This is a genomic window from Asanoa hainanensis, assembly GCF_900188485.1.
In the GTDB taxonomy this organism is placed as follows: domain Bacteria; phylum Actinomycetota; class Actinomycetes; order Mycobacteriales; family Micromonosporaceae; genus Asanoa; species Asanoa hainanensis.
Map to the genome: position 1 here is coordinate 110,854 of NZ_FZPH01000017.1, position 54,995 is coordinate 165,848.

The window sequence follows — 54,995 nt, forward strand, 5'->3', positions numbered from 1 at the left end:
TCCAGGGCGCCGATGAGCTGCGCGGCCTCGCCGAGCCTTTCGCCGAGTGGTACGCGCTGCTCGACGCCCCGCGCAAACGGCTCTTCGTCCTCGACGGCTCGGCGCACCGGCCCATGTTCGAGCAACCGGACCGGTTCGTCGACGCGATGGCGCAGATCCTCGCCGACGGCGTCATTACCGGTTCGTGACGTTCCAGGGATCGCCCCAGGACACGGCGCTGGCAGCATCTGGCCGTCCGGATCACGCGGCCTTGCCTGATCCTGCTACCGTGCCGCCGTTCGTCCGGGGAGGGAAAAGGCGATGGATCGTTCGACCGAGGCGCAGACCGTTGTCTTCAGCCGGATCCCACCGACCCCACCCGCCACGCCAAGCCCGCCGGTGAAGCGGCGGCGCCGCACCGGGTTGCTGGTCAGCCTCATCGTGACGCTCGCACTCGTGCTCGCCGCTGGGCTCTACGCCGTCGCGCCGCTGCGGCACCCATTGCCGGGCCCGACCATCGAGCTGGCTCTGCCCGCGACGCTGACGATCCCCGGCAAGACGCCGAAGCTGCCCTGGCCGAAGTCGGGCCAGGGGGTGATCGCGGTCAGCGGGCTCGGCACCCTCGGCGCGTTCGGCGGCGAGAAGCCGGTCCCGATCGCCAGTGTGACGAAGGTGATGACCGCCTACGTCATCCTCGCGGAGCATCCGATCGGCGCGGGTGAGCAGGGTGAGACGCTGACCGTCAGCGCCGAGCAGGCCGCCAGGTACCCGGCGGAACGGGCCCGTGGCGAGTCGCTGGTCGAGGTGGAGGCCGGCGAGGAGATCACGGTGCGGCAGGCCCTGCAGGCGGTCCTGCTGCCGTCGGCGAACAACATGGCCCGGATCCTCGCCGCCTGGGACGCCGGCTCGGTCGACGCGTTCGTCGACAAGATGAACGCGACCGCCGAAGAGCTCGGCATGGCCGACACCCACTACACCGACCCGTCCGGCCTCGACCCGGACACCGTCAGCACCGCCAAGGACCAGGTCATCCTGGCCACCAAGGCGATGGCACTGCCGGCCTTCGCGGAGATCGTCAAGCAGAAGACGGCGACCATCCCGGTCGCGGGTGAGGTCAAGAACTACAACGAGCTGGTCGGCCACAACGGCGTCGTCGGCATCAAGACCGGGTCCACGGACGAGGCGCTGGGCTGCCTGGTCTTCGCGGCGGTGGTCACGGTCGCCGGCCGCAAGCTCACGGTCGTCGGCGCGGTGCTCGGCCAGCCCGGCGCCCAGACCCCCGAACAGCTCGACCGGGTGTTCTCCGTGACCCGCACGGTGTTGAAGTCGACCACGAAAACCCTGGCGCCGCACACCCTGGTCGAGGCCGGCCGCGACGTCGCCACCGTGCACGGCCCGCTCGGCACCGGGACCACCCTGCGTACCGCCGAGAAGCTCGAAGTGATCGGTTGGCCCGGCCTGAAGGTCAAGGTCGAGGCGCAGCTGCCGGTTGTGCCCAGCCAGATCGCCGCTGGCACCGAACACGGTCAGCTCAGCATCCAGGCCGGCACGGGCAAGGCGACCAAGACCGCGCTACGCACCAGCACCGACCTGGTGCCGCCGAGCATCTGGCAGCGCATCCGCCACCACCAGTGAGGCTCAGGCGAGCTCGTTGCCCGGGATCAGGCCGTAGCCGGCGGGCACGTCGGCCGGGTCGCCGCCGGTGGTGACGATGGTGTTGGTGTCGTCGACGAAGACCACCCGGGGCGTGAGCTCGCGCGCCTCGGCGTCCGGCACCCACGCGTACGCGACCAGGATGACCTTGTCGCCGGGGCTGATCAGGCGGGCCGCCGCGCCGTTGATGCCGATGATGCCCGAGTCGCGCGGGCCCTCGATCACGTACGTGGTCAACCGCGACCCGTTGTCGATGTCGAGCACGTCGACCCGCTCGCCCGGCAGGAGGTCCGCGGCTTCCATCAGATCGGCGCTGATCGTGACCGAGCCCACATAGTGCAGGTCGGCCTGGGTCACCGTCGCACGATGGATCTTGGACTTCATCATCGACCTGAACACCGCGACAGACCTCTTCCTTGATCACTTACAAGGTACGAACGCTGAATGGTCCGGCATGATTTCCGGCCGCCGGCGACGGCCCGCGAACGCAGTGACCTAGGCCACGTACGTCGATCGAGCGACGATCCGTATCAATCGATCGCACCACCTCCTCCGCAGGGCGGGGCCCATCGGGGATCCCGACGAGGAGGGGGAAAACGTGCGACGACGCATCATGACCCTGCTGACGGTGCTGGCCGTCGTGACCGGGCTGTTCGTGGTGGTGAGCCCGCCCGCCAGCGCCGCACCGCTGGTCAACGCGAAGGTCACGGTCAACCGGATCAGGGCGATATCGAGTGACGACGAGGGCCTCTGCGGCCGCGTGGACTGGTACGTCAAGGTCTGGATCAACGGGGTGGCGTTCGACAACGAGGACACGGAGGACCAGGACGACCGCGAGGGAATCCCGGACATCTCACCCGACTGGGAGTTCTCCGTGCCGAACCTCGACGTGGCCACGCTCCCCCAGCGGGACGGCTCGGCGTTCCTGCCCGTCACCGTCGAGGCCTGGGACGAGGACGGCGGCTTCTGCCTCGACGACAACCAGTACGACGTGTCGCCGACCGGCACCACCGCCCTGCTGGCCGACGTGCGGGTGGCGCCCTGCGAGGCGTCCGTGGAGGGCGGGGCTCCGATCGCCTGCGGCACGCCGATCGTGCGCTCCGGCGACGGCGACGACCGGGCGGAGCTCACCGTCACGATCGCCGTCGACCCGCCGGCCAGCGCGCCGGGGCTGCGGATCAGCTGCACCCACGGCCCCTCGTGGCCGCAACCCGGGCAGCCGGTGACGATCACCGCGACGGCGCTCGACGGCGCGCTCATGCCGACGGTCGTGCCGACCTCGCTGGAGATCTGGCTGAGCCCGACCGACCGGCAGACGCGATCGGGCGTGGGCAGCTTCACCCGGACCCTCACGGCGGCGGCACCGAGCTTCACGTACGGCTGCCTGCTCACCGTCGGCGCCACGACCATCTTCTCCGGCTGGCGGCGAACAGCGGTCGGTGACCCGACACCCAACTTCACGTTCCCGAAGCCCGCGGTGCCGATCCTCTACACCGGCGGGCAGGGCAGCCGGATCGACGTCGTGCTGATCGCCGACCGCGACACGTACACCGGTCCGGGTCCGATCGGCCTCAACCCCATGTTCCAGGCCGACGTCGCGACGGTGATCAACACCGGGATCTACGGCTTCGACCCGTTCCTAACCAACCAGGACCTGTTCAACTTCTGGGTGCTGCCGGACAACAGCGGCAAGGCGGTCGACTTCGGCAGTGACGACGACCACGACCTGCCAGTGCTGTGGGACGAGATCTTCGCCTTCGCCGACGTGGGCGTGATCCTCCACCGGAAGGCCGCCCAGCGCGACTTCGGGATGCCCGACGACCACATCGCCTCCGTCAACCTCGTGCGGTCGGACGCGATGGGCGGTGTCCGGCACGAGGTCGGGCACGTGCCGTTCGGCCTCGCCGACGAGTACTGCTGCGACGCGGCCTACTTCTACAACGAGGTCGCGCCGAACGTCTACGAGGACCTGGCCGGCGACGAAGGCTGCGACAAGGACGCACCCAACCTGAACCGCGTGCGCGACGCGTGCCGCGCGCTCGAGGAGGACGGCGACGTCTGGTACACCTCCGAGCCCGGCGACCTGACCACCGGGCTCATGAACGACGACGTCATGAACGACAACGGCCCGGCGAACGCGGCCGACGTCCGGCGCTTCAACCTGATCTTCGGCGACTGCCGCATCGCGAAATGCTGAGAGGAGAGACAGCGATGATACGCAAAATCGTGCTGGCGGCGGCCGCCGGAATCCTGCTGGTCGGCGTGGCCGGCGGAGCGCTCGCCGAGCCGACACCGCCACCGGACCCGGCGACGATCGCCCCGCCGGTCTTCGACTACGACACCGACCCGGCCAAGGCGCTCGTCGCCCGTGTGCGGTTCGACAGCCGCACCCAGGCCCACGTCCTGTCGACCACGGTCAGCACAGCGCGGGCGCGCGGCCACTCAGGCGAGCCACCGATCCTGCGCCTGCGGCTGACCGATGTGGACGGTGCCGAGCTCGATCGGATCAACGCGTGGAGTCCACTGTGGCGGCTGGACGGCGGACCGGGCGGCAGCAAGGGCGTCCGGCCCAGCGGCACCGGCAACTTCATCGTGCCGTTCAGCCCGTCCCTGGCCACGATGACCGTCACCGACGTAGGCCTCAACCAACAGGTGGCGACCGTCGACCTGGCGGCGCCGATCCGGTTGTTCTGCAGGGACAACCCGGCCGATCCCGACTGCCGCGAGAGCGACCTGTCGGTGACCGCGGTCGAGCCGTCGGCCCCGCTGTTCGGCGTTCTCGGGCAGCCCATCACGGTGACGGTGGCCAGCACCGTGGCCAACGGCGGCCCGGACGGGCCCAGCGACGCCCGCGTGCGCCGCGAGGTGTCGGCGGGCGCCGGCCTCACCATCGCCGACGCGGCGCCGGTCACGACGGACGTGCCGGTCGCAGTCGGCACACCGCAGCGGCTGACCCGGACGTACACGGTCACCTGCACCCAGCCCGGCTCGGCCACCCTGACGGCGACCACCCGGGTGGCGCCGAAGCTGCCCACGGTCGTCGACGCCGCTCCCGGCAACGACGTGCGGTCGGCGACGCTCCCGGTGACCTGCGCGGTGCCGGCGACGGTCAACATCAAGCCGGGCAGCGCCGACAACGTGGTCAACCTCAACCCCGGGGTGCTGCCGGTCGGGGTCCTGACCACGACGGCCGGCGAGTACGGCAACCCGGTCGCGATCGACGCGACTACCATCGACTGGTCGACGCTGCGGCTCGGCTCACCGTCCCGGATCCTGGCCGGGCTCGGGGCGCGCGAGAAGCACGGCCGCATCCACGCCGAGAACGTGGAGGAGCCGGACGACCGCACCCGCGACGGGGACACCGACGCGATGCTGCACTTCGACCCGAAGAGCGACGCCTTCCAGGTGGGCGACACGTCGGGCTGCGTCTACGGCCGCGTGCGGGTCGCCGGCGCGATGGTGGCCTTCTACGGCTGCGACCGGGTCGTGGTCCGGCCCTGATCGCAACGGCCGCGGCGCGCCGTCGAGGGCGGTGCGCCGCGGCCGTCAGCGCTTGACCGTGTAGGCGACCGCGCCGACCAGGAGGCCGGCCAGGGCTCCCAGGAACGCGGTGCCCACGGCCGAGTCGATCGCCTCGTAGTCGCTGGCGTACCAGCCCCACAGCCAGCCGCCGGCCGCGCCGACGGCCAGGCCGATCAGTGGCCAGGTGCCGCGTCTCATGGGCTCACGTCCTTGGTCTGTCGAGGCGGCGCCGGCCGCTCGTGAACAGGATGACCGCCGCACCGACGAGCAGCAGCGCGCCGACCAGCGCCGCCACGCCGGGGCCGCGGCGGCTCGCGGGCTCGACCTCGACGACCACCGTGCCGGCCGCCGGGTTGTAGCCGCCGTTCGCCGAGACGCGCAGCTCGTAGCGCCCGGGTTCGGCGGCGACGCCGGTGAACCGGCCGGCCTGCCTGGTGCCGGTCGTCGGGAACTCGTCGAGCTCGCGGGTGAACCGCAGCGGCCCGCCGGCCTTCTCGACCAGCACGCTCAACGCCCGGTCGGCGCGCTCGGCGCGGCTGGACACCTCGTACGGCACCGTGAACTCCGCACCGACCTCCGCGCGCAGCTCCCTGGGCAGGGCGATCGAGAGCTGCTCCGGTGCGATGGCCGTCGCCTCGAACCCGCTCGCGGGATCGATCTCCACCCGTTCCACCAGCCCGTCGGTGTCCTGGAGCGCGACCCGGAACGTGTTGACTCCGGCGGTCACGGATCCGTCCCGTGGATAGTTCGCGTAGTCGACCGCGATCGAGTCGTCCTCGGTGACGGTGGTGACCGGGCCGGACAGGTATCCATCGTAGAAGACGCGCGTGCCGTCGGGCTGGGCCCGCAGCGTGATCAGGGCCGCCGGGTTGTCGTTGATGGCGGCGATCACCCGGGCGTTGCGGCCGTCGGGCGCACCCGGGGCGATGGTGATCCGCATCTTCAGCCGCGTGGTGAACCACGGCGTGAGGTCCGCCTGGGTCACCGTGCCGCGCATGGTGAACTGGGGTCGCCGCGCGGTCAGGGTGCGCTCCTGGGCCGCCGTGCCGCCCGCCGTCCACTGTGTGGAGTCGGCGGCTGCCGGCCCTCCGGCGACCACGCCGGAGGGCACGACGAGCAGGGCGACGAGGGCGACCCGGACCAGCCGGAGTCCGCTCCACGTCATGGCCGCCTCACCCCGGGTAGGGCGTGGCGATGTAGGTGGCGTAGCCGCTGTTCTCCCACGTGTGGTCACCCTCCACGCGGTACGGCTCCCAGTTGTCGTAGTCCGCCCACTCGCGCGAGACGAAGTAGCCGCCGTTGGCCATCCGGTTGGCGATGGTCTGCTCGGCCTCCTCGCTGCCGTAGTGGTGCTTGCCGATCGGCGGGCACTCGTTGGCGTCCCAGTGGGTCGAGCCGACGACGAAGAACCCGAGGTTCGGGTGGTACATGTAGTCGGTCGACGGTGGAGCGTAGATGCGGTAGTGCCGGGTCTCCAGGCCGACCGCCGGGCAGGCGATCTCCTTCTTGCCGCCGTCGTCGTCCCACACGGCGCCCCCGTTGGCGGTGCGGACCGACATGTACATGTCCTGCCAGCTCGAGTCCTCGAAGCCGAAGTTGTCCAGTGTGCTCTTGACGAAGTCGATGTCGGCCCAGTCGTAGAACATGACGCTGGTGGCCCAGTCGACCGCTTTGCAGTTGTCGACCTTCCCGAGGTAGTCGTAGTTGTGGAAACGTACGCCGTCGAAGTCGAAGTAGTAGCACTGGATGCGCGAGGTCGCCGCGGTCGCGGGACCACTGCCGGGCACGCCGACCAGCACCGCGGTCGCGGCGGTGAAGACGACGGCGAGCACGGCCAGGCGCTGACGGAGTCCACTCATTTCGGCGTCCCCTTCGGCAGCGTGGCGATCCATTCGTTGCCCGGACCCTGCGTCAGCACGGCGTTCTCGTCGGGGGTGAGCCCGACGACGCCGGCGGTGTCGTCGACGAAGACCGTCACCCGGCTGACGTTCGCCCAGGCGGCGTTGTACGAGAACCGCTGGTACGTGTCGCGGGCGTCGTCCCAGTACATGACCGGCCAGCCCCGCATGGCCATGTCGACCGGCTTGGCGAGCTGGATCTCCCGCACCACCCCGATCCGCTCGGTGCTGACCGCGCGGCTCCAGGTGCCTTCCTTCACCACCTTGTACGAGGTGCCCCCGAGCAGCGCCTTCAGCGCCGGGTCGGCCGACATGTGCCGGTCGGTGGTGGCCTTGAGGCCGGCGGAGACCCCGACCGACATGGGCCGCGCCGCGGGCCGGCGGGCGGCCGCCTCCGCGGCGGACTTCGGCGGTGTCACCCGGTCGAGCGCGCCCTGCGACACCGACTTCGCGAGCTGCGGTGTCGGGGGCGCCTTGCCGGACACGGCGCTGACCGGCAGCACGAGAAGCGCGGCACCGACCAGGGCCGCCACCCCCGCGACTGTTCTGGCTCTTGTCACGCTGACTCCTTTCGGGAGTCGGGCTCGCCTTCCGTTGACGAGCGTCGATGCTCAGCGTCGAGAAGAGCCCTTGTGCGGAGCTTGTGCGACCCTTGAATCGCCTGGTGTCGGGCCGTTGCCGGCCAGCAATCCGGCCGCCCGTTCCGCGGCCGACCCGTTGCCGAGCCGCACGTAGAGGCCGTGCGCCGTGGTCCACGCCGTCGCGGCGGCGGCGTCGTCACCACAGCCGGCGTACGCGCGGCCGAGGTTCACCAGGTACTGCGCGCGGGCGAACGGGAACCGTCCGTCCCCGAGCATCTGGATCGCCCGGCGCAGCTGGCTGACGGCGCGGTCCGGCCGGCCCTCGTTGAGCTCCAGCTCGCCGAACCCGGACAGCGCGAGGGCCTCGCCGAACGCGACACCGTCGGCCTGGCTGCGGGCCAGGGCCAGCTCGAGGGTCGGCCGGGCGGCCGGGTGCCGGTCGGTGGCGTACTGGCGGCCGAGCCGCGCCAGCGTGTAGGTCTCCTGGGTCCGGTCACCGAGATCCCTGGCGACGGCGAGCCCTTCGCGCAGGTACGCCTCGCCGGTCTCCGGCTGGCCCAGCGCGCAGCAGCACGCGCCCAGGATCGTCAGCGCGACACCCTCGTCGCGCCGGACGCCCTCCTTGCGGGCCAACTGCACACAGCGCTCCGCCAGCTCCCGGGCGACCTGGTCCCTGCCCTGCTCCCGGTTGATGGTGGCCCGTCCCACCAGCGCGCGGCACTCGCCCACCCGGTGACCCGCGGCGGCGGCGACCTCCGACGCCTCGGCCAGCAGTTCGGAGGCCTCCCGCAGGCGGCCGCTGACCCGATGGACGTCCGCGGACAGCAGCAGGGCGTCGGTCACCCCACGCGGTTCGCCGACCTGCCGGAAGATCTCCAGCGCCGCCCGCGCCGCGTCGAGCTTGTCCGCCACCGACGCGTCCAGGCGCGAGGTCCACAGGTCGGCCAGGTTGCGCAGCATGACCGCCTCGCCCAACCGGTCGCCTGCCCGCACGCACGCCCGCAGCGCGTCCTGGTGCATCGGCCGCGCCTCGGCCTGCGTACCACGAACGTCGTGGAAGGGGTGCGCTCTGGCCGCCAACTGCCAGGCCACGTCCGCGAAGCCCAACGCCGCCGCCTGCCGGGTGGCCGCCGCCAGCGCCGCCCGCTCGTCGTCGAACCACGCGGCCGCGTCGCCGACGGCCGCGAACGGCTCCGCCGGACGCCAGCGTGGACCCGGGCCATGGATCGCGGCGAGGGTACGCGTCGGCAGCCGGGCATCGGCGTCCTCGGCGAAGGCCAGCCAGGCGCCGAACGCCCGCCGCAACGCCGCACGGCACAGGTCCGCGGGCTCCTCCCGCACGGCCCGCTCCCGCGCGAAGAGGCGCACGAGGTCGTGCATCCGGTAGCGCGCCGCGCCCTCCGGCCGGTCGACCACCGTCAGCAGGCAGGCGTCGACCAGCGCCTCCAGCTGCCGCTCGGCCCGCGCGACCGGCTCGTCGAGCAGCGCGGCACCGGCCCAGGCCGGCAGGTCGGGCGCGTCCAGCAGGCCGCACAGCCGCAGCATGCGCCGGCCCGGCTCGGCCAGGCTGCGGTAGCCGAGGCCGAGGCTCGCCCGCACCTCGAGGTCGTCGGTGGCGAGCTCGTCGAGGCGACCGGCCTCGTCCCGGAGCCGCTCGGCGAGCTGAGCCAACCGCCAACCGGGCCGCGCCGCCAGCCGGGCCGCCGCGATCCGCACCGCCAGCGGGAGGTATCCGCAGCGTCGAGCGATCTCGGCGACCGCGGCCGGCTCGGCGGCGACCCGGTCCGCGCCGACGACCCGTTCGAGGAGCGACCTCGCCTCCTCCGGCTCGAACGTCTCCAGCACCAGGTGGTCGGCGCCGGCCAGACCGGTCAGCCGTTGCCGGCCGGTGACGATGACGGCGCACGAGGCGCTGCCGGGCAGCAGTGGGCGCACCTGGGCCGCGGACCGGGCGTCGTCGAGCACCACCAGGATGCGGCGGTCGGCGACCGCGGCCCGGAACTGGACGCCGCGCTCCTCGGCGGTCGCGCTCTGCGCCGCGTCCGGCACACCGACCGAACGCAGGAACCGCGCGAGGACGTCGCCCGGCTCGATGCTCTCCGGCCAGATGCCGCGCAGGTCGGCGTAGAGCTGCCCGTCCGGGAAGGCCCGGCGCAGCCGGTGCGCGACGTGCCAGGCGAAGCTCGACTTGCCCACCCCGGCCGCTCCGGACACCGCCACGACCCGCAGCCCTTCGGCCGGCCCGGTCAGCACCGACTCGGCCCAGGTGACGGCCGCCCGCCGCCCGGTGAAGTCGGCGACCGCTCCCGGCAGCTGGCTGGGCCGCGGCCGGGCCCGGCGCACCGGTCCCGCATCGCCGGCCAGGCCCGGGTCGGTGTTAAGGATCCGCAGGTGCAGCCGCCTCAGCTCGGGAGCCGGGTCGACGCCCAGCGCGTCGGCCAGCCGGCGCCGCACCTGTCCATAGTGGTCGAGGGCGTCCGCGGGCCGGCCGGAGCGGTAGAGCGCGAGCATGAGCTGGGCACCCAGGCGCTCGTCGAGCGAGTGCTCGTCCATCCTGCGGACCAACGCCGGCACCAGCGCCGCGTGCCGGCCCGCGCGGATCGCGAGGTCGGCATGGTCGAGCTCGGCGGCGAACCGCTCACGGCCGAGCGAGGCGCGCAGCAGGTCGAGCCACGGGGTCTCCAGGTCCGCGAAGGCGTCACCGTGCCACAGCCGCAGCGCCTCGTCGAACAACGGCAGCGCGCGGCCGTCGTCGTCGGTCTCGCGGGCCCGGCCGACGAGGTCGCGGAACCGGTGCAGGTCGATCGTGGCCGGGTCGACGGACAGGACGTACCCGCCCGACCGGCGCAGGAGCGTGACCTCGGACGCGGCGGACAGCGCCTGCCGGAGGCGGGACACATAGCTGTAGAGCGTCTCGCGCACGCGCTGTGGCCGTCGGTCACCCCACACCCGCTCGGTCAGCTGGTCGGGGGTGACGATCTCGTTGGCGTCGACCAGCAGGGCGACCAGCACACACCGCTGCCGCGCCGGGCCGACATCGATCCGCTGCCCCGCCACCCGCACGTCGACGTCGCCGAGCAGCCGAAAGCGCAGCACGAGACCTCCGATCGGGAGCGCGCCGATCAGGCTCGCACAAGATCTCGACCAGGGCCTAGTGTTGAGGTCGTGGAGGGCGCACCGGTGACCGTGTCGATCGTCAGGAGCCGCGTCGAGGCGGAGCTGGCCGTGGGGCTGCTGCGCAGCCACGGCCTGCGGGCCACCTACGTGACGGACGATGCGGGTGGCCAGGAGCCGCAGCTGCAACAGGACGGCGTGCGGGTGCTGGTGGCCCCGGCCGACGCGGCCGAGGCCCGCAGCATCCTGGCGGACGTCGGCGACTAGCCGTTGTCCTGGTCGGCTACGAACGCGGCTATCCAGGCCAGTGGGGCGTTCCAGTTGATGGTCAGCTCGTTGGTCGACCACGACTCGATGTCGTCGATGTAGCAGAACTGCGGCGCGCAGCCCTGCAGCTTCTGCTGTGCCACCGGGTCCTGGATCGACGAGTTCGGGCCGCCGGACAGCGTTCCCACGGGCGGGTTCGGCAGGTCCGGGTTGAGCTGGCGCGCGTACCACCGGCTGTGCTGGTTGCGGGACGCCACTTCGCCGTAACCGGTCACATAGGACTGGTTGAGCGCGTTGCGGCCCAGGATGTAGTCCATCGTCTCCAGCACACCGTCGCGATAGCGGTCCTTGCCGGTGAGGTCGAACGCCGCCGCGAGCACGACCGCGTTGTTGAGCACCAGGTTGTTCGAGCCCCAGTCGTACGTGTTCTCCGCCGGCGCGTACGGGATGCCGTACGGGTGCGCGCGCGCCGTCGCGAGGTAGCGGTCGGCGCCGGCGACCACGGAGGCCCGCACGGCGGCCCGGCCGGGCAGCCCGTTCGGCACCGTGGCGAGCTCCAGCCGGCCGAGCTGGGCGGTGTGGCCCCAGTCGAAGCCGCGGTCGCGCCAAATGTCGCCCGTGTGGTGCGGCGAGGCGAGGACGGCGTCCCGGAACTCCCGCGCGCCGGTGGTGATGTAGAGCTCGGCGGCCGCCCAGTAGAACTCGTCGGTCACGTCGTCGTCGTTGTACGCGCCGCCACCCACGCCGTCGGCCGGGTCCGCGTAGATCGCCGGGTTGGCCTTCGCCGCGGCCCACGCCGTCTTCGCCACGGCCAGGTTGCGCTGGGCGAACCGCCGGTCGAAGGGCTCGAAGACGCGGGCCGCCTGCGCCGCCGTCGCCGCCAGGTTGAGCGTCGCCGCGGTCGAGACCGGGTGCAGCTCGCGCCGCTGCGGATCCAGGTGCGGCAGCAACGGCAGTCCGGTCCAGGCCGCGTCGTGGATCTTGTGATGCGCCATCCCCGCGTACGGCTGGCCGGCCGGCACCTGCATCTTCAGCAGGAACTCCTGTTCCCAGCGGGCCTCGTCGAGGATGTCCGGGACGCGGTTGCCACTTTCTGGCAACGCCAGCGTGCCGTCGCGCAGGGTCCGGATCTCGCCGGTACGCGAGTAGTAGGAGCGCTCGTACTCGCTCATCAGCTGGTGCACCGAGATGCCGCCGTTGACGACGTACTTGCCGTGGTCGCCGGCGTCGTACCAGCCGCCCGAGACGTCCCTGGTGTAGTCGCAGACGCCGGGCTGGCACGGCACCGCGGTGTCACCCTGGTTGGGCGCGACGCCGACGTGGCCGGCCGGGCGCCCGTAGCCGGGCCGTAGCGCGTCGTCGATCGCGACCCCGCTGCGCTGGGTGTAGTAGAACTTCAGCGCGTCGATCCTGAGCCGCTCGTAGAAGTCCGTCCCGATGTCGAACGGCCGGCTCGTCTCACCGTCCGCGACGAGCGTGAAACCAGTGCCTTTCCGCGCGTACGACGTGAAGGAGATGCTCTGGACGTTCTGCCCCGAGGAGGCGTCGACGCCGCGGGGTGTCGAGGAGCCCGTGGCCACGACTTTTCCGGCAGCGTTGCGCAGCTGCCAGGGCACCGGCGTGGTCGCCTCGGTGACGAGCGTGGCGTTCTTCGGGCCCTTCAGCAGGTAGCCCACCTGGTTGACGCGGACCCGCGGCCCGGTGTCGGGCACGTACTCCTCCGGCTCGGCGCCGCCCTGCAGCGAGACGTTGTCGAGGCAGATGCGCCAGGCGGTCGCGCTGCCGCCGATCTGGAACGCCACCTGCGCGTTGGGCAGGTCGACCGGCGAGGTGAAGGTGTACGTGTAGTCGTTGCCCGAGACGCTGAGCTCCGGGGTCGCCGAGAGATACTGCGTGTACGGGTCGACCGGCAGCTGGATGAGCGCCTTGCCGACCCGGGCCGGCGTGGCGGTGCCGAAGAACCGGAACTCGTAGGTCTCCCCCGCCACCAACGGGATGTTGTCCTGGCCGATGATGGCGTCCCAGGGGTTGACCGTGCCGCCCGGCACGTCGGCGCAGAGCTGGCCGCTGGAGGAGTCCAGGGCGAGGTTGCCGGTCGCCCACCAGGGCGCGTGGCCACTGTCGAAGGTGCCGTTGACGATCTGTTCGGGGCCTTCGGCCGCGGCCGGCACGCCGGTGAACAAGGAGCCGCCCAACACGACCACGACGACAGCCGCCAGTAGCCGCCAACGCTTCGACAAAGACACGGTGATGTTCCTTCCGATGGGGGGACGGTGCATCGAAAGTCATGAGATTATTGGGAGCGCTCCCACTCCCTCTGCGATGCTGGCACCCACCATCGCACATGTCAATGGCTCGATCAGCCAGGCAAGAAGGCGGCTACGCGCCAGGTGGCGCACATAATCAGGACATGGAGACGGGTCGATGGGTGCTGGTCAAGTCGGCGGTTCCGGTGATCGGTGGCTCGTTGGCCTACATGCACGACCCGCTCATCCTGATGCGTCAGCTGTACCAGCGCCATGGACCGGTCGCCCCGGTAGCGATGGCCGGTCCCGGGCCGGCCGCTTTCATTCTCGGCCCGGAGGCCTGTGGCGCCGCCCTGCAGAACGGCGACAAGGCCTTCGTCAACGGCTGGGAGGCGCTCGTCGGCCCGTTCTTCCACCGTGGACTGATGCTGCTCGACGGCCCGGAACACAAACAGCACCGGCGGATCCTGCAACAGGCGTTCACCCGCGAGCGGCTCGCCGGCTACACCGCCGCCCTCCATCCTGCGGTGATGTCGGAGCTGCGCGGCTGGCAGGCGGCCGAGCGCTTCCCGGCGTACACGTGGCTCAAGCGGCTGACCCTCAACCTCGCGACGCAGATCTTCATGGGCGGGCACCGGATAGCTGACCCGCTCGAGCTGGACCGCGTCAACCGGGCCTTCGTCGACTGCGTGCAGGCCGCCGGCGCCATCCTGCGTGTCGCCGTGGCGGGCAACAAGTGGCACCGGGCAACACGCGGGCGAGCGACCCTGGAGCGGTTCCTCGGCGCCCACCTGCCGGCGGCCCGAGCGGCCGGAGGTGACGACCTGTTCTCCGTGCTGACCCGGGTCGAGGACGAGGACGGCACCCGCTTCGGCGACGCGGACGTCGTCAACCACATGATCTTTCTGTTGATGGCGGCGCACGAGACCACGACCTCGACGGTGTCCACCGCCATGTACTACCTGGGGCGTCATCCGGACTGGCAGGACCGGGTCCGGGCCGAGGCGGCGGCGCTCGGCCCGACCCCGACCGTGGAACAGCTGAGCGCGTTGCCCGACCTGGACATGGTGATCAAGGAGTGCCAGCGCCTGGTGGCGCCCGTTCCCGTGGTGGCGCGGCGGGTGGTCAAGGACACCGAGGTGGCCGGCCGGCACCTGCCGGCCGGCACCCGAGCGTTCGTCTGTCAGCAGCTTTCGCACTACCTACCGGAGCTCTGGACCAGCCCCGAGGCGTTCGATCCCGAGCGGTTCGCGCCGCAGCGATGCGAGGACCGGTCGCACCGGTTCGCGTGGGCGCCGTTCGGCGGGGGTGTGCACAAGTGCCTGGGGATGGCGTTCTCGAACATCGAGGCGCGGACGGTCCTGGCGCAGGTTCTCCGCCGGTTTCGGTGGTCGGTGCCGACGCACTACGCGCCGCCGATGAGCAACGTGTCGCTGCCGTACCCGCGCGACGGGTTGCCGGTCGCGCTCCGGCCCACGGCGCCGACCGGTGGCGGGCGACCCACCCCGGCGTGAAACCCCACGGGCGACGGGCATACGAATCGAAGGATGTGCAGATATGATTCCCGGTTAAACCGGGGAGTCAACGAGGGGAGCTGCCATGAGGGACAACGTGGACGCGGTCGAGCTGGCTGAGGTCTCGCCGGCCGAGCTGCAGGAGCTGCTGGAAGAGGAGCTTGGCCTCGCGGCCGGCGACACCGGGTGTGCCGCCTTCGCCGCGCCGATCAAGCAGGACTGAGACCACTGGGTGCCGCCGGTCGCGGGTGCGAACCCGCGGCCGGTGGCGCGCCTCCGGTGCGTACCCCCTGGCTTAGATCATGATTCGAGATCAGGCTCCTAAACTGCGTGGTCGCGGCGCTCATCGCGAACGCAGCGCGGCCGACACCTTCGACAGCGTCCGCCCGCACTTCCGGCGGATCGGCATCACCCGGATCGCCGACATCACCGGCCTGGACCGCATCGGGATTCCGGTGCACAACGCCATCGTGCCGCGGTCCAACGACGTCCTCTCGGTCTACACCGGCAAGGGGCTGACCCCGATCGACTCGATGACCTCGGCAGTCATGGAGGCGGTCGAACGCTATGCCGGTTGGCTGCCGCTGCGGCCGGCGACCGTCGCCTCCTACGAGGACCTGGTGGCCGCGGGCACGCCGGCGATGCGCCCGGCCGACCTCAACATCGAACTGCTGCCCCAGTACGCCGACCACCTACCCATCTACTGGGTGCCCGGCCATGACCTGGTGAGCGACGAGACGGTGCTCGTGCCGACCAGCGCCGTCTGCTACGGGACGGACCCCGGCGCGCCACCCTGCTACCGCCTCGGCGTCACCAACGGGCTCGCCTCCGGCAACACGCTCGAGGAGGCGGTCTGCCACGCGCTGTGCGAGCTGGTCGAACGGGACGCGCTGACCCTGTCGGAGATCGTCAGCGGGCGGCTGAGCCACATCCTGGCCGAGGGGCTGGCCGGACCACGCCGGCCCGACCAGGTGGCCCAGCTCCGCCAACTGCATCCGCACATCGACCCCGCTAGCGTGCCGCCGTCGGTCGCGGGCCTGCTCGACCGGTTCAACGACGCCGGCGTCAGCATGCGGCTGGTGTCCATCACGTCCGACCTGGGCATCCCCAGCGTCCTGGCGGCGTCGGCGGAAGACAACGGACCGACGACCTCCAAGGGGTACGGCGGCTACGGCACGCATCCCGACCTCGAGATCGCGATGCTGCGGGCGGTGACGGAGTGCGCGCAGTCCCGGGCGGTCGACATCCAGGCGATGCGGGAGGACATCAACCTGCCCGACGCCGACGTGCCCAAGCACCGGCACCACACGAAGCGGGCCACCACCGTCGACCTGAACAGCTGGGCCTGGCGGCCGGCGGAGCGGCAGGTTGCGCTGGCCGAGCTGCCGTCCTATCCCAGCGACGACGTGGTCAGCGACATCCGGATGATGGTGGCGCGACTGAAGGATCGCGGGCTGTCCCGGGTCATCGTGGTGGACGTGTCGCCGCCGGACCTGCCGGTGCGGGTGGCGCGCGTGGTCGCACCCGGCCTGGAGTCCTGGGCGGTCGACCGCTCGAAGCTGGGCCAACGGGCGGCGAACGCGTGGAACCGGGCGCTGCGGCGGCTCGCGCCGGTGTCAGCGTGAGCCGTCCCGTGGTCTTCGTCGGCCCGAGCCTGCACGGCGCGGCCGCCCTGGAACGCACCGACATCGAGTTCCTGCCGCCGGTGCGGCGCGGTGACATCGACGCGCTGCTGGCCCGCGACGCACCACCGCCGGCGATCGGCATCGTCGACGGGGCGTTCTTCCAGAGCCTGAGCGTCTCGCCCAAGGAAGTGCTCCGGGCGCTCGACGTGGGCGTCCGGCTGTACGGCTCGTCCAGCATCGGCGCGCTGCGCGCGGTGGAGTGCGCGCCGTACGGGATGGTCGGCGTCGGCCAGATCTACGAGGCCTACCAGTCCGGGCGGATCAACGCCGACGACGAGGTCGCCATCACCTACGACGACGAGACCGGCCGGGCCCTCTCCGAGCCGCTGGTGAACCTGCGCTTCGCCGTCGCCGCTGCGGAGGCTGCGGGCGTGGTCGACGGCGCGCTCGCCGAACGCTTCCTCATCCTCGCCAAACGCCGTTATTTTCCGGAACGCACCGTCGCGCTGATCGTGCGGGACCTGGCCGCCGAGGTCGGAGCGGGAGCGTGCGAGCCGTTGCGGCGCTTCCTCGTCGAGACCGCCCCCGACACGAAACGCGACGACGGGCTCCTGCTGCTCGACCTCGTCGGCTCGGGCGGCGGCGCCGTCCCGCGACCGGAGTGGCCGCCACCGGTTCACGCCTGAGCGCCTTCGGCGACCGCACTTTCCCTTGTGGAGCGCACCAGCGGCGACAACAGTGCCGCGAGTGCGGTCACCCCGCCGGCCGCGACGAAGGCCACGTCGACGTCGTCGCCGGCGAGGCTGATCAGTTGGCCGGCGGCACCGGAGCCGAGCGCGTACCCGACCCACATGGCCGAGCCCATCCACGCGTACGCCTCGGTGCGGTATTGGGTCGGCGCCGCCTCGCCCAGGGCCAGTTGGTGCAGGGTGTCGCGCGGCCCACCGACGAGGCCGACGGCGAGCAGGGCGAGGCCGAGCACCAGCAGCGTCGGTGCCAGGCTCACGCCGGCGACGACCAGCGCCGACACCGCGTGGAACAGGACCAGTTGCCGGCCGAGCGAGGTCGCCCGCGGGCGGGTGCCGTACACGAGCGCGCTGAGCACCGTACCGAGGGAGACCGCGCCTACGAGCAGGCCCGCCGCGCCCGGTGAGTCCGCCTCGGCAGCCGCGGCCGGCGCCGCGACGACCACGGCACCGAACGCGAACGCGTCGCAGACGATCATCACGAGCAGGAGGCGCACCTGCCCGGTCGAGAGTGGACCGAGATAGTTCCGGCGCTCGGCAGTCGCGCGCGGCCGGACGCTGGGTGTCCGCACCAGCAGCAGGATGCCGACGAGCATGACGAGACCGGCGACCCCGACGACGACGATCGGGCCGACGAACAGCAACAGCAACGACACGAGCAGCGGCCCGGTGACGTACATGGCCTCGTTGACAACGCCGTCGAGGGCGAAGGCGGTCTGCAACCTGTGCGACGGCACGAACGCGGGCCAGGTGGCACGCACGACCGGCCCGGCCGGTGGCGCGCTGGCGCCGAGCGCGACCGCACAGGTGACGAGCACGCCGATGGACGAACCGGTCGCCAGAGCGAGGATCAGGACGGCGTACGCGGTCAGGTGGGCGGCCGACCAACCGAGCAGGATCCGCCGGGGCGCCAGGCGATCGACGAGCCGGGCCGACACGGGCACCGACAGGGCCAACGCGGCCGCGAACCCGGTGAGCACGAGCCCGGCGACCGCGTACGACCGGCCGGCGTCGACCACCGCGAGAAACAGGGCGAGGGTGAGCATCGGAGCGGCGATCCGGGTAGCGACGGCCGCGACGGCCAACGACCGAACCCCGGGAACCGCGAACAGCTCACGATAGGCCCGCATCCGACCCCCACTCGCCGCACCGACACTCCGGCCAGCAGACTAGTCGACGGAGATCGATATTGAAGGGGGTTGGTCCGGATGATCGGCACGTGGCCTGGGGATCGCCCCGAGGGCTTGCAGGATGCGCTGGCGGGTGCCTTGAGCGTGGGCATCGGCGACCTGGACCTGGATTCCGCCCGTCGTGGGTTCCTCGCGGAGGGCTACGACTTTCCGACCTGGCTCGCCGCATTCGTGGCTCGCTACAGCGAGCTGAAGGTGGTGTGGCGTGCGACCCGCGGCGGCGTCAACGAGCTGGACACCTCGGTGGTGGCTGCCCTCGATGCCACGCACGGCAATGTCCGACTCTTCGGTCAGAGACTCGGCAAGCGCGTACTCCCGGTTGGCATGGTCTTCGAGACGGAGGAACAACTCCTGCTGGCCGCGAACGGCGAGATCTGGATCGGAGGCGATGCGGGTCTGCAGCGAGTCGGCCCAGATTTTGAGGTCAGCGTCAAGTCCCTGATCAACAACGACTGGGACAAGACCTTCGTCTACCGCGGCTACTCGACGCCCGGCACGTGGTGACGGTCGGCGCGAGTTGCTCATCCCATCCGGAGCTGGCTCTCCGGGCGGACCGCGTCGCCGGGACGTGGGCCTGACGGCAGGCGATGTTGCCGGTAGAAGGCATTGGCGCTCGGCAGGGCGAGCAGGACGAGCGCGACCAGCAGAGCGGGCGAGGCGATGAGGCCCGCCACGGTGGAGGCCGGCTCGACCCAGTCGGGCGTGGACTCGGCGGCGAGCGCACGGACCCGGTCCCAGTCGGTCGAATCCGCTGCGTCTCCCGGGGGAGATGGGATGCGGCCCAGGGCGAACCAGCCGCCGGCGACCGCGAGCGTCACGGAGCCGACGGCCCAGGTGGCGACGCGGGTCCAGTTCCAACCCCCGAGGTTGAGCAACCCCAGCGTGGCGACGGCCAGCGCGACCAGCGACACGACCAGGCCGACGACCATGAGGAAGACGATCGCGAGACCGGCGAACCCACCCGGCGTACCGGCGGCCTCGTGGGCGCCCAGGTAGGCGTTCTGGCTTATCGCCTCCGCCGTGACCTGCCACAGCCGCGCCAGGCCGCTGCACACCAACAGCACGCTGGACCCGATGACGACGGCCGGAGCCCGGAACCGGGCCACCTCGAACGTGAAACCCTCTGTCCACATAAAACGGATGTTATGTCGCCCCGTCCTCGGCGATCACCGAATGTGATGATCATCGCTGGCCACGTACGCAGGCGGAAATTTGTTCTGCTCGTGGTGTCGATCCGGGGGCTGCTCGTTCGACGCGTTGGGGACAGGCGCCATCACCAGGACAGGAGCAGGCCATGCAGAAGATCACCCCGTACCTCTGGTTCGACGGTCAGGCAGAGGAGGCCGCCGCCCATTACGTGTCCATCTTCAAGAACGCTCGGGTGGTCGACGTGGCCCGGATGGGTCCGGAGGGGCCCGCGCTCACCGTGACGTTCGAGATCGACGGTCAGCGGTTCGTCGCCCTCAACGGCGGTCCGCAGTTCACCTTCACCGAGGCCGTCTCGCTCTACGTCGGCTGTGCCGACCAGGCCGAGGTCGACGAGCTCTGGGAGCGGCTCTCCGAGGGCGGCGAGAAGGGACAGTGCGGCTGGCTCAAGGACCGCTACGGCCTGTCCTGGCAGGTGGTCCCGGACGTGCTGGGCGAGCTGATGAGCGACCCCGACCCGCGCAAGGCCGCCCGGGTCGGACAGGCGATGATGACCATGACCAAGATCGAGATCCAAGGGCTGCGGGACGCGTACGCCGCGGCCGGTTAGCAAGGTCCTCCCCGGCAGCGCGCGGTCCTCGTCCTGCGGTTCTACGAGGACCTGACCGAAGCGCAGGCGGCGGACGTGCTCGGCTGCTCGGTCGGCTCGGTCAAACGCCACGCGTACGACGGCCTCGCACGCCTGCGGCGTACGTCGCCGCACCTGTTCGACGAGGTTCGGGCCGAGGAGCACGTGCGATGACCGATCGGGTACGGGAGGCGCTGCACGAACTGGCGGACAGCGTCGAAGCCTCGTCCCTGTACGACGGTGCCATCGCCCGCGCCCGTCGCCGCAAGCACCGCGGGCTCGTCGGTGCGGTCGCCGTGGTCGTCGCGCTGCTGGCGGTGGCGGTGCCGGTGTTGAGGTCCGCGGTCAGTCCGGCCGCTCCCCTGGTCGCCGGACCGTCGCTGCCGGACCGTGTCGGCGCCCCACACTGGGGCACGCCCTCGGTCACGTCGTCACCCGCCGGCGCGGCCGTCGTGGTCTTCGGCGCCCCCGCCTGGTGGCTCACCGGGAGCAAGGGTGTGCTCGCCGTCGCCTCCCGCACCGGAGCGATGGTGAGCACGTTCGCCGCCGACGGCGGGGCGCACCTCGCGGGCAAGGGGTCCTGGACGCGACGGTCGAGGACTGACCCTGTTGCGGCAACGCCGATGCTGCGCCGGCGACGCCTATCCGTCCCGCTGGCAGTTGACCGTGGTCGACCCCGCGACCGGCGAGCCACGGCCGGCGGCCTCTGCGCTGCCCGAGCTCCCTGGCCTGATCGGGGTGCGGCTGCTCGGGTGGTCGCCGTCCGGCGAGGCGGTGGTCGCCGCGCTCCATCCCGAACCGGATAGCCCCGTCGTCGGCTTCGACACCGCCGCGGACACGCTCTCGCTGGCGCATGTGCAGTTCACCGACTCCCAATGGGTACGCGCGGTCACCGTGCTCGCCGTCGGCGCCGGCACGCGTACCCTGTTGACAGCTCCGGACCAGGAGATGCTCTCCGTTGACGTGGCAGACCAGCTCATCGCCGGCGGCCGGCAACGAGACGGGCAACCGCCCGACGGCCTGAGCCCGCGGTTGACCGCGATCGGCATAGGGGTCGCCGCCGCGCTGGTCAGGGAGCGTCGCGTGCAGCGCGAGCCGGAGGTCAGCGGCCATGGGCCTTTCTGATGGTCATGACTCCATGATCACATACGCCCGCCGCAGCCGCGCTCACGACGCCGCTGGTGAGCGGCGCAGGGTGATGTCGTTGCATTGCTCGCAGACGGACTCGGGGATCACGTTGGCGCGCATCAGCGCCGCGAAGATGACGCAGCCGATGCAGAACGCGAACACCGACTCGAGGGTGGCCGCCACGAGCACCAGGCCCACGAAGACCTTGCCCGCGGTGGCCAGGCCGAAACCGACCCAGAGCACCGCGGCCGTCGTGGTGATGACCGCGCCCATGCCCTGCGCGAACCGCTTCGGCGGCCCCGGGACGGGCTTGGCCGCGACCGGCAATCTCGGCGTGACGACGCGGGTCACGAGCTGCCCGAGCGGCGACAGCGTCGGGCCGGTGGCCACCCGGGCCAGGAATCCGTAGGCCATGACGACCGTCAGCCACCGCAGGTCGAAGACCAGCGCGACCGCCGCCATGATGACGACGCCGCCCGCGACCAGCCGCGCCGAGACCTCGTTGACGGGGTTCGGGAAGCTGAACACGTTGCTCACCACCCGCAACATCCTACTGCACCCCTGGACCATTGCCTACTAAGTCGGTAGGATTGATTGGGTGACCACTACCGACGAACTGCTCGTCAACGCCGCCCACTACGCCGACGCGTTCGACAAGGGCGACCTGCCGCTGCCCCCGGCCCGCCAGGTCGCCGTCGTGGCCTGCATGGACGCGCGGCTGAACCCGTACGGGCTCCTCGGCCTCACCGAGGGCGACGCCCACGTGATCCGCAACGCCGGCGGCGTGATCACCGCCGACCAGCTCCGCAGCCTCGCGATCAGCCAGCGGCTGCTGGGCACCACCGAGATCATCCTGATCCACCACACCGACTGCGGGATGCTGACCTTCACCGACGACGCGTTCAAGGCCGCCATCCAGGCCGAGACCGGGCAGAAGCCGGCATGGGCCGCCGAGGCGTTCACGGACCTCGACGAGGACGTGCGCCAGTCGATCCGCCGCATCCAGGCCGACCCGTTCATCCCCGTCAAGGACTCGGTCCGGGGCTTCGTGTACGACGTGCGCACGGGCCGTCTGCACGAGGTCAAGTAGATGGCCCTCACGTTCCACTGGTTCCTGCCGACCTACGGCGACAGCCGCTACATCGTCGGCGGTGGGCACGGCCTGCCGGCCGGCGTGGCCGCCGGTGCCCGCCCCGCCACCCGCGCGTACCTCGGTCAGATCGCCCGCACCGCCGAGCAGCTCGGGTTCGTCGGCGCTCTCACCCCGGCCGGCGCCTGGTGCGAGGACGCCTGGCTGTCGACGGCGATGCTCGTCGAGGCGACCGAGCGGCTGAAGTTCCTGGTCGCTTACCGGCCCGGCCTGCTCTCACCGACGCTCGCCGCCCAGATGGCCGCCATGTTCCAGCGGCACTCCGACGGGCGGCTGCTGCTCGACGTCGTCACCGGCGGCGAGGCACACGAGCAGCGCGCGTACGGCGACTTCCTCGACAAGAACGCCCGGTACGCCCGCTGCGCCGAGTTCCTCGCGGTCGTGCGCGGGCTCTGGCGCGGCGAAGAGGTCACCTACGCCGGCACCCACATCACGGTCGAGGGCGCGACGATCCCCCGCGTGCCCGACCCCGTGCCACCCGTCTACTTCGGCGGGTCGTCGCCGGCCGCCGGGACCGTCGCGGCCAAGCACGCCGACGTCTACCTGACCTGGGGCGAGCCGCCGGACGCGGTGGCCCGCAAGCTCGACTGGATCCGCGGCCTCGCCGCCCCGCGCCCGGTGCGGTTCGGCATCCGCCTGCACGTGATCACCCGCGACACCTCCGAGCAGGCCTGGGCGCAGGCACGCAGGCTGCTCGACGGCATCGACGACGCCGACATCGCCACCGTGCAGGCGGGCCTGGCCCGCAGCGAGTCCGAGGGCCAGAAACGGATGCTCGCTCTCCACGGCGGTCGCCGCGACGACCTCGAGGTGTCACCGAACCTGTGGGCGGGCGTCGGCCTGGTCCGCGGCGGTGCCGGCACGGCGCTGGTCGGCAGCCACCAGGAGGTCGCCGACCGCATCATCGAGTACGCGGACCTCGGCATCGACGAGTTCATCCTCTCCGGACACCCGCACCTCGAAGAGGCGTACTGGTTCGGCGAAGGCGTGCTGCCGATCCTGCGGGCCCGCGGACTCTGGCAGCATCCGGCCGGCGAGCAGACCGAGGAGAGCCTCGCCGTCCCGTTCGCCGCGGCGCGTTAAGGGAGCACGGCGATCCCCTCGATCGACACCAGCAGGCCGTGTGGCAGCTGGACGTTGGCCGGTGCCGAGCGCGCCGGCGGCGGGTCGGGCATGTGCCGGGCGTACACGGCGTTGAGCCGCGCGAAGTCGTCCACATTGGCGTAGAAGATGGTCGTCTTCACCAGGTCGGCGAGGGAGGCGCCGGCGGAGGCCAGCACGGCGCCCAGGTTGAGCAGCGCCTGCTCCGTCTGGGCCTCGATGCCTTCCGGGATCTTGCCGGTGGCGGGGTCGATGCCGGCCATGCCGGAACAGAACACGAAACCACCGGCGACGATCGCCTGGCTGTACGGCCCCAGCGCGGCCGGCGCGCCCTCACTCGAGATCGCTTGTCGGGTCATCCCGAAACTCTAGGGAGTCGCGACGCCCGATGGAGTCGGGTTCAAGACCGTCAGATGTCCACAACGACGCGGCCCCGGGAGGCGCTGGTTTCGGTGAGGTCGTGGGCGTCGGCGATGTCCGCCAGCGGCAGCCGGGCCGCGATCGGATAGCGCAGGTCGCCCGACACCAGGGCGGCAGTCAGGTCCTGAGCCGCGGCCTCGTTCGCCTTCTCCGGGAAGTCGTCGTTGCTCAGGAAGCGCACCGTGATGTTCTTGAAGCCCAGCTGCCAGAACGGGATGCGCGGCTCGGTCGCGCCGGTCGCGTACGTCGCGATCACGCCGTTGTAGTCCAGGATCTCCAGGTTGGTCGCCAGGTTCGTGTCGAACGCGAGCTCGGCCACCCGGTCGACCGGTTGGCCGCCGGTGAGCTCGAGAATCCGCGCGGCCACGTCGCCGGATGCCGTGTCGACCGCCTGGTGCGCGCCCGCCGCAACGGCCTGGTCGACCTGGTCCGGGGTGTGCACCGTCGCGATCACCGTGGCGCCGCCGCGGCGGGCCACCGCCACCGCCGCTCGGCCCACCGCGCCCAGTGCGCCCGTGACGACCACCCGCTGGTCGGTCACCGGGCCGTCGGCGAAGATCGCCCGGTGGCCCGTGATGCCCGGGATGCCAAGCCCGGCCGCCTGCTCGTCGGGCACGCCGTCCGGCAGCGGGACGGCATGGTGCGACGGGACCACCGTGTACTCGGCGGCCGTGCCGAACGGGCGGTACGACTGGGCCAGGTAGACCCAGACCCGCGAGCCGATCCGTGACCGGTGGATCCCCGGGCCGACGGCGTCGATCGTGCCCACGCCGTCGCCGTGCGGGATCACCCTGGGGTACGGCATCGTCGACCCCCACCAACCCTGGCGCTTGCCGACGTCGCCGACGTGCACCCCGGAGACCGACACCCTGACCCGGACCTCACCCGGGCCCGGTCGCGGATCCGGGAGCTCTCCGACCTGGAGCACCTTATGTGCCGGTCCTTGCCGGTCGTACCATGCCGCCCGCATCACAGCTCCCCCTCCGTGGTGCCCTCCTCGGAGCTGACCACCTCGGCGATCAGCGCGAAGAACGCCTGGATTCCGGGCCGGTCGGCGCCCCGGCGCCGCGACTCGGCGAAGTCCTCGTGGGCCCGCCAGAAGACGATGTCCAGCCACTCCTCGGCGCTCAGGCGGACCAGTCGCGCGCCGAGGAAACCGGCGCGGTCGCTCGAGAAGTCGCGCAGCATGGCCGGTCGCGCGGCCAGCAACGCGTCGGCGCGTGCCTCGGGCACGCGGAAACGGGTCAACTCGACTGTGCTCATGATCCCTCGATCCCTCCGTGTTACCCACGAACATAGTACGAAACCGTGACTGTCACAAGCTTGTACTAAATAGTGATGACGGCAACATCCCAGGTCAAAGCCTTGATCCACGGAATCGGTACGGAGATACCGTATTCGCATGAGCACTCCGGAACTGCTGGCCGACGTCCAGGGACCCGTTCTCTTCCCGGGCGACGCGGGCTTCACCGAGGAGGCGGCGGTCTTCAACACGGCGGTCTCCCACGATCCGTACGTGATCGTCGGAGCCACCAACGCCGAGGACGTCCGGGCCGCGGTGCGCTTCGCCCGCACGGAAAACCGCCTCGTCGCCGTCCTCAACACCGGTCACGGCCCCTCCCAGTCCGTCACGCGGGAAGCCGTCATGATCACGACCAAGCGCATGACGGGTGTACGCGTCGACGAACGGACGCGCACCGCCCGGGTCGAGGCGGGTGTCCACTGGGGACAGGTGGTCGAAGCGGCCGCGAGGGTCGGCCTCGCGCCACTCGCGGGTTCCTCGCCACAGGTCGGCGTCGTCGGCTACACGCTCGGCGGAGGCGTGAGCGTCTCGCTGGGGAGAGCCTTCGGCTACGCGGCCGACCACGTCCAGGCCGTCGAGGTCGTGACCGCGGACGGCGCGCAGCGCCGGGTCACCCCGGAATCCGACCCGGACCTGTTCTTCGCGCTGCTCGGTGGCAAGGGCAACGTCGGCGTCGTCACCGCGCTGGAGTTCGACCTGTTCCCGGTCTCCGAGCTCTACGCGGGGTCGCTGCAGTTCGACGGGGACTGCGCGGCCGAGGTGCTGCGGGCGTACTGCCTGCTCACCGCCGCGGCGACCGACGAGCTGACGTCCTCGATCGTCTTCCTGCACGCACCGGACCTGCCGTTCGTCCCCGAGTTCATGCGGGGCAAGCTCAGCGTCTTCGTGCGGCTCGCCTACCTCGGCACCGACGGTGACGCGCTCGTCGCCCCGCTGCGGGCCGCCGGCCCGGTGCTCGCCGACACGCTGACCACGATGCCCGTTGCCGACATCGCCAGCATCACCAACGACCCGACCGACCCGGGCACGTCGGTCGAGCACTTCGCCATGCTGGACGAGATCTCACCGTCCACCATGGAGACCATCCTGGAGCTCGCCGGCCCCGACTCGGGCGGAGGCATCACGCTGGTCAACCTGACCCACCTCGGTGGCGCCTTCGGCCGGCCTCCGCAGCACCCGAACGCCGTGCGCCGGGACGTCGCGTACGCCTTGTTCGCGCTGACCGTCGTGCCGCCCGGCGCGCCGCTTCCCGAGCGGGACCTGGCGTTCGAGCTGACCAGCCGGCTCACGGGCCCGGCGGGCAAGAAGCATCCCAGCTACCTGGCGCCGGCCGACGCCTCGGTCGCGGGCGTGCGCCTGGCCTACGACGACGAGACGTACGAGCGGCTCCGGACCGTGAAGACCCGCTGGGACCCGCAGAACATGTTCCGCTGGAACTACAACATCCCGCCCCGGGTCTAAGGGGGCCCCATGCCGACGCGACGACGACGGGCCGGCGGCACCAAGCGGGCCGCCGTGCTGGACGCCGTGGTGACCGTGCTCGCCGAGCGGGGCTTCGAGAACACCCGGTTCACCGACGTGTCCCTGGCCAGCGGCGTCGCGATCAGCACGCTCCAGAACTACTTCGGGTCGCGCGAGGACATGGTCATCGAGGCGATGGAGGTCTTCACCGAGCGGGAGGTGGCGGCCCTGGAGGCGATGTCGGCGGCCGAGGCCGACCCGTGGCGCCGGCTGGTCGTTCTGGTGGACCGCAGCCTCCACAACTCCGCGGCCACCCGGCGGGTCCTGGTCGAGTTCTGGCGGTCGGCCATGCGGGACGACGACATCGGCGCGCACAGCGCGGGCGTGCGGACCCGCTACCGGGAGCCGTTCCTGGCCGCCGTGCGCGAAGGCGTGCAGCGGGGTGACTTCACGCCCGCGTACGACGCGGACACCGTCACGGACCTGCTGCTGTCGACGCTGGCCGGGCTGACGATCTTCGCCGTGCAGCGCGGTCCCGCGCCGTCGCCCGAAGGCCTGCGCGACGTGCTGCTCGCCGAGCTCAGATCGGTGCTGGGCGGCAAGGGCTGAGGCTGGATACCGTCGAGGCACGTCCCCCGGTCGGATCCGCACCACGTCCGCGTGAAGCGGGCGAACGCGACCAGAAGGGGCCACGGCATGACGTACGTTATCGACAGGTCTGATCTCGGGCGGCTGGCTTCGGAGGTCCGCGGCCCGGTCCTCGCCCCCGGCGACGACGACTACGCCGAGGAGACCGCCACCTGGAACCAGGCGCAGGTCGAGCGCCCGGCGGTCGTGGTCGGTGCGACGAACGTGGCCGACGTGCAGGCCGCGGTGCGCTTCGCGGGCGTCAACGACCTGCCGGTCGCCACGGTCGCCACCGGGCACGGCGCGGTCGTGGCCTCCGACGGCGCGGTCATGGTCAACATTCGCCGGCTCAGGGACATCGTGGTCGACACCCCGTCGCGGTCGGCGACCATCGGCGGTGCCGTCACGGCCAAGTCCCTGATCGACGCGGCGTTCCCCGAGGGCCTGGCACCGCTCGCCGGCTCGTCACCCAACGTCGGCGTGGTCGGCTACGCCCTCGGCGGGGGCCTGAGCTCGACCCTCGGCCGCACCTACGGCTGGGCCGCCGACCACGTGCGGTCCGCCGACATCGTCACCCCGGACGGCGAGCTCCGGCACATCGACGCCGGCCACGAACCGGACCTGTTCTGGGCGATCCGGGGCGGCAAGGGGAACTTCGGCGTGGTGACGTCGCTCGACCTCGACCTCGTCCCGACGACGGAGCTGTACGGAGGAGGCATCTACTTCGCCGGCGAGCACGTCGGTCCGGTGATCGACGCGTTCCGCCGGCTGGTCGCCGAGTCGCCGCAGGAGCTGACCCTCTCGTTCGCGTTCATGCGGCTGCCGGACCACCCGGACGTCCCGGAACCCCTGCGCGACCGGTTCACCGTGCACGTGCGGGTCGCCTACCTCGGCCCGCCCGCCGAGGGCGAACGGCTCGTCACGGGCCTCCGCGCGGCGGCGCCGGCCCTGGCCGACACGGTCGCCGAGATGCCGTACACCGAGATCGCCGCCATCCACCAGGACCCGCTCGACCCGGTGCCGACGTACGAGATGTCGACCCTGCTCAGCGACTTCCCCGCCGCGGCCGAACAGGCGCTGATCGACGTCGCCGGACCGGGCGTCGACACTCCCGCCGCGATGATCGAGATCCGCCAGCTCGGCGGCGCGTTGGGGCAGGACCCGAGCGTGCCGAACGCCGTGGGCAACCGCGACGCCCGCTTCCAGCTCTTCGGCGGGGCGTTCGGGGCCGGTCCCGGCCTGGGCGACCGGTTCCGCGCGCCGCTCAATGCCATCTCCGGCGCGCTGGCACCGTGGTCGACGGGTCACCAGCAGGCGAACTTCCTGACCGGGTACGACCTGGCGCCCGAAGCCGTGGCCCGCGCCTACGAACCGGCCACGTACCACCGGCTGCGCGACGTCAAGCGAACCTACGACCCCGGCAACATGTTCCGGATCAACCACAACATCCCGCCGGAGCCGTAGGTCCTGAGTCCTATTTGGACTTCGCCACCGCCGTCGCCGGGGTCGAGCCGTCGGCGCCGCCCGACACGCTGACCTTGTCGCCGGCCTTCAGGTCCTTGAGCTTGCCGGGCAACGAGACGGCGGTGTCGGCGTCGGTGCGGACGGTCACCACGTCGCCGGACTCCGTCTCGACGTACACGGTGGTGCCGTCGACGAGCTTGACGGTGCCGGTCGTCGTCTCAGAAGCGGCCCCAGCGTTGCCGCCGCGGGCCGAACCGCCGCCCGGGAAGGCCGTCGGAGGCGTGAAGCCGCCCTGGCCGCGGAACCCGCCGCCACCGGGCCCGGCGGCGGGCTGGTCGCCGTACGCCTTCTGGACCTGGATGCCGGACGCGAACCCGCCGACGAGCAGCAGCGCCAGCGCGAGCACGACAGTCCACCGGTTCCACCACCGGCGGCTCGCCGTGGCGGCCAGCTGTGCGTCCAATGTCGTCACAAGACTCTCCCGGGTGTCACTCGTAACGGAGGGCGTCGATGGGGCGCAGGCGGGCGGCGCGGTTCGCGGGGACGCTGCCGAAGAACAGGCCGATCGCGACGGAGACGCACAGCGCCAGGGCGATCGAGCTGGGGACGATCACCGGTCGCACGCCGACGATCGTGAAGCGGCTCCCGATCAGCGCGGCGGCCACGCCCAGCCCGCCGCCGAGCAGGCTCAGCATCGTGGCCTCGGCGAGGAACTGGGTGAGGATCACGCGGCGGGGCGCGCCGAGCGCCTTGCGGATGCCGATCTCGCGGGTCCGCTCGGTCACCGTGACCAGCATGATGTTGGTGATGCCGATGCCACCGACCAGCAGGCTGATCCCGGCGACCGCGCCGAGCAGCGTGGTGAACGTGTCGGCCGTCTCCGTCTGCGTCTCCAGCAGCTGGGAGGCGTTCTGGATGCGGTACGGCTGGCTAGTCGAGCCGGCGGGCACCTGCACCCGCTGCGACAGGATCAGCGACACCTGCGACTGTGCGTCGGCCACCTTCGCGCTCGAGGCGGCCTCGACGACGATCGAGTTGTAGGCGCCGTACCCGGTCAGCGTCTGCTGCACCGCCGTCAGCGGTGCGATCGCGAGGTCGTTGGCGTCCATGAAGCCGGAGGCGCTGCTCTTCTCGTCGAGCACCCCGACCACGGTGAACAGCGCGCCGCTGACGGTGAGCTCCTTGCCGACCGCCGCAGTGCCGGGGAACAGCTCGTCGGCGACGGTCTTGCCGATCACCACGACCCGCCGGCCCTGCGCCACGTCGTCGTCGGTGAACGCCGCACCCGTGCCGACGGGCGAGTTGGACGCGCCGAAGTAGCTCGGGTAGCTGCCGACGAACTGCTGCACCGCGTGGTCGGTGCCCTGGTAGGTCAGCGTCGCCTGGGTGCTCACCACCGGCGACACCGACGTGACGTCGGGCGCGAGCACCGGGTCGTGCAGCGCCTGGGCCACCGCGGGCGTGAGCACCTGGCCCCCGCCTGTGCCTTGCACGGTCAGGGTCTTGGTGCCTAGCGCCTCGATCCGGTCGGCGACCTGTTGCGCCGACCCGTTGCCGACCGCGACGAGCAGGATCACCGCCGCGACACCGATCAGGATGCCGAGCATGGTCAGGCCGGAGCGGAGCTTGTTGGCGCCGATTCCGCGTACGGCGAAGCGGAGCACCTCGAAAAGGCTCATGCCAGGATCCGATCCTGCTGTACGTCGGAGGCGATCTGACCGTCGAAGAGCCGGATCAGCCGGCTGGCCCGGGCGGCCACGTCCGTCTCGTGGGTGATCAGGACGATCGTGCGGCCGGCGGCGTGCAGGTCGTCGAAGATGCGCAGGATGTCCTCCGTGGACCGGCTGTCGAGGTTGCCGGTCGGCTCGTCCGCGAGGACCAGCGCGGGCTCGGTGACCAGGGCCCGGGCCACCGCGACCCGCTGCTGCTGGCCACCGGAGAGCTGGTTGGGCTCGTGGCCGGCCCGATCGGCCAGGCCCACCATGTCCAGCGCGACCAGCGCCCGGCGGCGGCGCTCGGCCGCCTTGACGCCCGCGTACGCCAGCGGAAGCTCCACATTGGCCACGGCGGTCGTACGCGGGATCAGGTTGAACGACTGGAAGACGAACCCGATGCGCCGGTTGCGGACGAGGGCGAGCTGGCGGTCGTTGAGGCGGCTGACGTCGACGCCGTCGAGGAGATAGCGGCCGGCGGTCGGGATGTCGAGGCAGCCCAGGATGTTCATCAGGGTCGACTTGCCGGAGCCGGACGAGCCCATGATGGCCACGTACTCGCCGGGCTCGACGTCCAGGGAGACGCCGCGCAGGGCGTGCACGGTCGCCGCGCCCTCGCCGTAGACCTTCGTGACCGCGCGGATGTCGAGGACGGTCACCGGCCGCCTCCGAGGCGCGCGCCGCCACCGTTGCGTCCGCCGCCGGAGAACCCGCCGCCGCCCGGGAAGACCCCGCCGCCGGGCCCGGTGAACCCGCCCTGGTTCGACGTCGTCGACGGCAGCGTGACCACGACCTGGTCACCGGCCGCGAGCCCGGACCTGATCTCCGTCGCGCCGTCGCCCTCGAGCCCGATCTCCACCTGGCGGGTGACCCGCTGGCCGTTCTCCAGCACGGTCACGACGTGCCGGTTGCCGCCGCCGGTGACCGCGGCCGAGGTCACGTAGACGACGTTCTCGGCCTGCCCGACCGTGACGGACACGTTGACGCTCTGGCCGACGCGTACTCCGTCGGGCAGCTTGTCGAGCGTGAAGGTCACGCCGTACGTCACGACGTTGTTCTCCGACGTGGCGTTCGGGTCGATGGTGGCGAGCTTGCCCGAGGTCTGCGCGCCCGGCAGGGCGTTCCAGGTGACGGTGCCCGCCTGGCCCGCCTTGAGCTTGGTGGCGTCGGTCTCGGAGACGGAGGCGGACACCTCGAGCTTGGTCAGGTCGGCGATGTCCATGAACCCGTCCGAGCTGGTGTCGTCGCTCCCGCCGCCGGTCGAGCCGTTGCCGCCCGTCGAGCCGTTGCCGCCGGTCGAGCCGCTGCCCGAGGCCTGCCCGCCGACCGTGCCGTTGACCGCGGTGATCGTGCCGGCGCGCGGCGCCTTGAGCGTGGCGCCGGCGACACCGTCCTGCGCCTCGTCGACGGCCGTTTCGGCCTGGCTCACCTGGGCCTCGGCCTCCGAGGTGTCGCCGCCGGCGTCCTCGGCCCGGTCGAGCGCGGCCTGCGCGGCGTCGAGGTCGGCCCGCGCGGCGTCGAGCTTCCGCTGTGCCGCGGTGTCGTCCACGGTGGCCAGGACCTGCCCCTTCTTGACCTTGTCGCCCACCTTGACGCGGATGTCGGTCACCGTGCCGGAGGTTCCGAACGAGGCGCTGGCCGTGGCCGAGCTCCGCACCGTCCCTGAAGCGGAGACGGTGGCCGTCACGGTGCCCTGCGCGGCCGCGACCGTGCGGGTCGTTCCGGACGTGGGCTCGGCCGCCTCGGCTCGGCCGAAGGAGGTGTACGCCCACGCGCCCGCGCCGGCCACTGCCAGCGCGAGCACGACGTTGACCACGAGCGCGGGGGACATACCCGGTCTCGGAAGGGATCGGAGCATGCGCGCCAGCTTGGGGCAGCCGGCTCGGAGCCAGCCTCGCGCCACCTCAAAGCTCCCTGGGAACGCCGGGCTCAGTTGCCGGCCAGCACGACCTCGTCACCCTCGGTGAGACCGGAGGTGACTTCGGTGTACTGGTCGCCGCGCAGGCCGACCCCGATCGCCCGGGTCTGGTCGCCGGTCGCGGTTCTGACGACGGCGTTCCCATCGGCGCGTACGGCCGTGGAGGGCACGCGGAGCACGCCGGCGGCCTCGCCGGTGGTGACGCGTACGCTCGCGCTCTGGCCCACCAGCAGGTCCGCCGGGCTCGTCTCGAAGGCGAGCACCACGCCGTAGCGGACCATGTTGCCATCGGCGGTGCCGACCGGGCTGACCGTGACGACGCGGGCGGCGAGCTCGTCACCCGGGTGGTTGGCGAGCGTGACGGTCGCGGTCTGGCCGACGTCGAGCCGGTTCGCGTCGGCCTCCGGGAAGTCGGCCGCCACCTGCATGCCGGCCACGTCGGCCACGGACACGAAGGTGCTGCCGGCCCGGACGTCCGTGCCGACCACGCCGGCCACGGTGAGGACCTTGCCGGCGATCGGCGCCTTGATCTTCGTGCCGGCGAGCTGGTCCTCCGCCTCGGCGAGCGCGAGCTCGGCGCTGTTGACCCGCTGCAGCGCGGAGAGCACGGCGTCGCCGCCGCGTTGGTCGGCGCAGCCCTCGCTCGTGCCACCGCCGCCGGGCCCGGAGCGGGTCGGATCGGTCGTGCGCGGCGGCTGGCGGGGCGGACTCGTCGTCGGCCGGCTCGGTGACGGGGACGTGGTCGGCTGCCCGCTCGGTGACGGGGAGGCCGACGGGCTCGGGGAGGTCACGTAGTGGACCGGCGCGACCCGGTCCCCGCCGCCGCCGGCCGTGCAGGTCGTGGCTCCGCCGTCGTCCGCCTTGTCCAGCGTGTCCTGTGCCTCGTCGAGCGACCGCCGGGCGTCGTCCACCCGGTCGCTCGCGTCGGTGGCGTCCACCTCGGCCAGCACCTGGCCCGTCTTGACCTGGTCGCCGGCCCGCACCTTGACCACCGTCACGGTGCCCGCGACCGCGAAGCTGAGCGTGCGCGTCTCGGCGGGTTCCAGCGATCCGGTCGTCGCGACGGCCGTGACCACGTCGCCCCGGTCGACCCGAGCGGTGCCGGCCTTGGCTGACGGCGCCGGGTCGTCTCTGGTCAGCGCGTACGCGCCGGCGGATGCGGAAACGACGACCAGCGCCACGGCAGCGCACACGGCGAACCGCGCGCGCCCGTGCCAGATCTTGCGGCGAACGCCCATGAGCCGCGAGTCTCGGCGACCCACCTCGCAGGCCGCTGAGCCGTACCTCGGAGTTTCCTCAAAGTCGATTCGAAGGTTTTTCCGAGCTTGGCCTGACGGCGCGTGGAGGTTGCCGCGGTCCCATGGGCCGGCGTGCCGCGGATCCCACCCCCGCGGCACGTCCATGAATGGAGGACCCGTGTCCCGTAAGCGATGGACGCTCGCCCTGGTCGTCGGCTCGGCGGCCCTGTTGCTGACCGCCGCCTGCGGCTCCGACAGCGGTTCCGGAGACGGGGGCACGGCCGCCGGTCCGGCCGGGGCCAACGCCTACTTCGACTGCCTGCGGCAGAACGGCGTAGACATCCAGGGCTTCCCGTCCGGCCGGCCCACGGCGTTTCCCTCCGGTCGGCCGTCCGGGCGCCCGAACGGCTTCCCGTCCGGGCGTCCCACCGCCTTCCCGTCCGGGCGCCCGACCGACTTCCCGTCGGGCCGGCCGGGCGGCGGGCGGATGGGCGGCGGGCGGATGGGCGGCGGCTTCCGGCCCCAGGGCGTCGACGACGCGACCTGGCAGAAGGCGCAGGAGGCCTGCCAGTCGGTGCGTCCGACCGGCGGGCCGGGCGGCGAGAACGGGCGGGGCGGCCCGGGTGGCGGCGGCAACCGGGGAGCCGGTGCGGCGTACCGCAACTGCCTCTCCGACCGGGGTGTCGAGCTCACGGCCAACCCGAGCACGGCCGACCCGAAGGTCGCCGCCGCCATGCAGGCGTGCGCGGTGCTGCGCCCGTCCGCGTCCCCCACTCCGTAGCGTCACGCGCTGTCTGTCTGCTGCTGGATGGCCGTGCGGAGCTGCTCGGCGTCGCTGGTGGTCTGCTGCGCGTCGTAGCCACCGACCGTGGACAGGACCTTGGCGATGCGGTCGAGCGAGCTCAGCGCGGTGCCGTCGCCGTAGATCTTCTGGTAGAGGTCGCGGTGGGCTTCCTCGTACACCGTCTTGAACGCGGCACTGGCCTGGAAGCGCTCCTTGAGCTTGTTGCCGCCCATCCCGTCGAAGCCGCCCCCAGGTCGCTGGCCACCGTCCGGACGCTCCATGCCCTCGGGCGGTTGGAAGCCCTCGGGCATTTCCATGCCGTCCGGGGGCCGGAACCCGCCTCCCATCGAGGAGAAGGTCAGGTTGTAGTCCCAACCCACGACCGTGAACGTCTTCGTGTCCAGGTCGTACCAGAGGTAGTAGTTGCGGCCCGGACCCGCCATGTCGTCGAAGTTCATCAGCAGGTCCTGCACGGCCACGTAGCGCGCGAAGGCCGCCACGTCGACGTGCTCGCCGAGCTTCGCGTCGAACTCCGCGTCGCTGGCGCTGTTGACCCACTTGACCAGGTTGATCACGGGCTGGAGGTCCTGGCTGCCCTTCTTGGTGATCTGCTCGAAGTCGTCCGCGTACGCCGTCTGATCGTCGCCCTGGTCCGTGAACTGGCTGGTGGCCAGGCTCTTGTAGAGCACGCCGTCGCCGCCGGGCAGGCCCTCGTCCGGGTGGTCGACGATCAGGCGGGCCGTGGTGGGCCGGTCGTTGACGGTGAAGCTGGAGTAGGCGTACCGCTGCGCGGGCTGTCCGGTGGCGGCCAACACGTCGAGCGCGAGCGCCTCGTTGAGCACCGTGCTGCCGCCGCCCATGCCCGCGACGCGTACCGCGATCTCCCGATGTCCCTGATAGCGCCGGCCGTCGACGAACTCGTCGAAGCGGATCAGCCACGGCAGGTTCTCGGGCTCCTCCGCCTTCAGCGAGGCCCGACCTTGGCCGAACCTGCCGGACCGGGCCTGGCCGTCGCGGGTCAGCCCGGACAGGGTGGAGTTGCCCTTCAACCGGATGCCGACGCTGGGCAGGGCGGTACCGTCGACCGTGACGTCCGCCTCCAGGAAGCTCTTCTCGCCCTCCTCGAAGTACTCGTCGAGCAGCCGCTGGTAGTCGTCCGCACGGAAGGTCAGCGTGATCTCGTGCGCCTTGGTGGCGTCGAAGAGGTCGGTGGTCCCCGCGATGTCCTGCGTGACGTCGTCGCTCGTGCTGTCGCTGGCGCTGGTCACCAGCGGCGTCACGCGCACGGTGCTGAACACCACCGCCGACACCACGAGGAAAACCACGCAGGCGGCGAGCAGCTTCCAGTACTGGCGGATCCGTGGCGGAATGCGATGTCGGAGGGCCATCACAGGTCCGTCTGGTCGTAGCCGGTCAGCACCGTGACCCGCTGCCCGCCGGTCCGCTCGCCGAGCGCGCTGATCAGCTGGCCGGGCTCGTGGCCCTTGCGCAGCCGCACCGTGTACATGAGCTCGGTAAGCGCGCCGCCCCGGATCGACTCGATGCTGACGAGCTCGAACTCGCTGGTGTGCGCGATCAGCACGTCCTGGATGTGCGCGACGTAGTCACCGTCCGGCGGCACCTGGACCTTGACGACCTGGCGCTGGATGTTCGAGGCGAACCAGTTGAAGCGGTACATCACGAGGATGACCAGGCTGATCGCGACGGCGGCCACGATGGCGAGGGTGTAGAACCGGGTGCCGGCGGCCATGCCGACGCCCATCACGAGGAAGATGAACCCGACGTCGCGGGTCTCCTTGATCGCGTTGCGGAAGCGCACCACCGACAGCGCGCCGACGAGCGCGAACGCCCGGGCGATGTTCGAGCCGACCACCAGCATGATCAACGCGATCAGCATGCCGAGGATGACGAGCGTCTGCACATAGGACTGGCTGTACGAGATGTTGCGGTGGGTGAACCGATAGACCCAACCGATCAGCACGCTGAGTACGAACGACAGCGACAGCGAGATGGCGATGTCACCGACGCTGAAGGTGCCGGACAGATCCTGGACGTCGAACGGCATGTGGGTCAGACCTCGATCCTGGTAGCGGTTGCTTCGTCGGGCACGTGGAAGACCGAGCGGGGTGCGCGCCCGAAGGCCTCCACGCTCTGGCAGTACTTGGACATCCGGACCACCGACAGGTTGAGCTCGGCGGCCAGGTCGGTGAGCCAGTACGGGACGCGCTCGTTGGCCTTGAACTCGACCACCGCGAGGCGCGCCGGCACGATGAGCCGGTTCTCGGCGTCGGCGCCGAGGTGGAAGTCGCGGTCGCGGCCGCGGACGCGGTGGTCCAGCGTGACGCGCAAGCCGGCGTCGGCGCCGCGGCCGACGAATGCCTCGCGCTGGTAGCCGGTCGTCGCGATGGGCCGCAGGTCGAGGCCGCAGAGCAGTTCCAGGACCTCGTCGAGGAACGGATCCTGCGCGACCTTGGCTCGGCCGTCGCAGAGCTCACGGGCCAGGCGGTAGGGCAGCGCCAACCGGCGCTTCTGCGTGACCCGGTTGACCCGCTGCTTGATCTCGACGTACACGGCGGTGTCGTCGTCTATTGTGGATCGATCGCCGTAGTGGCGGATCCGCAGCTTCCGCCGGAACCGCAGCCCCTCGATCTTCTCCCAGTAGAACCGCAGGTCGCGGGTGTCGTAGTAGAGGCTCCACACGCCGTAGCCGCCGCTGCCGGCGCTGTGGCTATCGGGCTCCATCCGCCCGGCAAGCACCCGCCGCAACGCGGGCACAGCGGTGACGGGCAGCAGATACTTGATCTCGTATCGGTTGAACGCGTGCAGCCTGCTCGCCGCCCGCAGCGCGTGACCGCCCCCGTCGTCGTTACCGGTCGGATCGAGCGATCGCATAGTCGAACCCGTCTCTAGTCAGCAGAGGCGAATAGGACATTTGCAACCGGAACTGAAAGCTACCTATGAACCAGCTTCGAAAAACAGGTGAACGCCAGGTAGCCAAATCGCCCGGTAGGCGCGGACGCCATGCGCTCTGGACCGGGCGGTCCCGACCCACCTCCGGCCACCTGAACCAGAACCTGGGACGATCATTGGCATGGACGCGAGGCCCCTGACTCAGCGAGAGCGAGCGGTGCTTGAAGCGCTGTTGACCGTCGACTTCCCGAACGTCGACACCCTGCGGCGCGAAACGGCGGAAGTCGTCGTTGTTGACATATGCGGCTGTGGCTGCCCCTCCATCGACTTCCAGCCTGGACGCGGTCTCGGGATGACCATAAGAGTCAATGCGGGCGTTCGTGGCTCCTATGAAGGGCTGTTCCTCTACACGATCGAGGATCCTCAGCGGGGGGAGGTCCTCGGCGGCATCGAATATCTCGGCGTCGAGGAGACCAACCCAAATGAACTTCCCTCGCCCGAACTGCTCAACATCCGGGCTGCTTGACCCTCCAACCCACCCAGCGCTGAGGTGCCGACCAGCGGTGACTTTCCTGACGAGGGAGCGAGATCGCCTAGTAGCGGGCGCGCATGTCCTGCACCGCGCGCATGGCCTGGCCCGAGCGCACCGCCCAGATGTGGAAGCCCAGGCCGATGGTCCAGCCGAGGAACGACCACAGCGGCCAGAAGAAGTGGTCCGGCGTGAGCAACCACCACAACACCACCTGCGCCGCGATGCCGACGACGTAACAGAGAACGTGGACCCACAGCCCGACCCGCAGAGCGTTGTCGCTCATCTTCGATTTCTTGTTCATGGCGACACGCTAGGTCCACGCACTTGACGCCGACGGAACAGCTCCGCGGCGCCCGTTCAGTGTCCGTCAACGCTCCCACGGCGGCACGTGGCGGCGCAGGTAGTCGAGCGCGCGCGGCAGCGGATCCGCCCAGTACTGGTCCGGCATGCGGTGCGCGTGCGTCGCGCAGAACTCGGCGAGGCCGGTCGTGATCGTGGTTCGTTCCAACGGCCGGCCCTCGTGGGCCTCGTTGACCGCCAGCAGCGCCGACTCGGGACTCCAGCCCGAGTGGTCGAACGCCCACGTGCCCCATCGGGCGTACACGTGGAAGACCTGGTCTTCGACCCGGAGCGCCTCGATCGCGATCGGCCGGTCCGGGTAGGCGGCCCGACAGGTCCAGGCAAGGATGTGGCAGGCGCCGGCGGCGAAGAACGCCTGGTCGGTCCGGTCCCAGGAGACGTGCTGGTCCGAGCGCTCCAGCGGCGTGCGACGAAAAATGCCTGCCGCCCGCGCGCCGGCGGAAGATCGGGATATCACCTCCACAGGGTGCCAGGATGCCGACGACATACGCGGACCTGGCAAGCGGAGCGCAGCGGAGCGGTCCCTCGCGGGAGGAACGGTCCGGACCACCGCGGACCCGAGTCATGATCTAGATGTTGACCTTGGATCGGGATGTCACCTTCACCGGGTGCCGGAGGTCGTAGGAGGGACTGACGGAGGTGGCGGTGGACGGCGAGGTTGACCTGCACGAGCTGTACCGCGTCGCGGCGCCGCGGCTTACGGCCCAGATGTTCGGGCTGACCGGGGATTATGCCGAGGCGCAGGACGCTGTGCACGAGGCGTTCGCGCGGGTGCTCGCGCGGCCCTCGCGCGGTCGCGGCATCGGCGACGGGCGCTCTTCGACCGGCTGGTCCGGACCGGGCGGGTGCCGCGCGACGAGGTCGCTCCGCCCCTGTCCCCCGACCACATCGCGCTGGTCGCGGCACTGCAAACGCTGCCGCGGGCGGTACGCGAGGCGGTGGTCCTGCACTACATCGCGGACCAGCCGGTGGCCGAGGTGGCCGCCGCGCTGGGCTGCAGCGTGGAAGCGGTCAAAACCAGGCTGTTGCGGGGCCGCCGGGCCCTCGCCGCGGCCCTCACCGACCGGGAGGCGACCCGTGCGTGAACCAGACTTCGCCGGGCTGGTCGAGGCCGGCCGGCAGGCCTTCCGGCCCGACTGGGAGGACGTGGTGGCCAAGGCCGCCCGCAAGCGCCGGTTCCTGGCCGCGTTCGGTGCGGCCGCGGTGGCCCTGGTGGTGGCCGCCGGCGGCGGGCTCGTGACCGGCAGCTTCGGCGGCGCGGACCAGCCGCGACCGGCGCCCGAGGGCAGCCCGTACGCGCTCCAGCACTTCGCCGAGAACCCGAAGCCGGGCGGCAGCCCGATCCCCCAGGTCTCCGTGACCAGCTATGCGGTCGCCGGCGACCTGGACCATCTCTATCTGCCCGTGCGCGACTGCCGGGCGCAGTGCGTCGACCTGGTCGCCGCCACCGCCGACCGGGGTCGCACCTGGACGTCGGCGGCGATGCCGGGTGGCGGGGTCAGCGACTCCCGGTTCGTCGTCGCGGCCGCCGGCGAGACGGTGGTCGCGGTCGTCCGCGGGCGCCCGGACAAGCTGGGCGACCGCACGGCGGCCTATTCGACGAGCACGAACGCGGGCCGCACGTGGCGCCCGGCCCCGGTCACCGAGGTCGCCGAGCTGCCCGCCGACTGGGTGTCGGTCGAGGTTCTGCAGGATCGCCTGATCGGCCTCGACCCCCGCACCGGTGACCTGGCCAGCGTCGCGCTGCCGGTGCTGGAGGCGCGGGTGCTCACGAGCCCGACGACGGAGCGGTGGCTGTTCGGCTACACCGGGAAAGAGCCGACAGGGTACGTCGGGAAGTCGCTCGCCGTCAGCCGCGACGGTGGCCGCACCTGGAGCGTCCGGAAGCTGCCGCAGGACGCCGTGTTCGTCGACGTCACGGTCGCGAACAGCAAGCGGGCGTACGCGCTGTACCAGACGAGCTCGGCTTACACGCAGCGCGTCTTCCGCAGCGACGACGGCGGCCGGACCTGGGACGACGGCAACGAGATCCCCGTGCCGTTCGGTCGAAACGGGATCTACGGCACGGCCGACGGCGGCGCGTACCTCTCGGAGCCGAACAAGCTGTTGCGCACCAGCGACGGCCGGTCTGTGCGCGAGGTGCGCGACGGCCCGCGACCGTACTCGCGGATCGTCCCGGTGTCCGGTGGTGGCTACCTGGCGGTGAGCCTGCGGAACGAGTTCGGCATGTCGACCGACGGCCGGACCTGGACGGCGTTGGAAACGCCCGTGCTCCAGCTGTAGGCGACGTGTCAACGCCGTGTCAGGTCGGTGGCGGGACCGCCACCGATGGTTGTCGCATGGCCCGCCGGGAGCGGGACACCCGATCAGAGGAGCCGGACATGCCCACCTTCGCCACCCCGAGCCCGATCGCCGCCATCGTCGAGGTCGCCGGCGCCCACGTGCGGGTCAGCGCGACCGACCGCACCGACACCTCTGTCGTCGTCGTGCCCATCGACGCGGGGAGCCCCAAGGACGTCAAGGTCGCGCAGAAGACCAGGGTCGACTTCGCCGACGGCCGGCTCTCGGTCAAGACCACGGCTTCGGGCGCCAGGTCCGGCTCGGTGGCGATCACCATCGAGCTGCCGGCCGGTTCGAGCCTGGGTGCGTACCTCGCGCATTCGGAGGTGCACGCCGCCGGGACGCTGGGCGGGTGTGAGCTGCACCTGGCCTCGGGTCGGGTGGAGCTCGACGGCGTGGCCGCGCTGCGGGCGAACGTCGCGTCCGGTGAGGTGTCAGTCGGCCACGTCGCGGGCCGCGCCGACATCGACGGCGGGTCGTTCGCGATGCGGATCGGTTCGGTGGCGGAGACGGTCACGTTCTCGAACTCGGGTGGCCGGGCGTGGATCGGCCACGTCGGCGGCGACCTCGAGCTCAGCAGCGCGAGCTGCGACTTCGACATCGACCGCGCCGACGGCAACGTCACCGCCGGAACGGCCAGCGGCGCGATCCGGATCGGCCGGATGACGCACGGACACGCGAACCTGACGAACGGCTCGGGCGACATCGAGGTCGGCATCGGTACGGGGGTCGCGGCACGCGTCGACGCGAAGAGCGAACGCGCGTCGGTGCGCGACTCGGTCTCGTCGGAGCCCAACCCGTCGACGGTCCAGGTCTCGGTGCACGCCCGCACCCGCCACGGCGACATCGTCATCCACCGCGCGCCGTGAGCCCGACGCCGCCCGGGCGCGCGCATCCAGCCGCCGCGTCCGGGTCGGGCAACCGCTACGGCCGTTGCCTGGCACACAGAATCGCCAGAATCTCCGTGCGTACGGCGATCGGTTCCGACAGCAGGCGTCTACGCGTGAAGCGGACGACGAGGATGCCCTGCGCGGCGAGAGCCGCGTCGCGCCTGAGGTCCGCCTCCCGCTGCCGTGGATCCCCGTGGGTGGAAAAGCCGTCGAGTTCGAAGTCGACTCGCTCAGGTTCGGCGAACACGTCGAGATAGACCGTGCGCCCACCAAGTGTGATGGGGAACTGACGCGCGAACCGCGGCATTCCGGGGCCGGTGAAGACGTTGTCGTGGCCCCAGATCTCGAGTTCGCTGCGGCAACCCTGCGCGAGGAGTCGGACCAGTTGCCGGAATTCGTGCAAACCGTTGAGCCGACGAGCTCCGTCGAGCGCGACTCGGACCCGGCCGACCGTTGTCATTCGCTCGTTGATGGCCCGTATCACCGGCTCGCGCCGCCGAGCTGAGGGCAGGATGGACCATGCGTCCACAAGCGTTTGGTCAAGGCGGGTGACCGAGAAGGCCTGTCTCGTCACGGCGTCGAGTTCGGCACGCGGGCGATGCATCATCACCCAAGCCCGCGAGCGGAACGCGCTCGAACGGGGCACCGTCACATGGACCGTCTCTTCGTCTTCCCACAGCCCCCAGACGGCCAGCGCGGTGGTGAAGCTCAGCGCCCCGGTGCCGCGGGCGTATGCGATGGCGGCGCGTCGGCGCACCTCGACGTCGGCTGCCCTGGCAGAGTCGACGAACACACCTGGCAAAACGGGAGCCAGTCGGCCCGCTCGACGCGCGTCGTCCAACGCCCACCTGGGCACCGCCCCGGCACAGTTCCACACGACAACACCGCCCCCCGCGGCGAGAGCAGCGACCAACCGCGAATCCACAGAACCAATCGTGCTGATGCCCCACGGCAGCCGCCACCCCCTGTGGACAGCCGATCTGGGGCGCTAGATCTGGGAATTTGGAGATCAAAGTCCCAGACCCACCGCCCCAGATCACCGTCGCCGTTCTTGGGTGCTCCTGTTTTACTACCACCCATGAGGCAGCGAGCGGCGTTGATACTGAGCGTCACTCTGTTGCTCGTGGCGGGCGCGGCCGTCGGCGGCTGGCGGTGGTGGCACGCGCGGCCGCCGTACGGACCCGAGGTGCTGGCGGCGACCGCCACGCTGAGCCTGGTCGATCAGGCCACTATGGACGCCGCGTTCGCGCCGCGGACCCCGGAGCAGGCCGGCGACGGCGACCAGATCTTCCTCGGTCGGGTGACGTGGCAACGGCCGCCCGACCCGCAGAAGAACGGCACGTTCCGCATCGTGGTGCTGGACAAGCGGACCCACCTCATGCCCGGCTTCGTCAACGCGACCTCCGCCCGCCCGGACGACGTCAGCTCCGGGTCCGACGGGTCCCTGGACGTCGCCGAGGAGCGGTATCCGTGGCTCGCAGGGGTCGGCGCCCGCGAGATCGACGGCGGCTACTGGACCAGCGGCAGCGCTGTCACCGTGACGTCCGTCGACGCGTCGCCCGTCACCTTCGCCGTCGTGCTGCGGCCCGAGGTGCCCGGCACGCTGCCGCACATGGCCGTTGCCACCGCGCCCGCCGCCGTCGGTGACCTGCTGGTCGCGCTTGTCAACGTCGGGCCCGACGGGCAGGTCTACTGGGCGCAACGCCTGTTGAACTGACTACTGCTCGTCGAGGAAGAGCTCCTCGATCCGCAGCTCGAACAGCTTGGCCAGGCGGAAGGCGAGCGGGAGGCTCGGGTCGAACTTCCCCGTCTCGATGGCGTTGATCGTCTGCCGGGACACACCGGCCTCCAGCGCGAGGGCCAGCTGGGTCCAGCCGCGCTCGGCGCGTAGCTCGGTGATGCGGTTCTTCATCGGTACCGGAGCTTGCCGACCACGAACGCCGACACGAAGACGACCGCCATGACCACGGGAAGGACGGCGACGTCGATGTCGCCGGCGGCGAGCGAGGCCTGGTCGGCGACGACGTAGGCGAACCCCAGCACCCACCCCACACCCAACGTGGCCGCCAGCGCGTCCTGCATGATCTTGCGCTGCAGCTCGTCAAGCGACCGGAGAAAGCGGGTGAACGCGACGATCCAGCCGGCACCGACGACGACGTTGACCGCGACCGCGGCCCAGCTCGCCACCTGCTGCGGCGGGTCCCACACGTGCTGCGGCCCGAACTTGGCCAGGGCCAGCGTCGCGGCCCACGCGAGCGTCCAGAGCGCGAGCCGACCGGTCGCCTTGAGCTCGCCGAATGCGGACACCGAAACCTCCCCCACGCGATGTAAAGGACACTTGACACGCTAGAAGCATCCACCGGAGATGTCAAGCGACCTTTACATCGCCATTGATTGTCTAGTTGCATGCAGTTGTGGCCCGGCGGCCACACCCCTGTGCCACGGTGTTCGCGTGTCACCCTGGGTGCGCGTGCTCGGCCCGGTCACCGTCGAGGGTCCCGCCGGACCGGCCGCACTCGTCGGCGCCCGGCAGCGGACCCTGCTCGCCCTCCTGGCGCTCGGCGCCGGCACGGTCGTCCCCCGCTCCCGGCTGGTCGACGCGCTCTGGGGCGACGACCCGCCCCGGACGGCGGTGCGCACCCTGCACAGCCACGTCTCCCGCGTCCGCCAGGCGCTCGAGTCCTGCGGCCTGCCCGGAGTCCTGCTCACCAGGGAGCCCGGCTACCAACTGGCGCTCCCCCGCACGGACGTCGATGCCCATCGGTTCGAAGACGGCGTACGCGCTGCCCGCGCGACGATGCCCAACGAGCCCGAGCGGGCCGTGGCGCTGCTCACCGAAAGCCTGGCCTGGTGGCGCGGCGACGCCCTGGCCGACGGCGAGCCCGACGGCTGGGGACGCGCCGAGACGGAGCGACTGGCGGAGATCCGGCTCACGGCGACCGAGGACCTCTGGGACGCCACGCTGCGGTTGGGCCGCCACGCCGAGGCCGTCGCCGAGCTCGAACGCCTCGCCGCCGCCCACCCCACCCGCGAACGGCTGGTCGAGCTGCTCATGCGGGCACTCTTCCACTGTGGACGACACGTCGACGCCCTCGACCGGTTCAAGAGGCTGCGAGAGCACCTCGCCGAGGAGTTCGGCGTCGACCCGGGTGCGCGGATCACCGACCTGCACGCGGCGATCCTGCGCGGGGAGCCGCGCGGCCCGACGACGACCGGGCTGCCGCCCCGGGTCGGGCACTTCGCCGGCCGCACCCCGGAGCTCGACGCGCTCGCGCACTGGCTCACGGACCGGACGAGCCAGCTCATGGTGGTACGCGGTCCCGCCGGCATCGGAAAGACCGCGCTGGTCGTCGAGTGGGCGCACGAGGTGGCGGAGCGCTTCCCCGGCAGCGTGGTGTTCGTCGACCTGCGCGGCCACGACCCGGACACGGCGCTGACCCCGGGCGAGGTGATCGCGCGGGTGCTCGACGGCCTCGGCGTCCCGCCCGACCGGCTGCCGGTCTCGGTCGAGCAGCGGGTCGCCCACTACCGGTCGCTGGTCCACGACCGGAGAACGCTGGTCGTGCTCGACAACGCCGGCACCGCCGACCATGTCCTGCCGCTGGTGCCCAGCTCGCCGCACAGCCGGATCCTGGTCACCAGCCGGCACCGGCTCGCCGCCGCGTCCGCGTACCACAGCGTGCGGCACGTCGAACTCGACGCGCTCGGACCGCGCGACGCCCGATCGCTGCTCGCCCAGGTGGTCGGCGGCGAACGGGTGGCGGCCGAGGCCGCCGCGACGGACCGGCTGGTCGAGCTGTGCGGCCGGATCCCGATCGCCCTGCGGGTCGCCGGCGCGCGCCTGGCCGGCCGGCCGCGCCAGCCGATCGCCGAGCTCGTGGCCGAGCTGGACCAGGGCGGGCTCGACGCGCTGGCCGTCGACGGGGACGCGCGCAGCGTGCGGGCGGTGTTCGCGAGCGCCTACGAGGCCCTGAGCGACCCGGCCGCGCGGATGTTCCGGCTGGTCGGGCTGCATCCGGGCGGCACGGTCTCGTCGTGGCTGGCCGCCGCGATCGTCGACGACACGCACGGGCGCGGCCGGCGCGGCGTCGATGAACTGGCCGCCGCGCACCTCCTCAGCGAGGTCGCCGTCGGTCGCTACCGCTTCCACGACCTGATGCGGCGGTACGCGGTGGAATGCGCGGGCGACGACCCCGAGACGTCCCGCGCGGTCGGGCGGCTGCTCGACTGGTACCTGGCCGTGGCGTCGGCCGCCAACCGGGCGCTCGACCGGGGCCGGGACCGGGTCGAAGCCACGCCGGCGCACCCGCCCCGCGAGCTGCCGTTCGGCACCGACCCGGACGAGGTGCTCGCGTTCCTCGACGGCGAGCGCGACAACCTCGTACCCGTGGCGGCGTTCGCCCTGCGGCACGGTCACGACCAGGTGGTCTGGCAGCTCAGCTACCTCGTCAGCGGCTACTTCGAGTCGCGCGGCTACGCCGACAGCCGGGTCGCGGTCAACCAGCTGGGGCTGGCGGCGGCGCAGCGGGCCGGCGACCCGGTCGTCGAAGGGCTGATGCGCAGCGGGCTCGGGGTGGCCCACATCGCCGCGCGGCAGTACGAGGCGGCCCTCGACCACCTCCGCGAAGCGCTGCGGCTGATGGCGGCGGCCGACGACCGGCGTGGGATCGGGCACGCGTACAACAATGTCGCGGCGGCCCTCGGCGAGCTCGGCCGGTTCGAGGAGGCGATCGGCGCCTGCCACGAGGCGTACACCGTGCATGTCGGCAACGCGCACACCCTCGGCGCGATTCTCGCGCTCAACAACCTCGGCCACCTCTATGCCCGCGTCGGGCAGCCGGACCAGAGCCTGCACCACCTGCGGCGCGGCCTGCTCCTCGCGCAGGAGGCGGACGACCGGCGCCTCGAAGCCGCGATCCAGCACGGCATCGGCGAGACGCACCGCACGACCGGGGCACTCGACGCGGCCCTGGAGGCGTTCGCGGCCGCGCTGGCGTTGCGCCGGGCGGCGGGCAACCGGCGCTACGAGGCGCGGACGTTGGTCGAGATCGGCGCGACCCTGATCGACGCCGGGCGCGACGCCGAGGCCGGCAAGCCGCTGGACGAGGCGGTGGCCATCGCGGACGACCTCGCCGACGAGCACACCGCCGACCGCGCCCGCGCGCAGCTTCGCCGCCGCTCACTCTGAGCAGTGCAGGCGAGAGCCGATCTTGGGCGAGAGCACGATCCCGAAGTCGTCATTGAGGATCTTCCCTGCGCCGACGCACTTGTCGATCACCGCGCCGTGTTCGGCCGGCGGCTTGATCCAGACGGCGAAGATCTCGTCGTGCTCGGCCCAGTTGTCGGGCCGGACCTGCACGGTGATCCGCTTCGGCTCCAGGTCGCCCTCACCGAACCGAATGGCGCCGATCCGCGGCACCAGGTCGAGCCAGTCGGTGCTGTCGATCGGACTGACCTCGAACGGCACCACCACGGGTACGCCGCAGCCGCTGCTCGTCACCTGGAACACGAACTCGGTCCATTCCCTGGCCGGGGTGTCGCCCTCGGGAGCGCTGACGTCGTCGACCGACAGATGCCGCGGCCCGGAGCAACCGGGCTTTTCGGGCAGACCCGGCTGAGCCTGAACGAGCGACGCCACCAGGCCCACCGCGATCGCGGCCACCACAGCCTTGCCCATCACCATCGCCTCCTAGGTCGAGGCCCTCTTTCTAGGCGGCAGCTGTTGTGGAACTGTTGTGGCTCACCAGTCGCGGGTGTCGTCGAACCATTCCTCGGCCAGCTCGGCGGGCACCTGGAGGCGCTCGGCCAACGCCGCGTAGACGACCCACGCGTGTTCGCGCAGGATCGTGTCGATCAGCTCGTACTCCTCGTCGAGGGCGTTGAGCCGAGCGACGAACCCGCGGAGCGCACACTCGAGGGACGCCATCCGATCGGGTGCGTCCGGCGCGACCGACTCGGCCACGCGCACCAACTCCTCGTACGCCTCACAGGCCGCGCGGGCGAACGGCTCGGACTCGTCGACCCAGTCCTGGAGCGGGTTGTGGAGAAACCGCGCCAGCCACTCCTGCGACTTCGCGCCCGTGACGGACAACTCGACCGGGCCGCCGCCGCTCGCGAAGCGGGCCTGGAGCGCCCGGACGATCGTGTCCCTGGTCCCGTGCAGTTCCAGCTCACGCAGGGCCGGCAGGTCCGGCAGCGTCGCCGGGTCCAGGCCGTACGCGTCGCCCAGCTGGAGCCGGCGCAGCCGCTCGTGCCGGCCGAGCTCGTCGAGGTCCGACACCACACCGGGCGCTGCGTCGAGGGTCAGCCGCAGGTCCCGCAAGTTCGTCAGACTGGACAGGGCCCGCATCGACACCCCCGCGCCGGCCCACAACCACAGGGTCGGGACCCGGGCCAAACCGTCCGGTATCGAGAGCGCACCGTCGTAGCAGAACCACCGCAGGTCCAGCCGCTCCCCCTGCTCCGGTGCCTCGACGCGGAGTGCGGCCGGTGGGCGGCGAACCAGCAGCGTCCTGGTCAACCCGGACAGGCGGACGCTGTCGAGCCCGGTGCCCGACAACCGCACGGTGTCGAGCCTGGTGCTGCTGAGGTCGAGTCGACCGATCGCGTCGTGCCACTCCAGGAAGCGGATGTCGTGGATGGTGAGCGCCGCGACGAGCCCGCGGTCGGGACCCGACCACGTCATCGTGCGCAGCGCGGGCAACGCCGACAGCTGCGACCAGTCGACCCGACCCTCGGCCGGCACCAGCCCACCAGCGGTGAGGTTCAGCGCGACGACCGATCGGGGCACGCGACGCGGACCGGCACCGAAGTCGACCTCCACCTTGTCGTCCCTGCGAACGCCGGCGAGGGGACCGGAAACTGTCGAAACCTCGGGCCACCGGGACATGCTAGGGGCGGCCGTGGTCCGACGCGAGTGCGGCTGCCGCGCCCGTGCGGGCCATCCGGTGCCAGCGCAACCGGCTGCCGAGCACGGCGGTGACCGCGGCCTGCACCACCACCAGGTACATGATCTGGCGGTAGAGCACCTGCTGCAACGGCAGGCTCCACAGTGGCCGGAGCGACTCGCCGTCCAGGCGCAGCGCGTACCCGGCGGTCACCGCCTGCAGCAACAGCAACAGCAACCAGCCTGCGGCGAGCTGGTACGCCGGCAGGAACAGCAGCCCGTAGACGGCGAAGACGTCGACGGCCGGCGCGGCCAACGGCAGCAGGACCTGGAAGACGACGAGGTACGGAAGGGCACGCCGACCGAGCCGCCCGCCGGCACCGCGTTCGCGCAGCGCCGCCCGGTGCTTCCACATCGCCTGCATCGTGCCGTAGCCCCAGCGGTAGCGCTGGCGCCACAGTTGGCGCAGGGTCGCCGGTGCCTCGGTCCAGGCGATGGCCCGCTCGGCGTACGCGATCTCCCAACCGGCCCGGTGCAACGCCAGGGTGAGGTCGGTGTCCTCGGCGAGCGTGTCGCCGGGCACGCCGCCGGCGTCGCGCAGTGCGGCCCGACGGAATGCGCCGACCGCGCCGGGGATGGTCGGCATGCAGCGCAGCACCGCGTACATCCGGCGATCGAGGTTGAAGCCGATCACGTATTCGAGATGCTGCCAGCGGCCGAGCAGGCGCCGCCGGTTGGCGACCTTGGCGTTGCCGGAGACGGCGCCGACCCGAGGGTCCGCGAACGGCTGCACGAGCCGGTGGATGGTGTCGGGCTGGAACACGGTGTCGCCGTCGACGAGCACCAGCAGGTCGGCCCGCGCGTACCCGATGCCGGTGTTGAGCGCCGCGGGCTTGCCGGCGTTGCGCTGCCGCACCACCCGCACGCCCGGCAGGCCGAGGCGCTCGACGATGTCGGCCGTGCCGTCGGTGGAGCCGTCGTCGACGACGATCACCTCGACCGACGGATGGTCGCCGCCGACCAGCGAAAGCACGGTCGCCCGGATGTTGGCGGCCTCGTTGAACGCCGGGACGATGACCGAGACCGGCGACCACACGGCGCGGCTGGGCGGGTGCCGGCGCCGGGCGTGCCACCACGCGCAACCGGCCTGGAACGCGAGCCGGCCCAGGCCGAGCACCAGGGCCACCGCCAGCAGCCAGGTCATCACGGTGGACAGCCCCGAGCCGAGCGCCTGGAACCAGCGCAACGCGGTGCCGCGGAGCCGGTCCCCCGTCGACGCGGCCGACGCGGGTGTGCCGAGGGCGGCCGACACGGTGGTGAACGTGTAGCCCCGATCCTGCAGCAGCGGGATCAGCCGGTCGAGCGCCGCGACGGTCTGGGACCGGTCGCCGCCGCCGTCGTGCATGAGCAGCACGGCACCGGCCCCGTCCGCGGGCGTGCCCGCGCGCACGATCGCGTCGACGCCGGGCCGCCGCCAGTCGTTGGTGTCGAGGTCGGCGAGCACCGCGATCTGGCCCTGGTCGGTGACGTCACGCAGGGCGGCGAGGTCACGGGAGCCGACGTCGCCGGGGCGCGACGAGAACGGAGGCCGGAACAGGACGACCTGGCGACCGGTCGCGCCCGCGATGGCGTTGCGGGTCAGGGAGAGCTCCAGTCGTCGCCGCCACGGTGCGGCCGAGCTGAGGTCCGCGTGGGTGAAGGTGTGTGAGCCGAGGTCGTGCCCCTCGGCCACGATCCGCCGGGCCAGAGCCGGATCCGCGTCGACCCGGGAGCCGACGGCGAAGAACGTGGCCGGCACCTGGTGCCTGCGCAGCACGTCGAGCACCTGCGGTGTCCATCGTGGATCCGGTCCGTCGTCGAAGGTCAGCGCGATGGTCCGGGGCGGCAGCGCCCTGGTCGTCAGGCCGCCGGGGTCGCTCCGGACGAACGGCCAGGACAGCGGGGTCGGCACCTGCGTGACGGGTCCGGCCCGGCCGGACCCACCGCCGCCGCCACGCGCGTAGCCGTTGAACGCGAGGCCGGCCAACAGGACGAGCAGCCCCAGCGCGAACAGCACCCAGTGGGCGCGGGGATCGCGCCGCGAAACGTGTCGCGGCCGGTATCCGTCGGGCATCAGTCGGCTTTGGGTTGTGGGTGGCTGGGCTTGGCGGTCGGCCGGTTGCCGCGCCCGTTGCCCCGGCCCGGTCGATCCGTCGTCGCGGCGGGTGCGGCGGTGGCGTTCGCTGGGGCGGTTGGCGTGGAGGTGGTGCGGGCCCCGTCGGTGCCGGGCTGGGTGGTCGGGCGGGAAGCTGGCGGGGCTGGCGTCGGCGCCGGGCCGATCACCGCGCTGTCCGGCCCGGTCGGCCCGTCGGTCCACCCGCGCAGCGGCAGCGGCGCTCCCGTGAACAAGCCCGCGGCGAGCAGGCCGAGGGCGCCGACGAGCAGGGCCGCGGCGGTCACCGACACCCAGGTGAGGACGCGGCGGCGCCGCCCGGTCCCGTCCACGAAGATGTCGGCGCTCACCGTCCGTTACCTCCGGGGTTCGGGCTTTTGCCGTTCTTCCGACCGGGGGTGGGGTGGGCCGTGTTCCCGCGCGGGTGTGGCGAACGGGCATGCTCGTTCGGCCCCTTGCTCTTCCCGATCGCCGGCGGCGCCGTGGGCGGGCCGGGCGATGGCTGCTGTCGAGCGCCGGTGGGGGCGTCCACCGGCCGGGGCGGCACGGCCGGAGCAGGCCGCGGTGTGTCGCGCACCGGCAGCGGCAGCGTGCCCGTCGCGCTGGCGACCGCCAGGCCCGAGCCGGTCAGCAGCGCACCGACCACGGCGACCTTGACCGCCAGCACCCGGGACAGCGTGCGCCGCTTCCGGACCGACCCCGGGGCGCCGCCACCGGCGCGGAACATGGCCGCCGCCTGCTGCTCGCCGAGCAGCTCGTGCGGAGCGGCCGGCCCGCGCGCGTGGGCCAGCAGTCGACCCAGCGGCGTGTCGGCGTCGGCACCGTCGATCAGGCGCTCCGCGGCCCGGCGATCCGGCCAGGTCATGCCGGCTCCTCCGGCAGCATGCTGGCCAGCCGGCGCAGGCCGCGGTAGGCGGCGGTGCGCACCGCGCCGGGCCGCTTGCCGAGAATCCGCCCGACCGTCTCCGCGTCGAGTCCCATCACGACCCGCAGCAGCACCGCCTCCGCCTGCTGCGCGGGCAGCGACGCGACCAGGGCGATCGCGGCGCCGGTGGCGACCGCGTCGGCCGCCTCGGACTCCGTGTCGGCGCCGCTGGCCAGGTCGGCGAGCGTCTCGACCGGGACCGCGAGGCTGGGGCGCCGGCGCAGGCGCCGGACGTGGTCCATCGCGCGGTGTCGGGCGATCGTCGCGGTCCAGGCCCGGAAGTTGGCGTAGTCGCCGGAGAACCGGGGCAGGTCGCGGCACACCTGCAGCCACGTCTCGGACGCGACGTCCTCGGCGTCCTCGCCGATCAGGCCGCGCAGGTAGCGCAACAGGGCGGGCTGCACCTCCCGGAACAACTCCCGGAAGGCGCGCTCGTCACCGCCCTGCGCGGCGGCCACGGCGCCGGAAAGGTCGACGGGCGCGGCCGGCTCGACCATCAGCTCCACGCGCGTGCCCTGGTGTGCTGCTTCACGGGAAGGAGAGCGCCACCACCTGCGGGAATGTCACACGCCGCGCGGAGTGACCGGCCACGCACCCGCAGCCATCAGCGGCCCGGCAGCCACACGAACGTACGGCCGCCATAACATCTTCACGTTCTTGACCCGTCGTAGCGTCGCGAGCACCTTGGAGGAATAGCGTGCGAAAAGCCGCACTCGGGTTCATCGTGGCGGCGCTGGTGAGCGCGCTTGGCCTGTCGTCCTGCGCCGACCCGGCCCGCACCGCCTCGGTGGACACCTCGGCGGACACCTCGGCGACGGTCGACGCCACCGCGCCGGCCTCGGTCGGGCTCGGCCGGTCCCGCACGCCGTCGCCGCTGCCGGCGGTGAAGGCGACCAAGAAGCCGGCCCCACCGAGCAATCTCGCGTCCCGGTTACGCACCCTTCCGGCGAGCACCCGCCAGGTGGTCATCGTCTACAGCAGCGGGTACGGCACCAGCTACGCGTCCCTGGAGACGTTCGAGAAGACCGACGGCGCGTGGCGGTCCAAGTTCGGCAAGATGAACGCGCGGATCGGCTCCAAGGGATTCACCGACAACCACAAGGAAGGCGTCGCCACCACACCGACGGGCGTCTACAGCTTTGGATCCACAATGTACGGTGTGCGGGCGAACCCCGGCGTCAAATACAAATACCACAAGCTGGTGACCGACGACTGGTGGAACGAGAACCCGGACTCGGCCGCGTACAACAGCTTCGAGCACGGCGGCGACCCGGGTGGTTTCAGCGAGGCGTTGTGGGAGGAGGTGCCGCAGTACAACTACTTCGCGGTCATCAACTACAACATCCCGGTGAAGGTGGCCAACCCGGCCCGCGGCAGCGGCATCTTCCTGCACGTCGCGGGCAGCGGCGCCACGGCCGGCTGCGTCTCCCTGACCCAGACCAACCTTCTGCGCGTCCTTGAGTGGTTGGATCCGGCCGCCAACCCGCGCATCGTGATGGCGCCGAGCCAGAACCTCGACCGCTACTGAGCTCGACGCGTGGCCTCGTAACGGTCGAGCACGACCGGCACCCCGGTGTGCGCCCACCAGGGAAGGTGCACGCCGCCCGCGGACATGCCGTGCCCCGGGTCGAAATCCGGGACATACACAGCGGCCGAGCTGTCGTGCCACGACTTCGTTAGTGATTCCCCGACGACCTCCTCGATGGCGTCGACGAGAAGCTTCCGCAGCGCGAACCAGTCCTCCGGCAGCGGCGTATCGGCGAACCGGGCACGAAGCTCACGCCACAGGTACGCGTCACCGCGCAGGCCGAACTGGGTCGGCTGGCGCTCGAACAGCGAACCGACCGTGCCCTCGCCGACCGGCGGTGGGCAACGCAGCAGGACCGCCGCGCGCAGTGGCCGGTAGCCGGCCTCGTCGAACGCGACCAGCCGCACATCCTCCACGCGGGTGGCGGTCGTCGCGATGGTCTCGACCGCCGCGGCGATCGCGTCGGCGCGCGGCCAGCCGTAGACGCCTGCGCTGATCAGCGGAAACGCGACGCTGCGCGCGCCGAGCTCGTCGGCGGTCTCGAGCGAGCGTCGATAGCAGGACACCAGCAGCGAACGATCCCGCTGCCCGGCGTTGTAGTTCGGGCCGACCGTGTGGATCACCCATCGGGCGGGCAAATCCCCGGCCGTCGTCCAGCCGGCCTCTCCGGTCGCGAGCCCGTCCGGGAACCGGGCGACGCAGTCGCGCAGGATCGCCGGGCCGCCGCCGCGGTGGATCGCGCCGTCCACGCCGGCGCCTCCGCGCATCGCGCTGTTGGCCGGGTTGACGATGGCGTCGACCGGTTGCGTGGTGATGTCGCCGAGCACGGCGATGATGACGGGCACGACGAACAGTCTGCCGGGTCGCAACCTTTCACGGTCGTTCCGCATCCATGCCGATGACAGGGTGTTCCGCGAGGAGGTCGGGTGGACGACGACGATGGGTTCCGAGAGTTCGTACGGGTGCGGTACGTGGATCTGTTGCGCACCGCGTACCTGTTGAGCGGGTCCCGCGACGCCGCTCAGGATCTGGTGCAGAACGCTCTCGTCAAGGTGATGCGGCGGTGGTCCCGGGTGGACGACCCGATGGCCTACCTGCGCCGGACCATGGTCAACGACCGGACCGCGCGGTGGCGCCGGATCGGCTCGCGGGAGCTGCTCACCGCCTTCGTGCCCGAGCGGTGGCGGCCCGACTCCGCCGACGCGGTGGTCGAGCGCGACGAGTTGCTCACCGCGCTGGGTCAGCTTCCGGTCCGGATGCGCGCGGTGCTGGTGCTCCGCTACTGGGAGGACCTGTCGGAGGCGGACACGGCGGCCGTCCTCGGCTGTTCGGTCGGCACGGTCAAGAGTCAGGCAGCCCGTGGGCTGGCCCGGCTGCGGGTCCTGCTCGCGCCGCCGGTCACGGGCCGTCAGGTGGAAGCGGTTCGAGGAGGCCAGGCATGAACGCCGAAGACTTGCGTACGGGTTTCGACCGGCTCGCCGCGACCGTGACCTCGGACGCCGACCCGTACGAGGCGGTGCTGCGCCGCGCCCGCCGGCGGCGGCTCGCCTGGCTGCGCGGGCTGGGCGCCGCCCTGGCCGTGGCCCTGACGATGGCGCTGGCCGGGCCGGCCGCCCTCAACGCCGGCCGGTGGGACGGGACGCCGCCCGGGCCGCCGCAGCCGTTCGAAGGCAAACCGGTCACCTCGGAGTGGACCTGGCGGCTGATCAACTCACCCACCCGCGGCAACCTCGCCGGCGACCAGCCGTTGCTCCAGGACCTCGTGCGGGAGTTCAGCAAGACCGGCAGCATGGTCAACGGGTTGGACCTGGTGGGCACGAACCCGCCGCGCATCAAGGTGTTGTTCGCGCACGACTTCCCCGGCTCGCGCTTCGTCGCCGTCGCCTACTACTCGACGTCCGCGGCGATGCTCGTCACTCGGACCGCGGGGCCTGGCGCGTCGGCGGCCGATCTCGTCGGCAGCAGCGGGGTCAGCAGCGGCTGGGTGGATCCGCTGACGAAGAACGCCGAGTCCTGGGGCGGCGCCATGGCGACGTGGACCCAGTTCTCGCTCGCGC

The 54,995-nt window shown here is 71.7% G+C and carries 60 protein-coding genes and 1 pseudogene (2 of these 61 only partly in view); 28 read left to right on the forward strand and 33 right to left on the reverse strand.

Translation table 11 applies throughout. The features are described from left to right. Both CHC05_RS32605 and CHC05_RS32610 read left to right on the forward strand, forming a co-directional pair. Positions 1-188, forward strand: partial view of an alpha/beta fold hydrolase gene (locus CHC05_RS32605; protein WP_089254475.1) — the 3' end only. 1,165 nt of this gene lie to the left of the window's left edge; 188 of the gene's 1,353 nt are visible here — the last part of the coding sequence; the start codon falls outside the window, past its left edge; the stop codon is at positions 186-188. A gap of 112 nt (positions 189-300) precedes the next feature. Then, positions 301-1,614, forward strand: coding sequence for a D-alanyl-D-alanine carboxypeptidase family protein (locus CHC05_RS32610; RefSeq protein WP_089254476.1), 1,314 nt, complete (start codon positions 301-303; stop codon positions 1,612-1,614). 3 nt (positions 1,615-1,617) lie between these two features. Here CHC05_RS32610 and panD read toward each other — a convergent pair whose 3' ends face one another. Continuing rightward, a complete protein-coding gene (panD, locus tag CHC05_RS32615; RefSeq protein ID WP_089254477.1) occupies positions 1,618-2,031 on the reverse strand; it encodes an aspartate 1-decarboxylase in 414 nt (137 codons plus the stop codon). Positions 2,032-2,230: 199 nt separating this feature from the next. Between panD and CHC05_RS32620 the strand changes: the two genes are divergently transcribed. Together CHC05_RS32620 and CHC05_RS32625 are read left to right on the forward strand one after the other, a co-directional pair. Further along, positions 2,231-3,829: a hypothetical protein gene (locus tag CHC05_RS32620; protein ID WP_144022881.1), complete on the forward strand. Its 1,599-nt coding sequence runs from the start codon at positions 2,231-2,233 to the stop codon at positions 3,827-3,829. A 14-nt stretch (positions 3,830-3,843) separates the two neighbouring features. After that, positions 3,844-5,133 (forward strand): hypothetical protein, encoded by a 1,290-nt coding sequence (locus CHC05_RS32625; protein WP_089254479.1) that lies wholly within the window; start codon positions 3,844-3,846, stop codon positions 5,131-5,133. Between the two features lie 45 nt (positions 5,134-5,178). Here the strand turns inward: CHC05_RS32625 and CHC05_RS41790 are convergent, their stop codons facing one another. The 5 genes from CHC05_RS41790 to CHC05_RS32645 are packed head-to-tail and all read right to left on the reverse strand — an operon-like array spanning position 5,179 to position 10,729. Then, on the reverse strand, positions 5,179-5,352 hold the full coding sequence (locus CHC05_RS41790; RefSeq protein ID WP_179266476.1) for a hypothetical protein: 174 nt from the start codon (positions 5,350-5,352) through the stop codon (positions 5,179-5,181). Positions 5,353-5,356: 4 nt separating this feature from the next. After that, positions 5,357-6,319 carry a hypothetical protein gene (locus tag CHC05_RS32630; protein WP_089254480.1) on the reverse strand — a complete coding sequence of 321 codons (963 nt, stop codon included), beginning with the start codon at positions 6,317-6,319 and terminating at the stop codon, positions 5,357-5,359. A gap of 7 nt (positions 6,320-6,326) precedes the next feature. Then, entirely contained in the window at positions 6,327-7,013 is a 687-nt protein-coding gene (locus CHC05_RS32635) for a hypothetical protein (RefSeq protein ID WP_144022882.1), read from the reverse strand. Then, positions 7,010-7,612 carry a hypothetical protein gene (locus CHC05_RS32640; RefSeq protein WP_144022883.1) on the reverse strand — a complete coding sequence of 201 codons (603 nt, stop codon included), beginning with the start codon at positions 7,610-7,612 and terminating at the stop codon, positions 7,010-7,012. The genes CHC05_RS32635 and CHC05_RS32640 overlap by 4 nt, the downstream gene beginning before the upstream one ends. Before the next feature lie 51 nt (positions 7,613-7,663). Then, complete coding sequence (locus CHC05_RS32645; protein WP_179266477.1) at positions 7,664-10,729, reverse strand: AfsR/SARP family transcriptional regulator; 3,066 nt, start codon at positions 10,727-10,729, stop codon at positions 7,664-7,666. 69 nt (positions 10,730-10,798) lie between these two features. Between CHC05_RS32645 and CHC05_RS41795 the strand changes: the two genes are divergently transcribed. Further along, complete coding sequence (locus CHC05_RS41795; RefSeq protein WP_179266478.1) at positions 10,799-11,014, forward strand: putative signal transducing protein; 216 nt, start codon at positions 10,799-10,801, stop codon at positions 11,012-11,014. Here CHC05_RS41795 and CHC05_RS32650 read toward each other — a convergent pair. Further along, complete coding sequence (locus tag CHC05_RS32650) at positions 11,011-13,293, reverse strand: glycoside hydrolase family 9 protein (RefSeq protein ID WP_089254484.1); 2,283 nt, start codon at positions 13,291-13,293, stop codon at positions 11,011-11,013. The two genes, CHC05_RS41795 and CHC05_RS32650, sit on opposite strands and share 4 nt — an antisense overlap. Before the next feature lie 131 nt (positions 13,294-13,424). Here CHC05_RS32650 and CHC05_RS32655 point away from each other — a divergent pair, with 131 nt between their 5' ends. The 4 genes from CHC05_RS32655 to CHC05_RS32665 all read left to right on the forward strand — a co-directional run bounded on the left by CHC05_RS32655 (position 13,425) and on the right by CHC05_RS32665 (position 17,085). Further along, on the forward strand, positions 13,425-14,774 hold the full coding sequence (locus CHC05_RS32655; protein WP_089254485.1) for a cytochrome P450: 1,350 nt from the start codon (positions 13,425-13,427) through the stop codon (positions 14,772-14,774). Positions 14,775-14,859: 85 nt separating this feature from the next. After that, positions 14,860-14,997 carry a hypothetical protein gene (locus tag CHC05_RS41800; RefSeq protein WP_179266479.1) on the forward strand — a complete coding sequence of 46 codons (138 nt, stop codon included), beginning with the start codon at positions 14,860-14,862 and terminating at the stop codon, positions 14,995-14,997. A gap of 79 nt (positions 14,998-15,076) precedes the next feature. After that, on the forward strand, positions 15,077-16,399 hold the full coding sequence (locus CHC05_RS32660; RefSeq protein ID WP_089254486.1) for a YcaO-like family protein: 1,323 nt from the start codon (positions 15,077-15,079) through the stop codon (positions 16,397-16,399). Beyond that, positions 16,396-17,085, forward strand: a complete 690-nt coding sequence (locus tag CHC05_RS32665; RefSeq protein ID WP_089254546.1) for a TfuA-like protein — start codon at positions 16,396-16,398, stop codon at positions 17,083-17,085. Before CHC05_RS32660 ends, CHC05_RS32665 begins: the two co-directional genes overlap by 4 nt. On the opposite strand, the gene CHC05_RS32670 is transcribed toward CHC05_RS32665, so the two are convergent. After that, complete coding sequence (locus CHC05_RS32670) at positions 17,076-18,275, reverse strand: MFS transporter (protein WP_089254487.1); 1,200 nt, start codon at positions 18,273-18,275, stop codon at positions 17,076-17,078. The genes CHC05_RS32665 and CHC05_RS32670 overlap by 10 nt on opposite strands. Before the next feature lie 78 nt (positions 18,276-18,353). Here CHC05_RS32670 and CHC05_RS32675 point away from each other — a divergent pair, with 78 nt between their 5' ends. Then, positions 18,354-18,839 carry an SUKH-3 domain-containing protein gene (locus CHC05_RS32675; RefSeq protein WP_089254488.1) on the forward strand — a complete coding sequence of 162 codons (486 nt, stop codon included), beginning with the start codon at positions 18,354-18,356 and terminating at the stop codon, positions 18,837-18,839. A gap of 17 nt (positions 18,840-18,856) precedes the next feature. Here the strand turns inward: CHC05_RS32675 and CHC05_RS32680 are convergent, their stop codons facing one another. Beyond that, positions 18,857-19,468, reverse strand: coding sequence for a hypothetical protein (locus CHC05_RS32680; protein ID WP_089254489.1), 612 nt, complete (start codon positions 19,466-19,468; stop codon positions 18,857-18,859). A gap of 161 nt (positions 19,469-19,629) precedes the next feature. Between CHC05_RS32680 and CHC05_RS32685 the strand changes: the two genes are divergently transcribed. The 3 genes and pseudogenes from CHC05_RS32685 to CHC05_RS32695 all read left to right on the forward strand — a co-directional run bounded on the left by CHC05_RS32685 (position 19,630) and on the right by CHC05_RS32695 (position 21,234). Then, the gene (locus CHC05_RS32685) at positions 19,630-20,091 is read left to right on the forward strand and encodes a VOC family protein (protein WP_089254490.1); all 462 of its coding nucleotides are present in this window, start codon (positions 19,630-19,632) and stop codon (positions 20,089-20,091) included. A 6-nt stretch (positions 20,092-20,097) separates the two neighbouring features. After that, positions 20,098-20,283: pseudogene (locus tag CHC05_RS32690) on the forward strand (sigma factor-like helix-turn-helix DNA-binding protein); the annotation flags it as partial. Between the two features lie 435 nt (positions 20,284-20,718). Continuing rightward, positions 20,719-21,234 carry a hypothetical protein gene (locus CHC05_RS32695; RefSeq protein WP_089254492.1) on the forward strand — a complete coding sequence of 172 codons (516 nt, stop codon included), beginning with the start codon at positions 20,719-20,721 and terminating at the stop codon, positions 21,232-21,234. A gap of 42 nt (positions 21,235-21,276) precedes the next feature. Here CHC05_RS32695 and CHC05_RS32700 read toward each other — a convergent pair whose 3' ends face one another. Then, entirely contained in the window at positions 21,277-21,777 is a 501-nt protein-coding gene (locus CHC05_RS32700; RefSeq protein WP_218824760.1) for a DUF4395 domain-containing protein, read from the reverse strand. Positions 21,778-21,835: 58 nt separating this feature from the next. Between CHC05_RS32700 and CHC05_RS32705 the strand changes: the two genes are divergently transcribed. Continuing rightward, entirely contained in the window at positions 21,836-22,327 is a 492-nt protein-coding gene (locus CHC05_RS32705) for a beta-class carbonic anhydrase (protein ID WP_089254494.1), read from the forward strand. After that, positions 22,328-23,470, forward strand: coding sequence for an LLM class flavin-dependent oxidoreductase (locus tag CHC05_RS32710; RefSeq protein WP_089254495.1), 1,143 nt, complete (start codon positions 22,328-22,330; stop codon positions 23,468-23,470). Here CHC05_RS32710 and CHC05_RS32715 read toward each other — a convergent pair. The 3 genes from CHC05_RS32715 to CHC05_RS32725 are packed head-to-tail and all read right to left on the reverse strand — an operon-like array spanning position 23,467 to position 25,171. After that, positions 23,467-23,847, reverse strand: coding sequence for a RidA family protein (locus tag CHC05_RS32715; RefSeq protein ID WP_089254496.1), 381 nt, complete (start codon positions 23,845-23,847; stop codon positions 23,467-23,469). The genes CHC05_RS32710 and CHC05_RS32715 overlap by 4 nt on opposite strands. A gap of 50 nt (positions 23,848-23,897) precedes the next feature. After that, a complete protein-coding gene (locus CHC05_RS32720) occupies positions 23,898-24,836 on the reverse strand; it encodes an NADPH:quinone reductase (protein ID WP_245871334.1) in 939 nt (312 codons plus the stop codon). Positions 24,837-24,877: 41 nt separating this feature from the next. After that, entirely contained in the window at positions 24,878-25,171 is a 294-nt protein-coding gene (locus tag CHC05_RS32725; RefSeq protein ID WP_089254497.1) for a hypothetical protein, read from the reverse strand. A gap of 139 nt (positions 25,172-25,310) precedes the next feature. Between CHC05_RS32725 and CHC05_RS32730 the strand changes: the two genes are divergently transcribed. From CHC05_RS32730 to CHC05_RS32740, 3 genes are all read left to right on the forward strand, one after another. Continuing rightward, positions 25,311-26,672: an FAD-binding oxidoreductase gene (locus CHC05_RS32730; RefSeq protein WP_089254498.1), complete on the forward strand. Its 1,362-nt coding sequence runs from the start codon at positions 25,311-25,313 to the stop codon at positions 26,670-26,672. A gap of 9 nt (positions 26,673-26,681) precedes the next feature. Further along, a complete protein-coding gene (locus CHC05_RS32735) occupies positions 26,682-27,281 on the forward strand; it encodes a TetR/AcrR family transcriptional regulator (RefSeq protein ID WP_089254499.1) in 600 nt (199 codons plus the stop codon). 87 nt (positions 27,282-27,368) lie between these two features. Then, a complete protein-coding gene (locus CHC05_RS32740) occupies positions 27,369-28,763 on the forward strand; it encodes an FAD-binding oxidoreductase (protein ID WP_089254500.1) in 1,395 nt (464 codons plus the stop codon). Between the two features lie 10 nt (positions 28,764-28,773). On the opposite strand, the gene CHC05_RS32745 is transcribed toward CHC05_RS32740, so the two are convergent. The 5 genes from CHC05_RS32745 to CHC05_RS32765 form a co-directional block, all read right to left on the reverse strand. Continuing rightward, positions 28,774-29,235, reverse strand: coding sequence for a hypothetical protein (locus CHC05_RS32745; protein WP_089254501.1), 462 nt, complete (start codon positions 29,233-29,235; stop codon positions 28,774-28,776). Between the two features lie 16 nt (positions 29,236-29,251). Beyond that, positions 29,252-30,442, reverse strand: a complete 1,191-nt coding sequence (locus CHC05_RS32750; RefSeq protein ID WP_089254502.1) for an ABC transporter permease — start codon at positions 30,440-30,442, stop codon at positions 29,252-29,254. After that, a complete protein-coding gene (locus CHC05_RS32755) occupies positions 30,439-31,134 on the reverse strand; it encodes an ABC transporter ATP-binding protein (protein WP_089254503.1) in 696 nt (231 codons plus the stop codon). Before CHC05_RS32755 ends, CHC05_RS32750 begins: the two co-directional genes overlap by 4 nt. Further along, positions 31,131-32,306: an efflux RND transporter periplasmic adaptor subunit gene (locus tag CHC05_RS32760; RefSeq protein ID WP_245871335.1), complete on the reverse strand. Its 1,176-nt coding sequence runs from the start codon at positions 32,304-32,306 to the stop codon at positions 31,131-31,133. The genes CHC05_RS32755 and CHC05_RS32760 overlap by 4 nt, the downstream gene beginning before the upstream one ends. 98 nt (positions 32,307-32,404) lie before the next feature. Then, complete coding sequence (locus CHC05_RS32765; RefSeq protein WP_179266480.1) at positions 32,405-33,631, reverse strand: efflux RND transporter periplasmic adaptor subunit; 1,227 nt, start codon at positions 33,629-33,631, stop codon at positions 32,405-32,407. Between the two features lie 178 nt (positions 33,632-33,809). On the opposite strand from CHC05_RS32765, the gene CHC05_RS32770 reads away from it, so the two are divergent. Then, positions 33,810-34,412, forward strand: coding sequence for a hypothetical protein (locus CHC05_RS32770; RefSeq protein ID WP_089254506.1), 603 nt, complete (start codon positions 33,810-33,812; stop codon positions 34,410-34,412). A gap of 2 nt (positions 34,413-34,414) precedes the next feature. Here the strand turns inward: CHC05_RS32770 and CHC05_RS32775 are convergent, their stop codons facing one another. From CHC05_RS32775 to CHC05_RS32785, 3 genes are read right to left on the reverse strand one after another with little or no spacing between them, the layout of a single operon-like run. Next, positions 34,415-35,803 (reverse strand): CotH kinase family protein, encoded by a 1,389-nt coding sequence (locus tag CHC05_RS32775; protein ID WP_089254507.1) that lies wholly within the window; start codon positions 35,801-35,803, stop codon positions 34,415-34,417. Next, on the reverse strand, positions 35,803-36,480 hold the full coding sequence (locus CHC05_RS32780) for a DUF4956 domain-containing protein (protein ID WP_089254508.1): 678 nt from the start codon (positions 36,478-36,480) through the stop codon (positions 35,803-35,805). The genes CHC05_RS32775 and CHC05_RS32780 overlap by 1 nt, the downstream gene beginning before the upstream one ends. Positions 36,481-36,485: 5 nt before the next feature. Then, positions 36,486-37,307 (reverse strand): polyphosphate polymerase domain-containing protein, encoded by an 822-nt coding sequence (locus CHC05_RS32785; RefSeq protein WP_089254509.1) that lies wholly within the window; start codon positions 37,305-37,307, stop codon positions 36,486-36,488. A 199-nt stretch (positions 37,308-37,506) separates the two neighbouring features. On the opposite strand from CHC05_RS32785, the gene CHC05_RS32790 reads away from it, so the two are divergent. Further along, positions 37,507-37,851 (forward strand): hypothetical protein, encoded by a 345-nt coding sequence (locus CHC05_RS32790; protein ID WP_089254510.1) that lies wholly within the window; start codon positions 37,507-37,509, stop codon positions 37,849-37,851. Positions 37,852-37,918: 67 nt separating this feature from the next. On the opposite strand, the gene CHC05_RS32795 is transcribed toward CHC05_RS32790, so the two are convergent. After that, on the reverse strand, positions 37,919-38,158 hold the full coding sequence (locus CHC05_RS32795) for a 2TM domain-containing protein (RefSeq protein WP_089254511.1): 240 nt from the start codon (positions 38,156-38,158) through the stop codon (positions 37,919-37,921). A gap of 66 nt (positions 38,159-38,224) precedes the next feature. Further along, complete coding sequence (locus CHC05_RS32800; protein WP_245871336.1) at positions 38,225-38,674, reverse strand: hypothetical protein; 450 nt, start codon at positions 38,672-38,674, stop codon at positions 38,225-38,227. A gap of 388 nt (positions 38,675-39,062) precedes the next feature. On the opposite strand from CHC05_RS32800, the gene CHC05_RS42830 reads away from it, so the two are divergent. From CHC05_RS42830 to CHC05_RS32815, 3 genes are all read left to right on the forward strand, one after another. Continuing rightward, a complete protein-coding gene (locus CHC05_RS42830) occupies positions 39,063-39,302 on the forward strand; it encodes an RNA polymerase sigma factor (protein WP_245871337.1) in 240 nt (79 codons plus the stop codon). Beyond that, on the forward strand, positions 39,295-40,500 hold the full coding sequence (locus tag CHC05_RS32810; protein ID WP_089254513.1) for a sialidase family protein: 1,206 nt from the start codon (positions 39,295-39,297) through the stop codon (positions 40,498-40,500). Before CHC05_RS42830 ends, CHC05_RS32810 begins: the two co-directional genes overlap by 8 nt. Positions 40,501-40,598: 98 nt before the next feature. Continuing rightward, on the forward strand, positions 40,599-41,426 hold the full coding sequence (locus tag CHC05_RS32815) for a DUF4097 family beta strand repeat-containing protein (protein ID WP_089254548.1): 828 nt from the start codon (positions 40,599-40,601) through the stop codon (positions 41,424-41,426). A 55-nt stretch (positions 41,427-41,481) separates the two neighbouring features. On the opposite strand, the gene CHC05_RS32820 is transcribed toward CHC05_RS32815, so the two are convergent. Then, on the reverse strand, positions 41,482-42,288 hold the full coding sequence (locus CHC05_RS32820; RefSeq protein WP_245871338.1) for an endonuclease domain-containing protein: 807 nt from the start codon (positions 42,286-42,288) through the stop codon (positions 41,482-41,484). Positions 42,289-42,525: 237 nt separating this feature from the next. On the opposite strand from CHC05_RS32820, the gene CHC05_RS32825 reads away from it, so the two are divergent. Beyond that, complete coding sequence (locus CHC05_RS32825) at positions 42,526-43,164, forward strand: hypothetical protein (protein WP_144022885.1); 639 nt, start codon at positions 42,526-42,528, stop codon at positions 43,162-43,164. On the opposite strand, the gene CHC05_RS32830 is transcribed toward CHC05_RS32825, so the two are convergent. Continuing rightward, a complete protein-coding gene (locus CHC05_RS32830) occupies positions 43,165-43,359 on the reverse strand; it encodes a helix-turn-helix transcriptional regulator (RefSeq protein ID WP_089254516.1) in 195 nt (64 codons plus the stop codon). It lies immediately after the preceding gene. Then, on the reverse strand, positions 43,356-43,754 hold the full coding sequence (locus CHC05_RS32835; protein ID WP_089254517.1) for a hypothetical protein: 399 nt from the start codon (positions 43,752-43,754) through the stop codon (positions 43,356-43,358). The genes CHC05_RS32830 and CHC05_RS32835 overlap by 4 nt, the downstream gene beginning before the upstream one ends. 145 nt (positions 43,755-43,899) lie before the next feature. Between CHC05_RS32835 and CHC05_RS32840 the strand changes: the two genes are divergently transcribed. Next, a complete protein-coding gene (locus CHC05_RS32840; protein ID WP_179266481.1) occupies positions 43,900-46,635 on the forward strand; it encodes an AfsR/SARP family transcriptional regulator in 2,736 nt (911 codons plus the stop codon). Here the strand turns inward: CHC05_RS32840 and CHC05_RS32845 are convergent. The 6 genes from CHC05_RS32845 to CHC05_RS32870 all read right to left on the reverse strand — a co-directional run bounded on the left by CHC05_RS32845 (position 46,627) and on the right by CHC05_RS32870 (position 51,907). After that, positions 46,627-47,124 carry a hypothetical protein gene (locus CHC05_RS32845; protein ID WP_089254519.1) on the reverse strand — a complete coding sequence of 166 codons (498 nt, stop codon included), beginning with the start codon at positions 47,122-47,124 and terminating at the stop codon, positions 46,627-46,629. The two genes, CHC05_RS32840 and CHC05_RS32845, sit on opposite strands and share 9 nt — an antisense overlap. A gap of 63 nt (positions 47,125-47,187) precedes the next feature. After that, positions 47,188-48,270, reverse strand: coding sequence for a hypothetical protein (locus tag CHC05_RS32850; protein ID WP_089254520.1), 1,083 nt, complete (start codon positions 48,268-48,270; stop codon positions 47,188-47,190). Positions 48,271-48,337: 67 nt separating this feature from the next. Continuing rightward, positions 48,338-50,446: a bifunctional polysaccharide deacetylase/glycosyltransferase family 2 protein gene (locus CHC05_RS32855; RefSeq protein ID WP_089254521.1), complete on the reverse strand. Its 2,109-nt coding sequence runs from the start codon at positions 50,444-50,446 to the stop codon at positions 48,338-48,340. Then, positions 50,446-50,835 (reverse strand): hypothetical protein, encoded by a 390-nt coding sequence (locus CHC05_RS32860; RefSeq protein ID WP_089254522.1) that lies wholly within the window; start codon positions 50,833-50,835, stop codon positions 50,446-50,448. Before CHC05_RS32860 ends, CHC05_RS32855 begins: the two co-directional genes overlap by 1 nt. Continuing rightward, complete coding sequence (locus tag CHC05_RS32865) at positions 50,832-51,350, reverse strand: hypothetical protein (RefSeq protein WP_089254523.1); 519 nt, start codon at positions 51,348-51,350, stop codon at positions 50,832-50,834. Before CHC05_RS32865 ends, CHC05_RS32860 begins: the two co-directional genes overlap by 4 nt. After that, a complete protein-coding gene (locus CHC05_RS32870) occupies positions 51,347-51,907 on the reverse strand; it encodes an RNA polymerase sigma factor (protein WP_089254549.1) in 561 nt (186 codons plus the stop codon). The genes CHC05_RS32865 and CHC05_RS32870 overlap by 4 nt, the downstream gene beginning before the upstream one ends. A gap of 200 nt (positions 51,908-52,107) precedes the next feature. On the opposite strand from CHC05_RS32870, the gene CHC05_RS32875 reads away from it, so the two are divergent. Beyond that, a complete protein-coding gene (locus CHC05_RS32875) occupies positions 52,108-52,938 on the forward strand; it encodes a L,D-transpeptidase family protein (protein WP_089254524.1) in 831 nt (276 codons plus the stop codon). Here the strand turns inward: CHC05_RS32875 and CHC05_RS43315 are convergent. Next, complete coding sequence (locus CHC05_RS43315) at positions 52,932-53,783, reverse strand: O-acetyl-ADP-ribose deacetylase (protein ID WP_089254550.1); 852 nt, start codon at positions 53,781-53,783, stop codon at positions 52,932-52,934. The two genes, CHC05_RS32875 and CHC05_RS43315, sit on opposite strands and share 7 nt — an antisense overlap. Positions 53,784-53,864: 81 nt before the next feature. Here CHC05_RS43315 and CHC05_RS32885 point away from each other — a divergent pair, with 81 nt between their 5' ends. Together CHC05_RS32885 and CHC05_RS32890 are read left to right on the forward strand one after the other, a co-directional pair. Beyond that, on the forward strand, positions 53,865-54,380 hold the full coding sequence (locus tag CHC05_RS32885) for a SigE family RNA polymerase sigma factor (protein WP_089254525.1): 516 nt from the start codon (positions 53,865-53,867) through the stop codon (positions 54,378-54,380). Next, on the forward strand, positions 54,377-54,995 hold the 5' end (the start) of the coding sequence (locus CHC05_RS32890; protein ID WP_089254526.1) for a hypothetical protein. Its footprint extends 869 nt past the window's final position; the window shows 619 of its 1,488 coding nt (coding positions 1-619); its start codon is at positions 54,377-54,379; its stop codon lies off the right edge, out of view. The genes CHC05_RS32885 and CHC05_RS32890 overlap by 4 nt, the downstream gene beginning before the upstream one ends.

Bases quoted from the DNA above. Each gene is read 5' to 3' on its own strand.
- CHC05_RS32815 (WP_089254548.1), top strand. From the start codon at position 40,599: ATGCCCACCTTCGCCACCCCGAGCCCGATCGCCGCCATCGTCGAGGTC.
- CHC05_RS32715 (WP_089254496.1), bottom strand. From the start codon at position 23,847: ATGACCCGACAAGCGATCTCGAGTGAGGGCGCGCCGGCCGCGCTGGGG.
- CHC05_RS32855 (WP_089254521.1), bottom strand. From the start codon at position 50,446: ATGCCCGACGGATACCGGCCGCGACACGTTTCGCGGCGCGATCCCCGC.
- CHC05_RS32670 (WP_089254487.1), bottom strand. From the start codon at position 18,275: ATGCGGGCCTATCGTGAGCTGTTCGCGGTTCCCGGGGTTCGGTCGTTG.
- CHC05_RS32675 (WP_089254488.1), top strand. From the start codon at position 18,354: ATGATCGGCACGTGGCCTGGGGATCGCCCCGAGGGCTTGCAGGATGCG.
- CHC05_RS32730 (WP_089254498.1), top strand. From the start codon at position 25,311: ATGAGCACTCCGGAACTGCTGGCCGACGTCCAGGGACCCGTTCTCTTC.
- CHC05_RS32740 (WP_089254500.1), top strand. From the start codon at position 27,369: ATGACGTACGTTATCGACAGGTCTGATCTCGGGCGGCTGGCTTCGGAG.
- CHC05_RS32765 (WP_179266480.1), bottom strand. From the start codon at position 33,631: ATGGGCGTTCGCCGCAAGATCTGGCACGGGCGCGCGCGGTTCGCCGTG.
- CHC05_RS32780 (WP_089254508.1), bottom strand. From the start codon at position 36,480: ATGCCGTTCGACGTCCAGGATCTGTCCGGCACCTTCAGCGTCGGTGAC.
- CHC05_RS32790 (WP_089254510.1), top strand. From the start codon at position 37,507: ATGGACGCGAGGCCCCTGACTCAGCGAGAGCGAGCGGTGCTTGAAGCG.
- CHC05_RS32610 (WP_089254476.1), top strand. From the start codon at position 301: ATGGATCGTTCGACCGAGGCGCAGACCGTTGTCTTCAGCCGGATCCCA.
- CHC05_RS32725 (WP_089254497.1), bottom strand. From the start codon at position 25,171: ATGAGCACAGTCGAGTTGACCCGTTTCCGCGTGCCCGAGGCACGCGCC.
- CHC05_RS32825 (WP_144022885.1), top strand. From the start codon at position 42,526: ATGAGGCAGCGAGCGGCGTTGATACTGAGCGTCACTCTGTTGCTCGTG.
- CHC05_RS32750 (WP_089254502.1), bottom strand. From the start codon at position 30,442: ATGAGCCTTTTCGAGGTGCTCCGCTTCGCCGTACGCGGAATCGGCGCC.
- CHC05_RS32650 (WP_089254484.1), bottom strand. From the start codon at position 13,293: ATGCACCGTCCCCCCATCGGAAGGAACATCACCGTGTCTTTGTCGAAG.
- CHC05_RS32760 (WP_245871335.1), bottom strand. From the start codon at position 32,306: ATGTCCCCCGCGCTCGTGGTCAACGTCGTGCTCGCGCTGGCAGTGGCC.
- CHC05_RS32635 (WP_144022882.1), bottom strand. From the start codon at position 7,013: ATGAGTGGACTCCGTCAGCGCCTGGCCGTGCTCGCCGTCGTCTTCACC.
- CHC05_RS32785 (WP_089254509.1), bottom strand. From the start codon at position 37,307: ATGCGATCGCTCGATCCGACCGGTAACGACGACGGGGGCGGTCACGCG.
- CHC05_RS32660 (WP_089254486.1), top strand. From the start codon at position 15,077: ATGATTCGAGATCAGGCTCCTAAACTGCGTGGTCGCGGCGCTCATCGC.
- CHC05_RS32655 (WP_089254485.1), top strand. From the start codon at position 13,425: ATGGAGACGGGTCGATGGGTGCTGGTCAAGTCGGCGGTTCCGGTGATC.
- CHC05_RS41790 (WP_179266476.1), bottom strand. From the start codon at position 5,352: ATGAGACGCGGCACCTGGCCACTGATCGGCCTGGCCGTCGGCGCGGCC.
- CHC05_RS32865 (WP_089254523.1), bottom strand. From the start codon at position 51,350: ATGACCTGGCCGGATCGCCGGGCCGCGGAGCGCCTGATCGACGGTGCC.
- CHC05_RS32735 (WP_089254499.1), top strand. From the start codon at position 26,682: ATGCCGACGCGACGACGACGGGCCGGCGGCACCAAGCGGGCCGCCGTG.
- CHC05_RS32710 (WP_089254495.1), top strand. From the start codon at position 22,328: ATGGCCCTCACGTTCCACTGGTTCCTGCCGACCTACGGCGACAGCCGC.
- CHC05_RS32680 (WP_089254489.1), bottom strand. From the start codon at position 19,468: ATGTGGACAGAGGGTTTCACGTTCGAGGTGGCCCGGTTCCGGGCTCCG.
- CHC05_RS32830 (WP_089254516.1), bottom strand. From the start codon at position 43,359: ATGAAGAACCGCATCACCGAGCTACGCGCCGAGCGCGGCTGGACCCAG.
- CHC05_RS32775 (WP_089254507.1), bottom strand. From the start codon at position 35,803: ATGGCCCTCCGACATCGCATTCCGCCACGGATCCGCCAGTACTGGAAG.
- CHC05_RS32630 (WP_089254480.1), bottom strand. From the start codon at position 6,319: ATGACGTGGAGCGGACTCCGGCTGGTCCGGGTCGCCCTCGTCGCCCTG.
- CHC05_RS32870 (WP_089254549.1), bottom strand. From the start codon at position 51,907: ATGGTCGAGCCGGCCGCGCCCGTCGACCTTTCCGGCGCCGTGGCCGCC.
- CHC05_RS41800 (WP_179266479.1), top strand. From the start codon at position 14,860: ATGAGGGACAACGTGGACGCGGTCGAGCTGGCTGAGGTCTCGCCGGCC.
- CHC05_RS32845 (WP_089254519.1), bottom strand. From the start codon at position 47,124: ATGGGCAAGGCTGTGGTGGCCGCGATCGCGGTGGGCCTGGTGGCGTCG.
- CHC05_RS32625 (WP_089254479.1), top strand. From the start codon at position 3,844: ATGATACGCAAAATCGTGCTGGCGGCGGCCGCCGGAATCCTGCTGGTC.
- CHC05_RS32685 (WP_089254490.1), top strand. From the start codon at position 19,630: ATGCAGAAGATCACCCCGTACCTCTGGTTCGACGGTCAGGCAGAGGAG.
- CHC05_RS32795 (WP_089254511.1), bottom strand. From the start codon at position 38,158: ATGAACAAGAAATCGAAGATGAGCGACAACGCTCTGCGGGTCGGGCTG.